The organism is Jannaschia donghaensis (assembly GCF_001403795.1).
Classification (GTDB): Bacteria; Pseudomonadota; Alphaproteobacteria; order Rhodobacterales; family Rhodobacteraceae; genus Jannaschia; species Jannaschia donghaensis.
In genome coordinates, this window is sequence record NZ_CXSU01000012.1 from 1,581,912 (window position 1) to 1,638,415 (window position 56,504).

Consider the following 56,504-nt stretch of genomic DNA (forward strand, 5'->3'; position numbering starts at 1 on the left):
AGACTGAACAAAGGTAGCCTCCAAAGCAAGGCTAGTTACCCCGAACTGCAGACATGAGCTCAGAAAAGTCTGAGACTACATCATACTTTACCCGGTCATTAGGGACGCTGCTCGCGATCTCCTCAAAAAACTTCCTAGCGCACTTGATTTTTTCTCGCTCCAACTCGCGAAATTTGAGGGACGGCTGGGAGCCCTTTGTTTCCGCAACAAAATAGATGTGCTGCACTGATTGCTCTTTGAAAGCTATCGCCCAGTCCGGATTGTAGTCTCCGACGGGCGTAGGGATCAAAAACCCTTGTGGTAGCTTGGAATAGACGACGATTTCATCGCTTGTATCCAGGTCTTCGACAAACTTTCGTTCGACGCCGGAATCGACCACAGCGTAGTCATAAATGTGGTTTCGCAACTTCCCGACGGCTCGCGTCAGATCAGTGCCACTCTGGGTCGCGGGGAAAATATCGGTGTCGTATATGTCGGCAGTTGCATCATAGGTCAGATGCTCGATGACAGTCGTGGCCTTCTGCTCTTTGATTATGCGCGAGGCCTCAGAGATGAATTGTTCGGGGTTGGCCTGGAACGCCGAGAACTTCGCAGCGCTCATTCCGGTCAGGATTTTCCCGATCGTCCCACGCGTCAAATCCGCTCCTTCAGCAAGTTTGCCGATGACATCATATGAAACAAGCGAGTGGGCAGAGCTGCTTTCCTCACTGCGTATACCCGATTGCTTGAACGCAGCTCCGGTTCGAAGCTGAGCCTCAGTCAGCTCATCCGAAAGTTTGCCTTCGGTGACGACGTATTGCAGAGGCGAGACAACGAGATCCCGATCCAACGCATTGACGCAGCGTTGGACCAGACCGTTGGAGTCAAATTCAACCTGATAGACTGCCTTCCGGTTGATGCACTGCCAAAGTTCCTGAAACTCCTTCTTTTCGAAGTTCTTGTTTCGCGGGATCGCTTTGGGTTTGCGGCCATCGCCCATCATATTCTCGAGCTGGCTTCCGTTGAAGACTGTATCGATCAGCTGCAGGATCTGTTCCTGTTGGTCGCGGAGTTCATCGGGCAATGAAGCCAGCGTGCCCGCCTCACGCGCTTCATGATACGCTTGCGTGACGCCATCGTTGTCATCGATGTAGTCGTTCTTGACGAGATAACGCTCGATGCGTTTGGCCATGTCCTTGGACACAGTGGTTTCACTGCCGTTGACCGTGATCGTCTTGCCCTCGAAGTATTCGGCGTTCGCCTGGCGTGGGCGCTCCGACAGATTTTCAGCGATTTCTTTCTGAAGGCCGCCAACAAAGTCTTTGTAGCTTTCGCTAGCCACAACGGTCAGGACGTTGACGTCATGCACGGTTGCTGCGTGATCCATACGGTCGCCGTTCTTGTTGACCGAAATGCGCAGCCCCCGGCCAACTTCCTGGCGACGCGATATGGTGTTGTCGCTGTGCTTGAGCATGCATATTACAAAGACGTTCGGGTTATCCCAGCCCTCGCGCAACGCGGAGTGGGAGAAGATGAACCGTGTCGGCTCCTCGAAGGAAAGCAGGCGCTCCTTGTCCTTGAGGATAAGGTCATACGCTGATACGTCATCCGTCAAACCGGCGAACTCACCACGCGCTTTGACCTTTGGATCAACCAGCTTGCCCTTCTTGTCGATCGAGAAATAACCGTTGTGGGTCGCACCGACGTCGATGCTGTCCAGGTGCTTCCGGTAGGTCTCATCTTCTAGAGGCAGCTCGCCAAGATACTCGGTTTTTAGCGCTTCGTATTCCTCTTCGAAGACACGGGCATATTCGCCTTTTTCATCTTCAGCGTCGTAGTCACGATACTTCGCCACCTCGTCGATGAAGAACAGGGACAGCACTTTGATACCCTTGGCGAAGAGCTGCTTTTCACGGTCGAAATGGGCTGAAATTGTCTCGCGGATCTGAATGCGGCGGATGTCGCGTTCGGTTATGTCCCCGCTCGCTTCACCGGCCTTCAGAACGGCCCCATTCGTGAAATGCACTTCGTCGACACGTGCGTCGATGTCGGAGACGACGAAATCCCTGTACTGATCGAGGCCTTTGGACAGATCGAATAGGTTGCGGCCCTTTTCGATCTTGCCGAACACCCGTTTGATGCCCGAGTTGGTCTTCACCTCCATCTCAATCCGCGCCATGGGGTCGCTTTTGGAAATCTGGATGCCCTCCAGATAGAGGTACGCATTCGTGCCGGTCAGACCCTTGGCCTGAATCCCGCGCACTTCGATCTTCTTGACCAGCTTCTGGCTGAACGCATCGACCGCATCCAGACGATGCACCTTGTTGTGGATCGTCTTGTGGGTCGCAGAATAGCGCAGGATGAACAGCGGGTTGAACTTGGGCAAGGCGTTCTGTGTCGCCGTGCCTTCCATCTTCTGCGGCTCGTCGAGGATCAGGATGGGGCGGTTCTTGGCGATCACGTCGATAGGACGGCGGGACTGGAAATCATCCAGTTCTTCGTAAATCCGCCGGTTATCAGCGCCCGAGGCGTTGAAGGCCTGCACGTTGATCACCATCACATTGATGCCCGCGTCCGAGGAAAAGCTCTCCAGCTCGTGCAGCCGCTTGGAGTTGTAGATGAAGAACCGTGCCTTTTTGCCGTAGCTTTCGACAAAATGCTCTGCCGTCATCTCGAGCGACTTGGCCACGCCTTCGCGGATCGCAATCGACGGCACCATGATGATGAACTTGGACCAGCCATAGCGCTTGTTCATCTCAAAGATAGACTTGATATAGCAATAGGTCTTGCCCGTGCCGGTCTCCATCTCGATGTCGAGGTTGATGGCCGCGCCGGGTTTGTAGCTGGCCGGTTTCGGTCTGCCGTTGTTATCGACAAACACGCTGAGGCTTTCCGACAAGGGCAGGTTCTGGCGCTGCTGCACCTTGCGGATGTTTTCCAGCACCGTGGACATAGGCATGGCCAGATCGGCGTTGCGAAAGCCGTCTTCGTCGGAGCGCATCTGCGCGCGGACACCGGGGTCAATCCGATAGACTTGAGCCGCCGTGTTGGGCTGGCCTTCGAAACAATCGACCACGGCCTCGACCGCCGCTGTTTGGTAGTCTTGCGACTTGAACTTGATCTTCATGGGGTCAAATCGCCTTTACTTCGGTTTCGGGCGACATGGCCTTGAAGATCTGGCGCACGTTGATCTTGGTCTGGTCGTCGGCAAAGCCGGTGTCCTTGAATACGATCCGCATCGGGGCGTAGCCTGCCAGCTCTTTGACCAAGTCCTCGGAGACACCATCGTCGAAACAGGCCATCAGGGCGGTGTCATCGACAAAGAAGACAGTTTTGCTTTGAACTGTCTCGCGGCGGATGGGCAGGGTCAGGTCAACGCCCCAGTCGAGCAGGACCTGGAACAGCAAATCCTCGGCCGTGCGGTCCGGTTTGATGTTGTCCACGCGGGACAGCAGATCGGCCTGTGAGGTTTGATCCGGCGTGTAGAACACATCGGCCATGTTGGAGCTGTCGATCTTGAGCACGCGGAAGCCGACATCCTTGTTCCAATCGGGGTGACACTCCCCTTCGAGAATTTTCTGCCCCGCGCGGCGGATGCGTTCTTTCGTGATATCCGATATTTTTCGATAGCCTTCGCCGTAAGCTGCATCCTTTTCATCTATCGGCTCTGGCAATTGGACCGAAATGCATCGCAAGCGACTTCCAGTTTCAGCAGAATGTGCAATTGATGCGTGAGCCGTAGTGCCAGAACCTGCAAAGAAGTCCATGATGGCGTCATCATTTTCGGTGCAAATCAGCGCGGAAAAATATTTGATGAGGTCTGTCGGTTTTGCGAAATCGAACGGTATGTCCAGCTTTTTAAGTTCCGACGAGCTGTGTCGGCTCTGAAATTTTTCCAAGATGTTCCCTGGAAGCTGGCCGTCCTTCAAACGATCTTTGAGCCAAATTTTGTAATAGACATTCCATTTGGCCGCTGATCCGTCCGGATGGACCAGCGACGAACGTTCAGACTTTACGAAGTGGATATTTCCCTTCTTCTTTTCATCGTCGAAACGCTGATAGGTCCAGCGCCAGACACCGTCATCATCGGTAGGTTTGATCTGCTCGCCTTCTGCTGCAACGGACGGAAAATTAACCCCCGGGGGGATCAACAAGTTTCCGTCGGGATCTTCGATAAAATAGCGCTGGTTGGCCCTTGCATCCAGCATTGCTTGATAGAGGCCCATAGCCCGGTATTTTTCACCTTTACGTGGACCATCCTCTTGGGTGCTTGTGTAGACTTTATCGATGACATTTTGGCTTATCGGTTCCCGGAAAGGAGCAAGTTCAAAAATGTTCTTTGCAAACACTAAGACGTAGTCGACGGAGGGAGAGAAATGCGTACCCTTTTGCCCACCGGTTTTCATCACTCGCGAGCACACTGTTACAAAATTCTCTTCGCCAAAGACCTCAAAGCACATCTGCAAAAGTCCGGCGACTTCATCCTGACCAATGGAGATAAAGATTGCCCCATTTTCTGCGAGCAAGTTGCGCGCCAGCCTAAGGCGAGGGAAAAGCATCGAAAGCCAATCCGAGTGAAAACGCCCGTTGGATGTCGAGTTAACAACCAGTCGATTGCCCTCAGAGTCTACAAGATTTGACTTCGCCAAAAATTCAGTAGAACTCTCAGCAAAATCATCGTCATAGATGAAGTCACTACCCGTGTTATACGGCGGGTCGATGTAGATTATCTTGACCTTGCCCAGATAGGTCTCTTGCAGAAGCTTCAGCGCCTCAAGGTTGTCGCCTTCGATAAACAGGTTCTGGGTGGTGTCGAAATCCACGCTTTCATCCCGCGCGGGGCGCAGGGTTTTGGCGATGGGGGCGTTGGCGGTGATCAGCGCCTCGCGCTTGCCCGGCCAGTTCAGGTGATAGCGTTCCTGCGGCCCCTCGACGATGCTGCCCGACAGCTCTTGACGTAGCTGGTCAAAATCCACCGCGAGACGCAGCTTGCCATCCTCACCCGCCGCCTCGGTCACGCAACCGGGGAAGAGCGCGCGGATCTTGGCGATATTGTCCTGCGTCAGGTCAGGGCTGTGCATTTTCAGCTTTTCGATCTCGTCACTCATTATCGTCCCCACGTTCTTTTCTTGGGCCTATTCCGGCTTTTTCAGATGCTCGAAGTCCGCCTGCGCCTCACGCAGCTGACCGTGCAGTGTCATTTTGATGTTGAATTGCGTCTCGCGTTTCAACCTGGATTTCAGCTGGCTGATCTCACGCTCTTTGGTTTTGAGGGCGTAGGTCCGGTCCATCCGCGCGCTCAGGGATTCCGCCGTTTGGGGCACGATCGGCATGAGCGCCGTTAAGATTTGTTCATAAAGCACGCCAAGGTTCAGCGCCACTGGCAATGGGCTGCGGGGCGTATCGGCGGGCAGCCAATCCGAGCGCAGATAGTCCGAGAGCACCCATTTGGTCGCGTCCGCGACGGACGGGCGTTTGTGGGCGGCGGCGATCTGGATTTGGCCGTCTTGTTCCAGTTCAAACAGGATGGGAAAGGGGATGGCGCGGTCGATGGCCCGCAGCACGTCGTCATGTACAGCGTCAGTTTTCAACGAGACGCGGAACACCTGTATTTCCGGCACGGATTTGGTGGCGGGCAGGTTGACGGTTTCCGGGGCCAATTTGGCGCGCCATGTGATCTGGTCCACCTGCGCGACGAACTTGTCCTTGAGCGCTGTGGTGGCCTGAACCCGGTCATAGATCCGCGTCTTGGGCACGACGCGCTTCAGGAACGTCGATTTGGGGTAGTCGTAGAGCGCGGTCATGCAGCGTCCCTCACGACGATGAAGGCGAGCAGCTCAAAGTCATCGAGCCCGGCGATGGTGTGGGTGAGCGCGGTGGTGTGCCCGCCGGAAAAGAGGCTGTCGAGATCGCGTTCTTCCTTCACCTCGATCATGGATTTGATCGCGTGGCTGAGAAGTTTTGAGTATTTGCCCATCTCACGCCCGTCTTTGGTATCGGCATTGAAGGCATCGCAGAGCGCCTTGATTGGTTTGTCGAGACCCTTGCAGCTGGAGCGGATCAGGTCGAGCAGGCGCTTCACCTCGGTGTGGTCGGCGATGACGTTTGCGTCGTTGTCGAGGTAGATCAAGTAGTAAGGGTGCAACCGGTTCTGCTGGTTGACGTTTACATCAGGGTGGATGTTGCGCAGGGCAAAGATCACGCCGGGCTCCAGGCCTTTCGCCGGGTTGGACGGGACGATGGCGTGAAGGCCCTTGGGTTGGCCAGACAGGTCGCCATGTTCCTTGGTGTAGTTGAGCAGGTCCATGCGGAAGTCATTCAGGCCAAGATCCGTGATTGAGACACCTGTCTTGACGTCCTCCAGCTCGATCACCTCGTCCTGAAGGCGCTGGAGCTGGTCCTTGCGATATGCGGTATCGCTGCTTTTTGCCGTTAGAACGTTGTCTTCGCCGGTGCCTGCGAGGTCGACGATGTGCATTCGGTTTTCGACGCGTTCCTTGAGGTTGATGTATTCGTCCAGCGAGATGTCTGGCCAGTAGTTGACCAGCTGGATAGCAGAGTTGGGCGATCCAATACGATCCACGCGGCCGAACCGCTGAACGATCCTGACCGGGTTCCAGTGGATGTCGTAGTTGATCAGATAATCGCAATCCTGCAGGTTTTGCCCTTCGGAAATGCAGTCGGTGCCGATCAGAATGTCCAGCTCATCTGGCACCTCCGGCATTATCAGTGCTTTCTCTTTCGCCTTGGGGGCGAAGAGCGTCAGAACCGACTGGAAGCCATAGTGAGGCTTCAAGGTCGTTTTTGGGTTGCCCGAGCCCGTGACGATGCCGGTTTCGGAATCCATCGCAGCCTTCAGGGCTGGTGCGACATGTCGATAAAGGTATTCCGCCGTATCTGCGTAGGCCGTGAAGATCAGAACCTTGCGATTGCCAGGGTTCAAGGGGGCGGCCATTTTCTGCTTGATGACGTCAATCAGGTGCTGAAGTTTGGCGTCCTCTTCGACGCCAACCTTTTCCATTTCGGTCAGTAAGCCTTGGATGATCTCGCGGTCGCCTCCCAAGTCGGCCTTCCATGTGGGAATGTCCATATCAGCAAGGTCGATCTGGATCTTCTTTCCGATGGTGAATTCGCCAAGTCCCGACAGGTCATCATCGTCTGTATCCAAGTTGTCCAGGTCATTGAAAACGTCTTCAATCCTGCCGTTGCCACCACTCGCCTCAAAGCGATCGATGGCATCCAGCATAGCGGCGATGTTTCGGTCGAGCGCACCCAGTGTAAGTCGGAATGCCTCGACTGAGCTTTCAAGGCGTTTCAGAAGGTTCGTTGTCATCAGCGCTTGTAGGCTTCGCTCTCGGTCGGCCTGGCGCAAAGTTCCTTTAGAGCCCTCCGTCTTGGTGTCGTAGAGCTCTTCGTATTTTGTGAGGCGGCTGGGTTGGATGTAGTTCACCGGTGCGTAGACGGCCATTTTGAGCAGTGACAAGTCGCTATAAATCTCGTCAAACCCCACAACGTCCTCGCGAAACGTGATCGGTAGGTGATGGGAAATGGGCTTCTTACGTTCTGGAAACGGGCCAATATCGGCAGTATCGTAGAACTGTTCGATGTGCTTCCGAGAACGCGCAATCGTCACAGAGTCCAATAGCTCAAAGAAATCAAGATCAAGCGCTCTAAGAATGGATTGTGCTGTGCGTTCCGCTGGAGGAAGCTCAGCCCAAGTGTTGAAGGCCGTTTGGGCCTTGCGGAAAATCTCTTCGACACTGGATTTGGTCTTAAGGTTGCGGTTCAACGTGTCCGAGTGGCCTTCATATGCCAGTGCAAGCTGGTTGCGAAGGTCAGTGAACCTGTTGTTCACCGGGGTCGCGGAAAGCATCAGGACTTTTGTCTTCACACCGGCCCTGATGACCTTGTTCATCAGCTTTTGATATCGTGTTTCCCGATCTTTGTAGACGTCGTTATTCCGAAAATTGTGCGATTCATCAATTACAATGAGATCATAGTTGCCCCAATTCACCCTATCCAGCGGTATTCCCAAGGACTCACCAGACGTTCTTGATAGGTCGGTGTGACAAAGGACGTCGTAGTTAAAGCGATCAGCCGCAAACTGGTTCGTTTTTAGATTCGTGTTGTAGTTGCGCCAATTGTCGGCGAGCTTTTTGGGGCAGAGAACCAGAACAGATTTGTTCCGTAGTTCATAATACTTGACTACCGCCAGCGCGGTAAAAGTTTTTCCCAAGCCGACACTGTCCGCGAGGATGCAGCCATTGTACGTCTCCAGCTTATTGATGACCCCCGTAGCTGCGTCTCTTTGGTAGTTGAACAACTTGTTCCAAACGAGACTATCTAGATATCCCGTTTGGTCATTGGGCAGCACATCGTCATCAACCTCTTCAAGGAATTCCTTGAAGAGGTTGTACAGGATCAGGAAGTAAATTCTTTGCGGTGAATTCTCCTGGTACACGGCCTCAATGTGTTGAAGCACCTGTTCTGTCACATCTTGGACGTTAGCAGGATTCGCCCAAACCTGATCAAACAGGGAAAGATATGTCTTTGCAGAAAGGTCGTCTTCGAAAGCATGGGTGAAGTTCGACACAGCGTTGCCTGGCTGGTAGCCCAAGTCGACCGCTGAAAACCCGCTGATTGGCGAGAAAACTCGGTTACCTTTACGTGCTTCGATATGCGCAAACTGCTGCATCGGTGCATCTGTTGCGTTAGATTTGAAGGTGGCTTTTTCCCGGATCCAGTCCGCACATTGTCGTGCAATGGCCTTTTGGGTCAACTTATTGCGAAGATGAATCTCGAACTCTGTGCCGTAGAGTGCGGTTTCCCTAAGCTGTTTCGGGATGAAAAATTCCCGCTTCTCTTTCTTTGATCGACTTAGAGCCTCGTTTGGAATGAAAGTTGGATCCGTTAAGATGAATTCGAGTTCCTGAACGCTTTCCAACTCATCCCTCAGCGCTTCATATGCAAAGATCGAAAAGCAACTGGCCGCCACTCGGATTTTTGCACCAGCTTCGGCCCCTGCTTTCAGTTCATCTCCCAAAAGGACAGAAATGTTGTCGATGATTTTCAAGTGCCAACCTCAAAAAAAAAGTACTTTGAGGCTCAAGCTAACGTCCCCTGCCGGTGATGCACAGCCATGAACGGCCCCAAGACTCAACAGAAGGCGCGTCAATCGGTGCTACAGCACCTGATTTTGCGGGGAATGTCAGCTTTGCGTGGTCCGATTGCGGCTGTGCGCACTTGCAGCGAATGTCTGCTTCCCGCCCTGACCGACTATCAGGGTGACCATATGCCAATCGATATCGTAGGTACGGGCCAAAGTACTTATTGTTCAGCAGACAGCTGGAAGAACGTCAAACGGGGTTAGCTGGGGGATGCTTTGGGGGATAAATCTTCGCAATGCCCACGCAATATACTGTAATACATACATTTTTATTGCTATAATGGTGCCCGGGGGCGGAATCGAACCACCGACACGAGGATTTTCAAACCGAAGCTTATTGATAAGGCTCAACAGGATAGGTCTGAAAATTCTGTCAAACCCACCACGGCGCATCAAGCACTTAGCAGCGAATTGTCAAACCTTGGCCCCGAGGCCATCCGATGAGCTGGCGGGTTGCGAATGCTTGTGCCGAGCGGAAGTTTGGCAGTGCCACGCGCAAGCAGATCATCATGTTTCTGGCCGATAAGGCCTCGGATGATGGCTCGGGCATCTGGTGTTCGAAGGGGACGATCCAGCGGCACACCGAGCTTGGGGAGACCACGGTCAAGCGGACGATCCGGGACTTTCTGAGGGAAGGCATTCTGATCGAGACCGGCGCGCGGGGGTGCAAGAACGGATTCACAGTCGTTTATCGGATCGATCTCGCACGCATTGAGGCGCTGGAACTGACCGCCGAACCCGATATCGAGACGGGGGCCACCGTGGACCCCGTCCAGACTGGACCCGGAACGGGGGCCACAGTGGCCGGGGTACCGGGGCCACCACGGCCCCCAAACCATCCTAAAACCATCCATAAACCACCTACGCGCGAGCGCGTGGTGGCGGAGGATGAAGAGGCTGAGAAGGTTTTGGCGGCCTATCCGCCCGACCGTCTGCGTGGGAAGGCTGAGTGCCTCGCGCGGATCAGGGACATCCTGGACGCTGGAACGGAGGCTGATGACCTGTTGCAGGCCGTGAAGGTTTACGCGTCCGAGAGTGCGGGTTTCACCCGGTCGAAGGTCTGTTTCTCGGACAACTGGTTCAGGTCCAGCAGGTGGCGGGCTTATGTCGAGGACATTGCCAAGAACCGCGAAGAGTCGAAGGCGAGGGAGGTCGAGATGCTGGCAGGCCTGGCCAACTGGGTCGCCGACAAGCACCCTCTGTGCCGCCATATCACGCCCGGCCAAGTCGATGCATTGCTGGCCGCGAAGCTGGTGACAGAGGTGCAAATCCAGGCGGTAGGCCTCAGATCATGAGCCATACCGATCCCACCGAAGCGCAAACAGCAAGGCGACCCATGTCATACGCTGGCGCTGCTGACATGGGACCTTGCGAGGGGCGGCACGCCTCCCCTTCGAACCCCACCGGCGCGGGTAAAGCCCCCGCCAAAGAGTCGCTGACCGAGACCTTTGTCTTCCGCTGCACCGCGTCTGAGAAGGCCCAGCTGCGCGCCAAGGCCGAAGCCGCTGGACTGCCCGCCTCGACCCTTCTGCGCGAGGCGCTTGGCCTGACCGAGGCACGCCGTCGCAAGCCCATCCCTCGCGTTGATCCGGCGCTCGTGCTGGCCGTCGGCCGCATTGGCGGCAACGTCAACCAGATCGCCCGCTGGCTGAACCATGCCATGAAGGTTGGGCGCACGGACCTCGACACACTGACCGTCGCGCGCCGCCTCGTGGTGATCGAACGCCAGCTCGCCGCGCTTCTCGATGAGGCGCGGCGGTGCTGATCAAGTTCTTCCCCAACGGCAAAGGCGCGGGCGTGGGTCCGGTCGGCTACCTCGTGGCCGAGCGCGTGCTGGCCTATGACAGCAACCGCGACCTGATCCGCGATGCGGACGGTCTGCCCAAGACCGTCACCCGCGACCCGCTGCCCGAGGTTATGCGGGGCAACCCCGAACGCACCGAAGCCCTGATCGACGCCAGCCGCCACCAATGGACCTACCGGGCGGGCGTGATCAGCTTTGCGGACAGCGACGACCCGACCGAGGACCAGCAGGCCGAGGTCATGGACCAGTTCGAGCGGCTTGCCTTCGCGGGGCTTGACCCTGAGCAATATGAGGTGCTCTGGGTCCGCCATCGCCACGAAGGCCGGGTCGAGCTGCACTTCTGTACCCCGCGCCTGGAGCTGACGACGGGCAAGAGCCTGAACATCGCGCCACCGGGCTTTCAGGACGCCTATGACAGCCTACGGGACGTGATGAACCAGCGGCACGGTTGGGCCGATCCAATGGATGTGGAGCGGGCTCAGGAGGTCCGTGACACCGTCGAAGCCCCAACCCGTGCCCAGGGCCGGGACGAGCTGCACGCCTGGATACAGGACCAGATCGATATGGGCCTGATCACGGATCGCGCGTCCATGGTCGACGCGCTCACCGACGCAGGCTTCGACCTGCCGCGCACCGGCAAGGCCTACATCACCGCCCGCGATCCCGAGACCGGTGAGCGCTGGCGGCTGAAAGGAGAGATTTTCCATGAAGACTGGCAACAGGGTCCGGCTGAGCGAGAAACTGAACGCGGAGCTCGACGAGATCAGGCAGGAACACGTCGCCTCGATCTCGTCCCAGCTCAAGAGCTTCAGGATCGATTTGAAGAACATTGTGGGCGCCGCGCAGCATACCATCGCGAGCGATACGCGCCAGTTTCAGACCGAGACCGCGAGCATCTTCGAGACGCGGCTGAGGGCGATCCGCCTGTGGCTGACGATCTCGCCTTGGCTGATCGCGGCAATGGTGCTGACGGGGATCGCCTTGATGATGGCCGCGAGCTTTTTCTGGACGGTGCATCTGACACGCTCGGAACTGACCGAGATGGGCCTGACGCGGATCGAGCGACCCCAGGGGACCTGGCTGATCCTGGACCCGTCGAAAACGCGGCTCAGGACCTGCACGATGGGCGAGAGACACGTCACCTGCATACGGATCGAGGAGGATTAGATGACCCAACTGACAGCCTTGGAACGCGACTTGCTCGCCTGCGTCGAGCGGTTGGTGACGGCCTCAGAGGCCTCCGCGAGGGACTTGACCGCCTTGGAGACGCGCTCGACCGGCAGGATCGAGAAGGAGCTGGCTGGCTTGAAAGACTGCGTGACCTTGCTCATTCGTTCACAGGCCGCATCCATGAAGGCCTTGAGCGGATTGCTGAACGACGAGGCGAGCTACAAGACGCTGGACGAGAGCTTGCAGCAGAGCTTGACCTTAGCGAAAGCCGCCGCCGAGAGATTGAGGGACAGCTAGACAGCCAGGAGGCCCATGCGGAAAGGGGGTTGCGGCACTAAGAGCCATCGCTGGATTGTTCGACCGGCTGTTCCGTTTGTGTAGCTGTACCGCTTGGAAAAATTGCCTGCACAAGTGACTTGCCAAAGACCGCAAATACGACGCTTGAAACCACAGTGAGGATCAAGACCGCCCGCAAGGCATAGTTCTTAATCTTCTGAAGCTCCGCTTTCAATTCTGATATCTGATCTGAAAGTTGGTAAGCCGTTAAGGCTTCACCTGCGATCCCATTGATGACGTCACTCGGAATTTTATCCAAATTATTGGGAATTTTACCTGTGTCTTCGCTCGTTTCATCGACAGTTGCGTCCAAATCCGCAATCCAGAGAGAAAATATTTCGTCTCCCTCGCGCAAGTTAACGTGCTTTGGCCCGGCGTTGAATACTGCGAAAACGAGGTTGCCGCAGAAGCCAGGATTTACTTGAAAGCCCGAAACGTTGACGAGGCCCAAGAACTTTATCGACGCTCGAATCGAGATAAACCCGATGGCTGATTTCGAGATATAGACTTTTTCCTTGGTGAGGATGAATGCAAATTGCCCAGGTTCAATAACGAAGCCTTCACGGCTCTCAAGTTTCTCGACGGTGGACTCTCCTCCGCCGTTTACAAAGTATTCCGCGCCAACTGACAGTCGGTATCCAGCGGACTCAACCTTCTCTTCTTCCCATGGAAGTACGGGGCATCTTCGGTAGCCTCTTTTGCCCTCAGCAAGCCACCGTGCCTTACCCCAAAAAGCCATCTAAACTACCTTACAAAGAACTGGCGTTCTTTCAGCTCGGAACGCCGCGAAGCCAAGCAATCTTCGACATTGAGAGATTCCGCCACTGAGAAGTCTAGCAACGCGTCCAAAATATCTTGGTTGCCGTCGCGGGCGATTTCTATGAAGGGTTCAAGATGATCGATCTTCTCCGCGGCATCGTTAACTCTACCCGCGGCATCGGTGAGGCGGACCAAAAACGTCTCATTGGACTTGTTTGGGCTATATTCTAGTTTTTGGTGGAGAGTGTTCGCCGCGCTCAGACAAACCAGAAGCGCATCAGTGAAAGTCCGCTCTGGCGTCTTTTCTTCAGCATCGCCACGGGCAATTCTGCCAGCGTATTTTGCAAAGTGCATAGCATAATGCTTCAAGCGATCTTGCTTGTGGAGCGACAGGATATCAAAATGATTTCTCATGTCATGAGTGTACTGATCTTTCTGCCAATCAAGCAGCGTCTCTGAACTGTACATGCGTCCCCTCCTTATAAGAGCCGAGCTTGATCCGGGTAGCCTTCCTTCTTCAAAAACTCTTTGATTAGATGAGCAACAAAGGTGCTTTTCTTGTGCGAGTTTTCTTCACAGAAGGCTTCAAAGTCCTTGGCCAGTTCTGGATCCAACAAAACTGTCAGGCGTTGTTTGCCAGTCACGTCGTCCCCCTCTTGTCTTTCGCACTTGTTAGCAGAAGTGCGCACAATTGCGCAACCACAACTACAAGATTTAGTGCGCCAAGGGTGCGCTGTGCCTAGACATGGTGCTTCGCATAGGCTCGCAAGCACATGTTTCGGAACGAGAAATGTCCTTGCTGCCAGCGGAGTACACGAGTCAAATCCCATTGAACCACTTTGTATGTATGCTCATTTGCTCAATCATGCGAGTCTGTACACCTAAACGGTTCTCCTTGAGTAGCTCGCACAACCGATCACCATCGATTAGGTCAATTGCGATTGCACCATCTCGAGTCGCTTCGTCTGAAGCTTGGCTCGTAAAGTGCCCCGTCGTAATGAAAAGTCCTTTGTCAGCGCGGCCTTGCAATGCCCCTCGGAAGTCGCGGATTTCCTTTGAGCCGACACTGCCCTTCCAACGCTTGCACTGAAAGTAGACCTGGAACGACACCAAGTTTACGCGCAAAACTCCAACACCGTCGATCCCGCCATCACCGGATTTCCCGCGCACCTCAACCTTTGTGAAGCCCGCTTCGCGCAGAAGCCGTTGCGCTAGCCGCTCGAACCCGTCAGGGGTCATCTTGCCCAGGACGGCGAGAAGAGCGGACTTCCAGTCTTCCTCGTCAGCGGGACCATCTTCGGCCATGATCTCAATTTCTTCGCCTCTTTCCGCGTCCGCCTTCTTGGCGGCCAAACGCTTCAAGCGTGCGCGCTCGCGTTCTTCCTGCGTCACCTGATCGTAAATCGCTTGCGTCGCGCTTAGGTCGGAGATCGCGGAACCCGTTTCGGTCAGCGCCCAAACCCCGCGCTTTGAGTTGTTCAACGCGCCACCGCGTTTCAGGTACGTCCGCGCCCAGGCGAGGTAGTAATTCACACGTGTCCGGTTTTCGTCGCGGGGCATGGTGAAAGCCTGTTCGGCCTCCGTCACGCCCTCCAGCTCAATCACCTTTTCGTCGAGCTCCTGGATCGTTGCCGACCCGCCGAGGTCTTTGAGTGCCTCGACCGTGACAAGCATCATTCCAGGAAGGTCCGGGAGGGTTTCTGCGTCGATTTCAAATCGTCTTGTCATGTGCACTTCTCAACTATCACTCTAAGAAAACCATCTCTGAAATCTGGAACATGTCCTTCGGCAGGATGCGGTGCAAACCTTCGGCGTAACGCGCTCGAACCCATTCACGGTTGTCTCGATAGGTCCAGAAAACGTTGCGATACTCCCTGTGTTGGACGCGTATCTTGTCGATGTTACGATCCGACTGAAGACGTCCGGTCTCCCCGTCATCTTTGATCTCAACGAGCGCAATTGCATTTGGAGTTGCACGTCCAGCAACACCAACCACAAAGTCAGGGAAGAAGTTTTTGCCACTTGGCAAAACAATCCTGGTGGCCCATCGTTCGTTCTCGGGGTTCCGCATCCACCAAAGCACCATTCCCGTACCGTCGGCGTCCAGCACTTCGGCAAAGCTCGTTTCTTCGGTGTTCAGACGTGCCGGAAAAACGCCATACGCGGACTTTCTTGCTTCCTTCAAACCGTCCGGGCCGTAGTAGCTCGATGGGATTGGCTCAGCATCTGATAACCTCACGTTGCGACCCTGGGCCGTTTTCATAGCCTCTTTGAGCTTTTCAGGCTCGCCCATGACTGCGAGGTCCAGAGCGCGTCTTAAGTCGCGCTCCTCAGCCTCAATGCCTTCGTCGTCAACGATCCGCCGCAACTCGGAAATCATGGAACGCTTAAGCAACCGAGGGTCTATCGCGTCGTTGAAGTTAAAGGCCATCTGAGCCTTTTCAGCGACTCGGGCGTTTGAAAGCCGCAGGCGAAGATCGACCTCTTCAGACACGTCTTCAGCAAACAAGTCCCGCAGGCTCATCTTGGCTTTTGTGCGTTTCTTTTGAAGCAGCGAAACGATGTTAGACGTGCTGCAAAAAACCTTTGCGATATCTTCAACAAGCTTGTCTGCATTACCTGGATCGGGCGGCAATTCGCGCCACAGCCCGCTCGGCAAGTCGATATCTGTACGCAACGGATATGGGCGCAAGTTGGGCTTAGACTGTCCCGCCGACGTCGATGGCCGCTCCGTCTCGGGCAAATTTCCGAATAACGGTGTTTGCGTCATTTCCTGCCAAGCTTCGCCAGCGAGAATTGCACGGTCTTGCTCTTCCTCGGGAAGGTCTTCAACCTCTGGCTTTACAAGCCCCTGTTCGATCAAGTTTGAAAGGCGAAGCTGGCGTTCTTCAGGGTCTGACGGAGTTTGCGGTGTGGCCGTTGCTGTGAGAGCAAAGGAATTGCTGACCAATGGCTTAGACGCACTTCCAAACTCGAAGACATCCAATCTGTCTGTCAGAAGCTCGATACTCTGTCTGACCGCTTTCACCTCTTCGACAGCGGCGTCCAAGCCTGCCTGCATCTCAGGATCAGTGAGGAACACATACCCCCGGTCCAACAAATCGTCTTCCCCATGGAAAGGTCGAATGAGTGGGTGGACGCGCATGATCCGTCCAACGATTTGAAGACCAAACTCCTTGCCGCGGTTCGGGCGAACCGAGACGAGTGTCCACGCTCGCGGGGCATCAAAGCCGGTTGCAACAGCAACTTTGAAGATCAGAACCTGCTTGTCCGGATCGTAAGCGAGGGTATGGAAATCCGGGTCGGGTTGACCTGAGGTGTGCGTCGCGATTGCGCTCTCGGGAACGCCGACTTCGACAAGCTTCTGGCGAACACGCTCAACCGGGTCTTCTCCGCCTTTGGCCTGATCCTCGACCTGTACCAACATCAAGGGGGTGAGTGCGATGCCCCGCTCTTCCAAGCGCGACTTCACCCTCAGATGCTGGGTCCATCCAGCCGTTAACGTCGCTTGCTCGTGGTCCACCAGATCGCGGTCCGCATCGCTCATGCGGATCACGCCCATCATCAGGCCTTCCTTGTTCAAGCCCGACAACACAACGTCATCGCGCGGGACGATGACGCGGCTTGCCACTTCGATCCCGGCCTTAACCTCAAAGGCGTCCAGCTTATCGTCGTTCGGCGTGGCAGTAGCCAGGATCGTGAAATCTGGCTTGAGGGTGTTGAGGTAGAAATTCGCTGCCGCCTGGGCGGACGCTCCAAAGTTCAGATGCGCTTCGTCAATCACAACCCCCACAAAGAAACCGTCATCGCGGAGCGTCTCGATCATGTCATCCAGCGATAACGCACTCTCCTTTGTGCGCCGCACTTTGCGGGCATCCTTGTTGTTCGCGGCCACTGCGCCCCAGGTTTGGACAAATACGTCGCCATCCCGAGTGCCCACAGGCTCCCGATCCTTGGAGATATCTCGCACCCGCAACGCGCCACACTGATCCACAATGGACTCTCGGGTTTGCGTCACTAGCCCGGCATAGGGCGCGAACCAGAACCAAACCACAGGGCGCGAAAGCCCGCCTCGCAGCCCTTCGAGTACCCGGCCCAGCACCAGCGTCTTGCCGGAACCGGTGGGGGCTTGCAGCAAGGTTACGCCACTTTTTAGGGCAATCTGTTGGCGATCTTTAGGCCGGTCGTCGTGGTATTCCGCGATCTTCTTAACAACGCCAGTCAGCGCTTCGACCGCGCGCTCCTGGTATTTGGCAAGTGCGTAGCGACCGTCGCTCATTGCTGAAAACCTCGGACGAGCGTGTCGCGGACAGAACGGATTTCGACCTCTACGTCGCCAAGCTCCCGGGCCAATTGACCGGGAGCCCAAGCGTAGACAAAGACGTTTTTGCGCGACCTTTCGCGCAGCCAGTCCAACAACGCAGCATCGTACTTGTCGACCATGACAAGCGTGACGCCTTCGCCTTCATGCGCATTCCAAGCTGCCGAGCCGTCATAAATCGTCAGAGGCAGGCCGTGGAGCGTTTCAAGGGCGGCCCAGGCGTCCTTGGGTGCGAGGTCGTAGTCCAGATCCTCAAACGCGATCTCACGGGTGCGTAGATAGGCAAACGGGGCGGCGAGGCTGTCATATTTTGGGTCATCGCGCGCATTTAACAGCCGAATCCTTTCGGCTGTAACATCTCGGCAAAGGTTCTTGTCCGGCTCGTCTTCTGTCGCTTCGGTAGAGGACACCATGATGAAGCGTCGATCTATCCCGTCCTCTGCGTTCAGTTCCATTACGGCTTGCGCTGTAGTCGCAGAGCCTGCAAAGAAATCGAGGACAATGTCACCTGATCCAGCAGATTGACGAACTAGCTCGCGGATCAATGAGACCGGTTTCGGATACTCGAATGCGCTTTCCCCAAATACCGCTCGAACTTCACGAGTGCCTTCGGTTGTCTTTCCAACTTTAACTGACAGGCTGTCCTCAGTCGTTACACCGTCCAGTAGGCTGGAGAGGGGGTTCACCTCATCGTCGTCACGATCCTTCAAGAATTTCTTGATGCGGACGCTTCCGAGACCGATTTTTCGTCCAACCCAATCCTCGATGTTTGGAAGATCGCGCCTAGCAAATTTGTGCGCGGTCTTGTCGTCGATGGCTGCGCAGAGCTCATCCAATGAATCATACTGGACGTACTGACCCTTCTTTTTGAACACCAACAGACCTTCTTCCAACAAGTCTTCCCACGGTTTTTCCGTCAAACCCTTGTCGCCTTTTTGCCCAACCGACCAAACGCGATTGGGGTTTGGCGGGTAGGCAATGCCTGTCTCAGGATCAGTTATGAAATAGACGGCGTTCTTCCGCTGTTTATAGGTCTTTGGTTGCTGAAGGGGATCATCGGTCCAGTCCCCTCGACTATCGTTGTCTGGGTTGGAGTAGTCGTTGCGATTTTTCTCGGTTCCATGAAACTCGAACCTCGGCTTTCGGTACGCCAGCACGAAGTCATGATCCTTACTGAAATTGCCACTATCGTACCCACCTTTCCTTGTCCGCCAGACGAAGCAGCCCAGTTTCATGCCCGGCATTGCTTCATCCAGCATGAGTTCCAAGAGCGCCCTTTGCTCGTCGTTTATTGAAACTAGCATCACGCCGTTCTCGTCTAGCAGGTCGCGCGCAAGGGTGAAGCGTTGGTACAAGAAATCCAGCCACGTGGATTGCCGAAAACGGTTTTCTTTGTCCATGTAGCGGTCGTTGTAGACCCAGTCTTTGTTGCCAGTGTTGTATGGTGGGTCGACATAAATACACTTTACCCGCCCGGATAATGTCATCCGAAGCCAACGCAGGGCATCGAAGTTGTCGCCCTCAATGACCATATTCGCCCAGGGCGCAGGCTTGTCCGACAACTCGGGCACGATCTCGCAGGCAATGAAGTTCTCATCGATGGCCTGATCCGCTGCGATCTCGTCGCGCTCCCAAACCAAACCAAGTTTCTTGGTTCGGTCACGCTTTTCCAGAAGCTCGATCAGTTGTGCCTTGCTCAAATCGTCATACTTGCCGGACATTTCCGTGCCTTCTTTCTTTTGTGGCGTTGCGCGCCAGTTAGTTTTCGTTCGCGAGCGCGTCCAAGCGGCGGCTCGTGAAATGCAGAGTAAGAACCGATCCAGTCAGGAGTGGGATCAACAGGCCGGCTATGGCTACCGGAACAAGCATCACTGCTAGCAGTACGGAAGAGTCCGTGCCGCCCGGGTGGAATTGAAGAGCCACGAAGCCAGCAAGGTACACGACACATGCCAAGGCATAGAGCCAGTGCAGGGGTGCCAGAGGGTCGATTGCATTACGACGCGCGCGCTCCAAAGAGGCCCGGCGAAGTTTCTTCCATTGGTCGCTTGGCTTTTGCATTTGCTTACTCCCTTACGAGTTCGATCCAAGTGTGAACGTCATCATCTGTTACTTCCCGCCCCTCGACATGCGACTGGTACCAACGCGCGACGATTGCCCCGCGCTTTTCACTTTTGATTTTGATGTCTTCTTCATTCAGGTGCTGATCGAGTGAAGTTTCGATCCGCTTCAGCGCCTCGAAGTCATGCGCCGCGCGAACAGCCTTGGTTCCAAGCAATATCCACGCAGCATCAACCTCAAACCGGTCGGCCATCGCCACGAGGGCTTCGACCGGCAAACCGCGCTGGCCCTTTTCGTAGCTGTGATAGGCGCGATGGGAGACGCCAATCGCCTCCGCCATGGCTGTTTGTGTCAGGCCGACTTCATTCCGCGCGATTGCGAGCCGCGCGCCCATAGAAGCGAAAACAGACCTATTGTCCTGCGGCATACGAGGTTTCCATTGACGCAATCGTCATAACGAGCAAAACTGCACAAAATGACGTTATTTCTATCCTAATGCCATCTGAGCATGTCAAAAGGTGCGGAACAAGCGATTCCATTCATATCCAACAGTGGAGGCTGAAATTGACCCAGGAACGTCTTCTCTCTCCCAAACAGCTCAGCGAAATCGTTGGGCTTAGTCCTGCGCAAATTCGCGCACTCATGAACACCGGGAAACTGGAGTTCGTGGAGATATCATCGAAGACCAAGATGCTGACGATGAGCGGATGGGAGCGGTTTCAGAAGAACGCGACCAAGGTCAAAGGGGCCGAGGGTTCGGCGGTGAATTGACGGGGGTGTCAGGCCATGGCGACGACCAATCTGAATATCAGCGTGATCGACAAGCGCATGCTGAAGCAGTCCGAAGCCGCGAGCTATGCCGGGTTGCCAGTGAAGCATTTCAAGGCCGCATGTCCGGTGCGCCCGGTGGAATTAATGCAAGGCGCTCTTCGTTGGGATCGTCGTGATATCGATCTCTGGATTGATGATGTGAAGTCTGGGTCCGTGACCGATACCCGCGAAACCATTCTGGATCGCCTTTGATGACACAGGTGCGGGTCAAAGGGTTCAAGATTTTCAAGGACCGGCACGGAAAGCAGCGATGCTATCACCGCGAAACCGGCCACAAGGTTGATCTTGCCCGCGCGCCCATCGGCTCCGCCGAGTTCTTCGCTGAATGTGAGACGATCCGCGCCGTAGCTGAGGCACAGCGGGCCAAGGCTCCAAAGGCCGGAACGCTTGGCGGGCTGATCCAGTCCTACTTTGAGACGGAACACTACCAGAACCTCGCCGAAGCCACCCGGCGCGACTATCGCAAATGCGCCGACTTCCTTGAGCCGATCCGCGACACGCCGACCCATGTGATCGACACGCCGTTGATCGCGGGCATCCATGATAAGGCAGCAAAGAAGATTGGCTGGCGGCGGGCGAACATGGTTCGCACGCTTCTCAGCGAGGTCTTTCGCTACAACATCCCGAAGGGGCTCGTCTCAGCCAACTTCGCTAAAGATGTGATCCCGAAGCGCCGTCCACGCGACCGCGCCTATGCAAACCGCCCCTGGACAATCGAGGAACGAGACGCCGTCTTGGGCAAGGCCAAGCCCCATGTTCGCGTCGCCCTGGCCTTGATGATGAATACCGGCCTCGATCCGTCGGATGCCTTGCGACTGCGGAAGGATCAGGTCGATGACGGCACTATCTGGGGCGTGCGCGGCAAAACCGGTGAAGAGGTCGCGATCCCGGTTAGTCCGACGCTTCAGGCCGCGCTCGACCGAATGCCGAACCACAAGGCCGAAACTGTGCTGTCCAATTCGCGCGGCGAAGCATGGACCTACAACGGCTTCTCGACAGTCTGGCACCGCTTCAAGACCGCCCTTGAGAAAGAAGGCCTTATCGAAAAAGGCCTGACCCTCAAGGGCTTGCGGCACACGGTCGCCACGACTTTGCGCGAGGCGGGGCTGGATGAACGCCGTATCGCGGACCTTCTGGGGCAGAAAACACCGTCCATGGCGCGGCACTATTCGCGGTCTGCGAACCTTGCCGACAAGAACCGCGAGACGATGGCGACATTAGAAGAAGAGAACCGAAGGCGGGCCGAAAGTGTCAAACCTTCGCAGAAAAGCGTCAAACCCGACCGAAACGAGGATCAGCCATGAGCAGAAAATACAAGAATATCAGATATTTAAATGGTGCCCGGGGGCGGAATCGAACCACCGACACGAGGATTTTCAATCCACTGCTCTACCCCTGAGCTACCCAGGCACCGGGTTACGAAAGCATGGCCTTCGTAGGGTCCGCACCGTCTAGGACAGGGGAAAAACCGTGTCCAGACGAAAATGGTCAGTGTGGTCGAGAACGCCGCTCCAGCTCCTGCTCCAGGGCGTCGATCGCCTCCTCCGCATCGTCGGGATCAGTCGATGGGACGGCATAAGCACCATTCAGCCATTTGCCCAGATCGACGTCGGCGCAGCGTTTGGAGCAGAACGGACGATACGCCGCGTCCGTCTTCTTCTGGCAGATCGGGCAACTCACAGCAGATCCTCCAACGGGCGTCGTTCGCGGCGGCGGGTCAGTTCGAAATGGCCCAACGGAGTCCAGCCGATCAGCGATGTCTCGATCGGATCGGCACGGAACGCAGTGCGCAGGGCGCTCTCGAAGGCCTTGCGGTCTTTCTTGGACATCGGGGCGAGGTCCAGAACGATCTGCCCCCCGATCCCCCGCAACCGCAACTGCCGGGGCAGGACCTTTGCCAAGGCCAAATTCGCCTTCAGCCCCCCCGCTCCGCCTTCCGGCGTGTTGACGTCCACGGCCGTCAGCGCGCGCGTCGGTTCGATATAGAATGTTGCCGCCCCACCAATAACGGCCGGATCGCGCAGCAGGTCCAAAGCATCCGCGGCCACATCCCAGTCTTCGGATACATCTTCGCCGGCCCAGTCACGCCACGCCAATGTATGCGCGTCGGGCGCATCCAGCAAACGCTCCGCCTCCGTGCCGCCGTCACCCAGAACCTGCATCGCCATCGCCCAGGTCCGCGTTAGGTCATCGGTCAGAGCGTCTTCGTCGATCCCCTCGCAGGCGGTGCGCAGGATGATGCCGTGCCCGTCCCGGTCGGGAACAGCATCATGCGCGATCTCCAGAAGGCGGTCGCGTTCCTCGTCGTCGGTAAGGCTACGCGCGACGTTCAGACCGGGCGCGCCCGGCGTGACGATGCAATAGCGCGACTTGAAGAGGACGCGATCGGTGACAGGCACCGCCTTGCCGGCCTCCGCATATCCGGTCACCTGGACCAGCATTATTTGACCCGGGGCCATGCCCTTGGCGTTGCGATGCCAGCCGGTCAGCCCGTCGCCAAGCCGGACAAACATGCCGCCTTGCCCCTTGACCGGGCGGTCGCAGATCGCGCGAAAGACGGCCCCGATCCCGGGGCGATCGTCGTCGGCGTCGATCAGCAGATCGTCAAGCTGTCCGTCGACCATACGCGCGGCGGCGCGACGGCCCCCGTGTTCGCCCAAGATGATTTGCGTGCCCTTCATCGCCAGACCTCCAGTCCCGCCGCCTGCAACACATTCGCCGTCTCGTGCAGCGGCAAACCGACGACGCCCGAAAAGCTGCCTCCGATCCACGACACGAAGGCCCCCGCCGGTCCCTGGATCGCATAGGCCCCCGCCTTGCCGCGCCAGTCGTCGGTGGCAAGATAGCCGTTGACCTCGGTGTCCGACAGAACCTTCATCTTCACGACCGTCTCGCAGGTCCGAAACCATGTGCGCGCCCCGCGCCGGACGCCCAGCGCGGTAAACACGCGGTGCCGACGGCCCGATAGAAGATGCAGGAATTGAACGGCCTCCCCTGCATCGGCAGGCTTGCCCAAAATGCGTCGGCCGACGGCGACCGTCGTATCGGCGCACAGCACCACATCGTCCTCATCTGCGATAACGGCAGATAGTTTACCGGCCGTGATCCTCTCGCAATAGACGCGGGGAAGCTCGCCTTTGCGCGGCGTCTCGTCGATGTCGGGGGCGCGAATGTCGTGCGGCGTCAGACCCAGTTGCCCCAACAGCTCCAGCCGTCGGGGAGAACCCGATCCGAGGATCAGGCGCGGGGCCGAGTCCGGCACCTTACTTGAAGCGATAGTTGATGCGGCCCTTGGTCAGGTCGTAGGGCGTCATCTCGACCTGGACCTTATCGCCCGCGAGGACGCGGATCCGGTTCTTGCGCATCTTGCCTGCCGTGTGCGCAATGATCTCATGGCCGTTCTCGAGTTCGACCCGGAATGTCGCGTTCGGCAAGAGCTCGCGCACGACGCCGGGGAATTCGAGCATTTCTTCCTTGGCCATGTTCTCTCCTGATGTGGGCCGCAAAGGGCGGCGGATGCGGCTAGATGGGGCCAAATCGCGAATTGTTCAAGGGGGGATATCAGCGCGCGGGTCCCGGACCGGCGATCAGTGATGTCGCCTGCACCTGGTGGCGGGGCATCGGTCCTTCCCCTCCGTTGCCGTGGCACCGCCCGCAGGCCCTTGCCGAAACGGATCGCACCCTTTGACCGACGACCGTTTTGCGGAGTGAGCAGGCGGAAAAACTGCGCCAACGTCGGGGTGCCTATCCGAACCGGGCCTTCAGCCGACCCATGATCTGATCGCGGCTCAGCCGGTAGCTCGCCAGTTTCTGTTCGCGGCCCTCTCCCAAACCTGTCGGATCCATGATGGGCCAGTATTCGACGTCGATGTGGGCGTGGCGAGCCAGTTCCAGCGCCATGCGCTGCGATGCGGGGCTAAGCGCGACGATCAGGTCGAATTGCTCCAGATCGTCACCCCACTGCTTCATCTCCTCGAAGCTGCGCGTGCGATGGCGGGACAGTTCGATCCCCAGTTCCGCACACACGGCGATCGTGAAGCCGTCGATATCCAGATCGTTCCTCACCCCCGCCGACTGCACGTAGATATCGTGGCCGTGGAGCTTCTTCATCAACCCTTCGGCCATGGGCGAGCGGACGGCATTGTGATCGCAGCAAAAGAGGACCGATTGCGGATTGTCCCCCACCCGTCAGGCCCCGAAGTGCAGGACGCAGATGAGAGTGAAGAGCCGTCTTGACGTGTCGGTATCGACCTCCGCCTTTCCCTCCAGCCGCTCCTGCAGGATGCGCGCCCCTTCGTTGTGGATGCCGCGTCTGGCCATGTCGATCGCCTCGATCTGGCTGGGGGGCAACTTCTTGACCGCATCGAAATAAGCCGCGCAGATCTGCCAGTAGTCCTTCACGACCTGTCGGAAGGGTCCCATCGCCAGATGAAATTCCCCAGCCTTGCCGGCGTCGGTCGAAATATCGAAGACCAGCCGTCGCTCTCGGATGGCCAGCAACACGTCGTAGGGACCGACCGGCGCGCCGTCGGCCACCAGCGCGAAGTTGTTCTCTTCAAGCAAATCGAAGATGGCAACGGCCCGCTCCTGCTCGATCTCCGGTGTGGGGGTCGGCAGGTTGGCGTCGTCGATGCGGATCTGGGCGATGCGGGATGTCATGGAGGAGTGATGCGGGATTACGGCAAGGGTAGCAATGGTCTCAGGCGGAGCGTTTCCGTTCAGACGACCGTGCCGAGCACGAGCAGCCCCACACCGATCAGCCGGAGCGCCATGCGCCAACGCAAGGGCGTATGCAGCGGCGCGAGACCGGCGAAAAGCGCGAGCGGCAGGACGGCGTTCAACCGGTTCCCGTCGCTCGCCAAGACCCAGGCGGCGAGCACCGCCCCGAGCAGCGGCAGGAGTGGCGAGAGCACCGCCAGATGTCGAGGGGGAGCGATCTCGGGCTTTTGGAAGTCGGCCCGGATCAGATCGAGAGCCTCGGGAGCAATGCGTGGCGGGACCGCGCAGAGGACGGCTCCGAAGATGAGCCCACCCCCGAGCCAGACACCCAGATCGACGAGCGGCGCGCCGCTGCCGACCATCACGAACATGAACACGAACCAAAATGCGGCCTGTGCCGCCGCAAGCTGCATCCGGCCAAGGATATCCGCGCGCCGCTCCGCCTCGATCACGGCCGCTTCCGTACTGTCGAGCGTCAGCAGTCAAAGCGCCGCGACGACGATCGCGCGCCGCCACGCCGGTATCTCGCTGCCCGTGCCGCCAAACAAACCGTCCAGGATCAGGGCGATGGCCGCAAGGACACCCGCCCCGAGCAGGGCATACAGGAACGAAGAGCGACGGCGGAGGGGGCGGAAGATGGATAGCATTGCGAACACCGGTTTCAGAACGAGGTGCCGACGTCGCTACGCCCGATCCGACATTCCGGCAAGCGTCACCTGTTCAGCCGATCCAGCCGCGCCTGAACGCTCAGCCCGTGGGCTTCCAGCGACTCCGACGTCGCCAGTCGCACGGCAGCCGGGCCGATGGCGCGCAACGACTCCGGCGTCATCCGCGCCAGCGTCGTGCGCTTGACGAAATCCATCACCGACAACCCCGAGGAGAAGCGCGCGGAGCGGGCCGTGGGCAGGACGTGGTTGGGGCCACCGACATAGTCGCCAATGGCTTCAGGTGTCCATTGGCCCAAGAAAATCGCGCCGGCATGGGTGATCCGGTCGGCCAGCGCATCCGGGTCGGCGACCGCCAATTCCAGGTGTTCGGGTGCGATGCGGTTGGACAGGCGCGCGGCTTCCTCCAGATCTCGGACGACGACGATCGCGCCAAAATCGCGCCAGCTGGGCCCGGCGATATGCGCGCGCTGCAACGTCGTCAGCCGGGCCTCGACCGCCGCCGCGACGGCCTGCCCGAAGGCGGCATCATCGGTGATCAGGATGCTTTGCGCGCTTTCGTCGTGTTCGGCCTGCGACAGCAGGTCCACGGCGATCCAGTCCGGGTCATTTTCGGCATCGGCGATGACAAGTATTTCGGAAGGCCCGGCGATCATGTCGATACCCACGCGTCCGAACACGCGGCGCTTGGCGGCGGCGACGAAAGCGTTGCCCGGCCCGGTGATCTTATCGACCGGCGCGATCGTCTCGGTCCCATAGGCCATGGCCGCCACGGCCTGCGCCCCGCCGATACGATAGATTTCGGTCACGCCCGAAATCTGGGCCGCCAGCAAAACCAGCGGATTGACGATCCCATCCGGGGTGGGCACGCACATGACCAGCCGCCCGACGCCAGCGACGCGGGCCGGGACCGCATTCATCAGGACCGAAGACGGATAGCTGGCCAGGCCGCCGGGCACGTACAACCCTGCGGCATCGACGGGACCCCATCGCCATCCCAGCGTGGCACCGGTGTCATCCGTCCACGATGCATCTTCAGGCATCTGACGCTCGTGATAGGCGCGGATGCGGGCGGCGGCGGTTTCCAGCGCCGCGCGGTCCTCGGCCGAGACCTGCGCGGCCGCCTTTGCGATTTCGGCAGCCGTGACCCGCATCGTGTCGGGGGTCAGGTCCAGCCTGTCGAAGCGCGACGTCAGCTCGCAGACGGCAAGGTCGCCGCGCGCACGCACATCGGCGATGATGGCCGCAACCGCATCATCGACGTCGGGCGCATCCTCTCGCTTCATGGTCAGAAGGGCGGCGAAACGGTCGTCGAAGTCGGGGGCGGTGCTGTCGAGGAACTGGGGCATCCGGGATCATCTTCGCGTCTGGAGGTCGCATTGGGACTAGCCGCCCTGCCCCGCCGCCTCAAGGTGCCGCGGCGTTGAAATGTCGGCGTCTGCCCGCACGGCTCCGTCCGGCAAACGCCATAACATCAAGCGTCTGGGTGGGTCGGTGCCTTCCCGGACGGCGCGGCATAGGGCCGCGTCACATCGCCGAGCGTCAAATCGAGGCAGTCGCACGTCACCTCGATCAGACCGTCGCCGGCAAAGGTCAGGCGCAGCGTACCGTCGGCATCTTCACCCGGCACCCAGTCCACCATCAGCACCGACAGCACGGTGTCCGCATCACCGGGCACCACGCCCTGACCGCGAACCGCGCGCACGTCATTCGCCGTCAGCACGGTCTGCACCCGCTCCGGCTGGCGCGCGCCATGTTCCCAGCGGAAGCGGTTGAGCAGCATCGCGAACCGGCGCCCCCCCTTCTGCCAACGCATCTCGGAGGCCGAAAGGACGGCGTCCTGCACCAGCGCCGAGACGACCTGCAGATCTTCCGCGTCCGTGGCCCAAAGGCGCAGCGGCACACCATCGGCGTCGTGGAACCGTGCGTCCCCCACCGGCTTGTTCGACGGATCAGCCATCTTCCTTCACCCGCCGAATGTTCGCGCCAACGCCCGACAGCTTGGCGACGACGTGTTCGTAGCCGCGATCGAGGTGATAGACGCGGCCCACCGTCGTCTCTCCCTCAGCGGCCAGGCCGGCAAGGATCAGGCTGACGGAGGCGCGAAGGTCGGTCGCCATGACGCGCGCGCCCTTGAGCTTCGAAACGCCGTTGACCGTCGCGTGGCCGCCGTGAACCTCGATGTCGGCCCCCATGCGGATCAACTCGGGGGCATGCATGAAGCGGTTCTCGAAGATCTTTTCTTCCAGCGTCGACTTGCCTTCAGCCGTGCACAGCAGCGCCATCATCTGCGCCTGCAGGTCGGTGGGAAAGCCGGGAAAGGGTTCGGTCTCCACGTCGACGGCCTTCATGGGGCCGTTGGTGCGCTTGACGGTCAGACCCTCGGGCGTCTCGGTTACGGTCGCGCCGGCCGCCTCGATCTTGGCGCAGAACGATTCCAGAAGAGCGCGTTTGCCGCCCAGGCAGGTGACTTCGCCGCCCGCCACCAATGGGGCCAGCATATAGGTCCCCAGCTCGATCCGGTCGGTCACGACGCGGTGGGTGGCCCCGTGCAGGCGGTCGACGCCCTCGATCGTGATCGTGTCGGTGCCTTCGCCGGAAATCTTGGCACCCATGGCCTGAAGACAATGTGCAAGATCAACGATTTCAGGCTCTTGCGCGGCGTTCTTCAGTGTGGTCGTGCCCTTGGCAAGGGTTGCCGCCATTAGCGCGTTTTCGGTTGCGCCGACGGACACGAACGGGAAGTCGACCACACCGCCCCGCAGCCCACCCTCGGGGGCCTTGGCATGCACGTAGCCGTCGCGCAGGTCCAGCGTGGCCCCCATCGCCTCGAACGCCTTCAGATGCAGGTCGACGGGACGTGCGCCGATCGCGCAGCCGCCGGGCAGAGACACGACCGCCTCCCCGTGGCGGGCCAAAAGCGGGCCGAGCACGAGGATAGAGGCGCGCATTTTGCGCACGATGTCATAGTCGGCGCGATTGCCATTCAGGTTATGCGACGACATCGACAGGACCAACCCGTCGGATAGCCGGGCCACCTCGGCCCCAAGACTTTCCAGCAGCAGGGTCATGGTGCGGATGTCCGACAGGCGCGGCGCGTTCGTCAGCGTCAGCGGCTCGTCCGACAAAAGGGTCGCGGGCATCAGCGTCAGACACGCGTTCTTCGCCCCCGCGATGGGAATTGTGCCGTGCAGCGGGCCGCCGCCGGTCACGATAATGCTATCCATTCGTCTTCTCCTGCTCGTCCGGGTCGGGGCCGTCCTGCGCCTTGTCCGCATCCATTTCTCGTGTCCGCTTCTGGGCCTTGCGCCGGCCCATGTTGGCCTTCAGCGCGGCCTTGAGCCGATCTTCGCGGGTGGATTTTGCGTCCTGAGCCATGCCCGTCCCTGTTGCCTGCCGCCCACATAGCCGCTGGGTCCGCGCGGGTCCAGCGCGCGGGTCATTTTGGGGGGTTGCGGGTTGCGGGCCTGCGGTTTATTCCGCGCCACGGATGCTGTGGTAGCTCAGTGGTAGAGCACACCCTTGGTAAGGGTGAGGTCGAGAGTTCAATCCTCTCTCACAGCACCATCCCCCTTTCCGATTTAGCCACGTTGCACGAGTCGCGAATGCGTCCGATGCGTTTCGTCCGGTCGAGCCACCCCCGAACCGCGACGCGCGCGGTCCGGAGGTTTTCGCATCAGGTCGGGCAGCCGGCACCTGCGTCGATCCAGGCCTGGGTCAGGCGGCCGAACAACTCCTGCGACCCCGGCGCAGGCGTGCGGCCGGCACCGGGGTTCCAGCCCCAGCCAACCAGACCGTCCTCGGCGTTGTGTTCGTGTATGTCGGCCAACGTGCGGTCGCCGTTGCGCTCCGGGTCCTTGATCTGCTCGCAGATTTCGGGAACCGACAGGCCGATCCAGCCCATCGACGCCGGTGCCAGATGCCAGGGCTCGTGGCCCGGAACGGACCCTTCGGCAGCAAGGTATTCGACGTTCTCGCCCGCATGGCAGGTAGAGCACTCCATCCCGACCGCGCCGAAGATGCCGTCGCCTCGGATCACCGAGGGCTGGTGCATCGCCATGTCGTCGCCCTGTCGGGGCGAGGCGTCGACCGGATGACAATTGAGGCAACGCGGATGGGTGAACACCTTTGCCATCTCTTCGAACAAGGCGGCCGCACGGGTTGCGTCATCCTCGATGTCGGCAAAGGATTCGGGTTCGGCCAGGTCCGTGGCAAGGGTCTGCGCCGCGGCGGGCATGGCAAGCGTCAGGAGGATGAGTGTCGATCTGATCATGGTGTCTTCCTCTCAGACGCTGTTCGCGCGGTAGGGCAAGCGGTACGGCATGGCACCCGTCAGCGCGCGCCAGGCGTTGGACACGGCGGGCGCGATGGGGGGTGTCCCCGGCTCCCCGACGCCGGTCGGGCTTTCGCTGCTGGCAATGATCGAAACTTCGATCTGCGGCATCTCGGGCAGGGCCAGCATCCGGTAGCTGTCATAGTTGCGCTGCTGCACCAGACCACCCTCTGCCATCGTGATCTCGTCGAAAAGCGTCGTGCCCAAGCCGTAGCCGATCCCGCCCTCCATCTGGGCGCGCACGACATCGGGAGTGACCGCCACGCCGCAATCGACGGCGCACCACACGCGCGTGACATGGGGCAGGCCGCCGCGATCCTCGACCTCGGCGATCTGCGCGACATAGCTGCCGAAAGACCGGTGAAGTGCGACGCCCATGCGCCGGTCGCCCGTGCCTGGCCCCGACCAATTCGCCATCTCCGCAACCCGCTCCAGCACGGCGCGGTCGCGGGGGCGGTCGGATTTCAGAAGGTCCAGTCGGCCTTGGACCGTGTCCTTACCGCCGGCCAGCAATGCCTGATCCAGGAACGTCTCGGTCGCATAGGCCGTGTGCGTGTGCCCGACCGACCGCCACCACAAAACGGGAACCGGATTCTTCATCTGCGCCCAGCTGACCCGGTTGGCAGGCCAGTCATAGGCCATGTCGCGCGACCCTTCGATGGCCGTCGGGTCCATGCCTTCGGGCATCACCATCGGCTCGAACGGGGTGCCGGCGACGATGGACTGATTGGCAATCGTGTTGAGCCAGCCGGTGATATTGCCGGCGGCGTCCAGTCCTGCGCGCAGGTGATGCACGGTCAGCGGACGATAATAACCGCCGGTCATGTCGTCTTCGCGTGTCCACAACAGCTTGTAGGCACCCGGCCCGGCCTTGGCCGCGACCTCGGCCAGCTCTTTCTCGAAATGGCTGACGGGCGTGGACCGGCGGCCAAAGCTGCCGCCGGTGTACATCGTATTCACCGTCAGTGTGGCCGGGTCGATGCCCAGCGTGCCGGCGATGACAGGCTCCGCAATTGTGGGGATCTGGATCCCGGACCAGATTTCCGCACCGTCGTCGCGCAATTCGATCACGCCGTCCATCGGTTCCAGCGCGGCATGGGCGAGATAGGGAAAGACGTAATCCGCCTCGATCGTGCGGTCGGCCCCGGCCAGGGCGGCGTCGACGTCGCCCGTCTGCTCCGCGACCATGGCGGGGGCGCGGGCGGCGGCGGTGAACTCTTCGATGATGGCGTCGGTCGATCGCGTTTCGGCCCCGCTTTCATCCCATTCGATGTCCAGATCCGCGCGCGCTTTGAACGCCGAATAGGTGTCGTCGGCATAGATCGCCACGCCGGACGAAAGCTCCCGCACCGCGGTCACGCCGGGTCGGGCAAGCGCGGTCGCGGCATTGAACGACGCGACCGTCGCGCCGAACTTGGGCGGATGGACGACCGACACGACTTCCATGTCGTCGCGGAAGACGTCGATGGTGAACATCGCCTGCCCGGTGGACTTGGCATGGCCGTCCAGCCGCGTGACCTTGTCGCCGCCGATCAGGGTGAAATCCTTTGGGTCCTTCAACGCCACGTCGACCGGAACCGGGGTCAGCGCCGCCGCATCTGCCAGATCTCCGAAGGTGGCGGAATTGCCGCTGTCTGCATGGCTGACCACGCCCTTTGACACAGTAATGCCTTCGGGCAGCACGCCCCAGCGGTCGGCGGCGGCCGAGACCAGCATCGCGCGGGCGGCGGCCCCGGCCTGACGCATCGTCATGTAGCTGTTGGACAGGCCGGTGGACCCCCCCGTGCCCTGCACCCCGAAGGCCGTGTTGACATAGACGACCGGGTCCGACGGTGCCTGCTCGGCCCGCATCTGGGACCAGTCGGCGTCCAACTCCTCGGCCACCAGAAGGGGCAGACCCGTGTTGGCCCCCTGCCCGATCTCAATGTGTTTGACGAGGACGGTGACGGTGTTGTCGGGCGCGATGCGAATAAAGGCATTCGGCGCGAAATCGCCGTCGGCGGTCGCGGCGGATTGCGCGCGGGCCTTACCAACGATGTGCAGCCCAAGAACGAGACCGGCAGACCCTGTCAGGAAGCCGCGGCGCGTGGGCCGGGGGGCGAAGGCGGGTTTGAGGATCGGATGCATGGCTCAGGCCTCCAGCGTGTCGGATGCCTGGCGGATGGCCTGGCGAATACGGGTGTAGGTGGCGCAGCGGCAGACGTTGCCGGCCATTGCGTTGTCGATCTCGGCGTCCGTGGGCTTGGGGTTCACGTCCAGAAGTGCCGCAGCCGTTACGACCTGCCCGGATTGGCAGTATCCGCATTGCGGCACGTTGATATCGACCCAGGCGGCCTGCACCGCCTTTGCGGCCTCGCTCTCGATGGCTTCGATGGTTTCGACCTTCGCCCCGTCGAGCGTGCCGACCGGCGTCACGCAGGAGCGGCGGGTCTGCCCGTCCAGCATCACGGTGCAGGCCCCGCATTGCGCGATGCCGCAGCCGTATTTCGTGCCCGTCAGCCGCAGATGATCGCGCAGCGCCCAAAGCAGCGGCATGTCGGGATCGACGTCGAGCGTGACGTCCTTTCCGTTGACGGTCAGGTTCACGGCCATGGAAGCATCCTCCGGTCTGATGGAATGGGTCGGCGCGCCAATGGCGGAGCGTCCCGAGAATTATTGGATGAATCGCAAGATAGCCCGTCGGATGATTTGGGCGACCACAATCTGTCCAATGGCCGCTCATGGCGGTGCGGTGCCGAATTGTGGCGGACGACGCGGTTAAGCGCGAAAGGTGTTGGCGGACCCTGCCTGAAAGGCCCTGCGCCGGATCCCGGCGAACGCCAGAGACGATGTCCTGACCGCGATGCCTACGGTCGCCAGGGGATTGGACCACAATCCTGAAGACCGTCGCGCAGCGATCCATGACGGTCCGTAGGCGTCACCCAGGTCATCGCATCGCGTCAGCACCGAACGTCACTCCGCGACAAGGCGCAACGTGGCAAGGTCGGCCCCGACGACGACCGTGCCCGTATAGCCACCGTCGGTCGCGGCGGTTGCGTAATCCGCGGCCGTTAGCGGAGCGGGCAAGGGATAGATCCCCTGCCGTGCGGCCCCCACCGGCGGGATCAGATGCGTGAGCATCAGATGCGACGCCCCCGTCCGCTGCGCCATCGCACCCAGATCTTCTGCGGTGCTTTGACGGTGATAGATCGCCGGTGGAAAGCCAGTCGTGCCGTCCGACCCCATGACCGGATGGATGGTGGAGTGGACGATGACATCGGCCCCTTCGGCCAGGGCCTCCACCTGCGCTGAGGTAGAGCTGTCGCGCGGCGGTTGCGGCGTGTCGTTGCCCGCGTCCCCACCGATCACCACGCTGCCCGCAGGCGTATCGACCCGGTAGGACGCATGGCCGGCCACATGCCGCGAGAAGGCAGCCGTCACTGTGACGTCCCCCGATGTCCAGACCGGCCCGGCCGTGTCGGATGCCGAGAACGTCGCCACGTCCAGCAGGTCCGCCGGCCCGCCCGGCAGCCGGTCGGCATTTTCGGCCAGACGCTGCGCCATCTCTCCGCTGTTGATCAGAGCATCGCCGATGTGCGTTGCGAAGTTCACGCAGGACATCGTGTGACCCGCCGGGCTGTCGGTGTCTTCGGCACAGATCAGGGGAAGCTTCGGGCCCGTGGAATTGAAATGCCACCGCAATTGCGACAGGTCGACCAGACCTTCGACGTGATCGGAATGCATATGTGTCAGGAATACTGCCGACAGGCGCGCCACTGGAACGCCGATCTTGGAGAGTTGCTGCGTGGTACCGCGTCCGGTGTCGAACTGCATCAGCACATCGCGGCACGCATTTTCCTCGGTGCCGTAGGTGACCAGGGTGCCGGACCCCGCCTGCCCCGCGAACACAGGCGGCCCCCCCTGCACGCCGGTGATCGTGATCTCCAGGCAGTTGGCGGCAAGGGCGGGACCGGCGGTCAGCGCAAGCAGCGCGGTCGCGGTCTTGATCGGATGGGTCATGGAAGTCCTCCTTGTTCAGGGTTGCGCGACGGGACGGCATGCATCGTGCGACCGGACCACCGGATCGACAGGGTCGGCCCCTACAGTGCGGCGAGGGTCACGTCGAAAGCCACATGGAGAAACGGATCCGCGACCTTGCCAGACAGCGCCATGCCATCCGGAAACTCGTCCGCCGGTCTTTCGACGTAGGTCATCACCAGATCCTCCCGCACGCCGAAGACGGTATCCTGATCGAGATAGGGGTCGTCGTCCGGAAACACCTCGGTCACCAGGGTCCGGTAACCGGGGGCCTTCACGATGTAATGAAGGTGCGACGGTCGCCAGGGATGGCGCCCGCAGGCCCGAAGAATGTCACCGACGGGTCCGTCGGACGGCACGGTATATTCAACGGGTTTGACGGTGGTGAACGCATAGCGCCCGTCGTCGCCGACCGTCATCAGCCCGTGGAAGGAATAGGTGTCCTGCGCATCATCCTGACTGGCGTAAAGCCCGTTGGGCGCGGTCTGCCAGATGTCGATCTGTGCCCCGGGAATCGGTTTGCCATCGGGGTCGCGGATCACTCCTTCGGCCAGCAGGACAGGACCGCCGAAATCGCGCTTCATGTCACCTCCGACCGCCAGGGGCGGCGCGCCCGACACGTGGAACGGGCCAAGCACCGATGACGATGTCGCCGCCGGGCCGGAATTGATCATGTCCACCAAAGACGACAGGCCCAGCACGTCGGACGCCAGCACGAATTCGTGCCGGTCGGCCGTTTCGATCGCGGCACATCCTTCCAGAAAGGCGATGCCCTGCCGCCATTCGTCATGCGTCAACTGCGTCTCTCGGGCGAAATCATGCAGATGCCGGACCAGCGCGCTCATCACTTCGCGCGTGCGCGGCGGCATGTCGTCGGCCATATAGCCCCTGAAGACGTCGGTGATGTTGTCCTTGGTCACGGTACGCATGGGCAGGCTCCCTAGATGAGGGCGAGGCTGAGGATGGGAAATTCGATCAGGACGATCAGAACCAAAAGCATGACGAACGCAAAGGGCAGCGCGCCCATGAATACATCCTTGAGCGAGATGCTGTCGTCGTTGAGCGTTGATTTGATGACGAAGCACGATATGCCCAGCGGCGGCGTCAGCAACCCGATCTCCGCCCCGACGACAGTGATGATGCCGAACCAGACGAGCGACAGATCCAGCGCCTCGACCAACGGCAGGAAAAGCGGCACGACGATCAGGATAATCGACGCCGTGTCCAGAAGCGTCCCGAGAAACAGCATTAGCAGCACGTAAAGCGCCATGATGGTCCAGAACGATGCCTGATTTCCCGCCAGCATATCCTGCAACTGATTGGGCAGGCCCGCCATGCCGAGCATCCGGCTGTAGATGGACGCCGCCGTGATGAGGAATAGGATCGCGGCCGTGATGTGGCCGGTTTCCAAAAGCGCGGTCCAGAACGACCGCAAGGTCATCGTGCGGCGCGCGGCGGCGATGATCAACGCCACGAGCGCGCCTGCCGCCCCCGCCTCCACCGCCGTGAGCCAGCCGGTATAAATCCCGCCCAGCACGATCGTGATCAGAAAGACCGTCGGAAGCGTTTTGGACGCGACTTCGCGGCCGGACATCCATTCGGTGTCTGCGACCCGGCGACCGCCGACGAAGCCGGGGGTGAACCGGCCCATGAACCAGATCGCGGCAATATAGACGACGGCCAGCATGATACCGGGGATGACGCCAGCCAGGAACATGTCGCCCACGGATTGTTCGGCGACGAAAGAGTAGATGATGAGCATCGCGGACGGTGGGATGATCATGCCCAGAACCGAACTGCCCGCGACGACGCCCACTGCGAAGCGCGGGTTATAGTCCTGCGCGATCATCTGCGGCACCGACACCTTGGTGAAGACCGACGCCGACGCGATGGAGGAGCCGGTGACGGCCGCAAAGACCGCGTTCGCCCCCACGGTCGCCATTCCGATGCCGCCCTTCACGCGGCGAAATCGCATCGTCATCACTTCGTAGATGTCGCGACCCAGACCGGCCTTCGAGACGATAAGGCCCATGAAAGTGAACAGCGGTATGGTCGCGAAGCTGTATTCCATCGCCGAGTCGCCCACCGCCACCTTCAGCAGATTCAGCGCCAGCGTGAAATTGTCGCGCATCAGCCAGATGGAGATGAACGACACCACCCCCAGCGCGATAGGAATGTACACGCCCGAATAGATCAGGAAGACGATGGCAGCGACCGAGATGAGGCCGATCTCGATGGGGCTCACGGTGCAGGCTCGTCGTGTTCGGGCGCGCGGATCAGCGCGGGACGATCCTGCGCCGAAATCACCTTGAGCGCGAATATCAAGGCCGACAGCGCGCAGCCCGACGCAATCACCAGCTTCACCGGCCACCACGGCAGGGTAAACAGACCGGGCACGCCGAAGAAATCCTGCGTGGTCCACATATGCAGGGCTTCGGGAAACATGATCCAGGCGATCAGCGCCATGAAGATGGCCGAGACCGCGTTGATGATCCGCCGCATGTTCGCGGCAAGGCGCGGACGGCTGTCGTGCATCAGGTTCAGAAATCCGTCGGACCGCGTCAGACGGTCGACGCGCACCACGTCGGCCAGTTGCAGGAACACGATGAAGACGACCGAAAACTGAACGATCTCGTAGGTGCCCTTGAGCGGCGCATCGAAGACGCCCCGCGCAATGACATCGACATTAAGGATCACCACCAGCGCCAGAACCACAAGCGTCCCAGCGGCATTGGCGGTGATCGCCAGGGCATTCGCGGCCCGGGACAGGCCGGAAAGGACGGATTTCAGCATGACCTGGATCCTTTCCCGGACCGCCCGCGCGCTACGGCTGCGTCCAGTTGCGGACCCCTACAAAACCCGCGTCTTCCAGCTTGGCCAGATAGGCTTGCAACATGCCGTCCCCGTCCTCGCCCGCGGCGTTGAGCGTTTCGGCCCATTCGCGCGCGATGTTCGGCATGGCGTTAGCCCAGGCCGTGCGATCCTCGGCCGAGACGTCGATAATGGAGCCCCCGGCCTCGACGTAGGCTGCCTCCGCCGCGGCGGCATTGTCCATCGCCACACCCGCCAGATGGTCGCGGTAGTCGATGGCGACGGCCTGCAGAACTTCTTTCACCTCGTCGGGAAGATTGTTCCAGTAGTCCCTGTTGACGGTGATCGTCTTGGAGTTCACCGCGCCCAGATCGGCCCGCAGCATATATGGGGCGACTTCGGAGATGTTGAACGTCGCCGCCGCCTCGGGCCAGAGCTGCGCTGCATCCACCAGGCCGGTCTGAAGCATGTTGTAGAAGTCCGTGAGCCCCCCGCGCACGCCGGCGGCCCCCTCGATCCCCTCCAGATAGCGCAGGTTCATGCCCGCGCCCGCGATCTTCATCCCCTCCAGATCGCCCAGGTCGGCGACCTGGGTGCCCGAGAATACCTGATAGCTGTCCAACACGACGCCAGTCGCCAGATAGACCTGGTTCTGGGCCGCGAATTCGTTTTGCATCGCGGGGAACTCGCGCGCGATCTCGTCCACGGCCTTGGCGACGGCACGGGCGTCCGACGACACGAAAGGGGTCACGGCCGCAATGCCCTGGCTTGGCAGCTTCGACGAATGGAAGATCGTGGTGACGATGCCGATATCGCCCAAACCCAACTGCACCCCTTCGAGAACGCCACGCGGTTTGACGATGGAGCCGCCGTAATTTTCCTGCCAGTCCATGACGTAATTGCCGGTTTCGGCCAGACGGCGATCGACTTCGGGGATGAAGAAATTGGTGAATTCGCGCACCCAGAGCGCGCGGTCCGGATAGCCGTCGATGACGACGGCGGAAATCGTTTCCTGCGCCAGAACGGGCACCGCCGTCATCGAAGCGGCGATCGCACCCAGAACGGTGCGTCTTGTCCAGTTGATCATGATCTTTCCTCCCAGAAAATGCAGGCTCATGGCCCCGTCGGTTCAGTCCGCCTTCACCCAGTTGACCCGCAGATCGGTGCCCGCGGCTTCGAACAGTTTGGCGATGGCGCAGTATTTGGCCGTTTCGACGCCCACGCGGGTCAGGTCATCCTGTCCCGCCGCCGTGTCGCAGGTCACCGTCAGCGTTACGGCCGGAAACGGCACGTCGATCTCCTCCTCCAGAAGGACGCCGCGCCGGTCGAACTTGCAGTCCGCATCGATGGTCACGACCCCCAGGTCGACCCCGAGACGATGCGCGGTCTTGTGGCCAATCACGTTGGTACAGCCGATCAGGGCCGTCATCGCCGCTTCGGTCGGCGTGGGGCCAAGATTGGTGCCGCCCCGCTCTTCCGGCTCGTCGATGACGACGGTCAGGTCGCGCACCGGTATTTCGGTGCGGGCATGGGTCGGGCACCGGGCCGTCATGCGGTAGGTCACGACTGTCTTCATCTTCACGGCCATCGTGTCCCCCTCAGGCAAACGTGCAGACGTCATCGAACGCGAAGCGCGGCAGTTTCTGGAACAGCGCCGTTTCGTCCGCATAGCCGATGTTGCACAGGAAATTCGATTTCAGCGTCTTGCCGGCAAAGAATTCCTCGTCCACCACCGCGTTGGAGAAGCCGGACATCGCCCCGACATCCAGACCGACGGCGCGCGCGGCGATCATGAAATACGCGCCCTGCAACGTCCCGTTGCGATACGCCGTATCGGCAACGTAATCGGGGTTGCCGTCGAACAGGTGGCGGCGGTCATCGTGCGGGAACAGCTTGGGCAGATGCGTCCAGAAGTCCAGATCATGGGCGATGATCGCCGTGACCGGTGCCCCCATCATCTTGCCCACGTTCTGCGGTTTGAGCGATCTGGCCAGACGGTCCTTACCTTCGGGCGTCTTCACGAAGACGAAGCGTGCGGGCAGCGTGTTCATGCTGGTGGCGCCGTTGATCGTGATCTCGAAAATCTCGTGCAGCAGGGCGTCCGAAACGGGTTTGTCCGTCCAGGCATAATGCGACCGCGCATCACGCAGGATCAGATCGATCGCATTGTCCGACAGACGGTCGATCCGTTTGCGCAGGTCGCGCACGTCCTGCTGCGCCTTCGCGCGCGCCGCATCGACCGTATCCGGGACGGGCGCGTTCATTCGGCGGCGACCTTTGACGGCATATCTTTTTCGTCGACGATCCGGTTGGCGCAGATGCCGATCCCCTCGATCTCGATCTCGATCACCTCGCCGGGTTTCAACCAGCGCGGGTTCGGCTTCTTGGCGTGACCCACCCCCGGCGGGGTGCCCATGGCGATCAGGTCGCCGGGTTCCAGCGTGGTATATTCGGAAACGGTCGCGATGGTCTGCGCGACCGACCAGATCATGTTGGCGGTGTTCGACGATTGCAGAACCTCGTCCCCGACGCGGCTTTCGATCTTCAGACCGGCGGCCCCCGCAGGCACTTCGTCGGGCGTGACGACGAAAGGGCCGATGGCGCCCGTGTCGTCGAAATTCTTGCCCGGCGTCCATTGGTGCGTCTTGCGCTGAAAATCGCGGACCGACCCATCGTTGAACACGGTATAGCCGAACACGTGGTCCAGCGCGTCGGCCTCGGCGATATGGCGCCCGCCTTTGCCGACGATGAACATCAGCTCCGCCTCGTAATCCAACTTGTCAGAGCAACTGGGCCGCACCAGCGGGGCACCGGCGGCCATGATCGAATTGCGACCGCGCATGAACAGCGCCGGATAGTCGGGGATGTCGTAGCCGCCCTCCTTGATGTGGTCGGTATAGTTCAGACCCAGGCAGATGATCGTTCCGGGCCGCGTCACGGGCAGCGCCGGCGTAATCGACGCGACGGGCACCGTTGGGGCCCCTTCGACCTTGGCAACGACCGATTTCGCAAGGGCAGGATTTGTGATCAACGCCATGAGGTCGTCGCCGACGGCCGGGTCAAGCGCGGTCAGATCGACAGCATCGTCCCCCTTCACAGCATAGACCGCACGGCCCGATCCGGACCCGCCCACCAGAAATTTCATCGCCGCCATCCTTGTCAGTTCAGTCAATTTCTGCCTACGATATGCCACTGAGTCAATTAATATCGATATTTTATATGAGGCATCGGATGGTCGCTTGGGCGGATTACAAGGCGGGGGCCAAGGCACGCGGTGCGCTGGCCCTGGAACTTTACGCCGCGATCAGCACGCCGGCGAAGACGCCTGCTGACGTAAAGGCCGCCCTGCCGGACCACCTCGCATACCAGGCCGATCTGGAGCGAGCGGGGGCCCTGGCGTTCGCGGGCCCGCTGTCGGACGAAAGCGGCGACCAGATGCAGGGCATGGGCCTGATCATCTACCGCGCGGACGGTTTCGATGCCGCCCGCCGCTTGGCCGAAGATGACCCGATGCACAGATCGGGTGCGCGGAGCTTCGTGCTGCACCGCTGGATGATCAACGAAGGGTCGCTCTCGCTCAGCGTGGGGCTTTCCACCGGGGCCGTCGGCCTTACCTGACACCCTGCGGAAGGTGGGCGATAACATGATGAACGACCCTCGGGGCAAGGATGCTTCGGCCACCCACGGCGCGTATCTCGCGATCCGCGAAAAGATCCTGACGGGCGACTTGCCTGCCGGTCAAAAGCTCAAGATCGAGCGACTGCGTGAAATGCTCAACACCGGCGCGTCCCCCGTGCGCGAGGCGCTGAGCCTGCTGACGTCCGACCTTCTGGTGGAGCGGATCGATCAGCGGGGCTTCCGCGCCGCCCCCGCCAACAAAGCGAATTTCGAGGAAATTCTGACCCTTCGCTGCGTTCTGGAAGATATGGCGTTGCGCCGGTCCATCGAACGGTCGACCCGCACCTGGGAAGACCGTCTGGTCCTGGCCCATCACCACATGACCCGCGCGACCGACCAGGGCACTGCCGCCTTCGAGGAGGCGCACAAGACCTTTCACATGACCCTTCTGGACAACGCATCACTTGCGATGTTGGAGCGGTATTGCAGCCAACTCTATGATCTGAACATCCGGTATCGGTATCTTGCCGCGCGCGGGGCGGGCTATCGCCGTCGCGACGTCTCGGGCGAGCATCGCGCCATTCTGGACGCCGCGCTGGAGGGCGACGCAGACCGGGCGTCGGCGCGGTTGCTGGACCACTACCGCCTGACCGGTGACTACCTTGTCGCGGAACTGGACGATCTCTAGTCCGCCCGGGTCAGGCGGCGGCCGTCCAGCCCTAACCTGCCGCTCAGCAGTCCGAGAGAGCGGCTTTGCGCGCGTCCGCCACGTCGAACCGGTCGAGCATCATGACCTTGTGCCACGCGGCGACGAAGGTGCGGATCATCATCTCCTCACCGCCCGCCCCGGCATAGAGCTCGGCGATCTGGCGCAACTCGGCATTGGCCCCGAAGACCAGGTCCAGACGCGTCGCCTGCCACTTGGTCTGCCCACTGGCCCGATCGACCAGATCGAACGCTTCTTCGGCCTCGCTCTGCGGACGCCATTCCAGATCGGGGGAGACCAGCTCTCGGAAGAAATCGTTGGACAGCGTGCCGCGCCGCGCGGTGAAGACACCGTGGTTCGACCCTCCTGCGTTCTGATCCAGCACGCGCAAACCGCCCGTCAGCGCCGTCCATTCGGGAGCCGTCAGTTTCAGCAAAGCGGCCTTGTCCAGAAACAGACGCTCGGGCGCGACGTGCAGTCCGACCGCGGCGTCCACATGATTGCGGAACCCGTCGACCACCGGACGCAGCCATTCGAAGCTCTCGACATCGGTCCATTCGGCGCTGGCATCCGTGCGACCGGGGACGAACGGCACGGTGACATCGTGACCCCCGGCCCGGGCGGCGGCTTCGATGCCCGCGCCCCCGGCAAGCACGATGAGATCGGCGGTGGAGACCTTGGCCTCTCCCTCTGCGTCAAACCCGGCCTTCACCTTGTCCAGTTCGTCCAGCACGCGGTCCAGACGCGCGGGGTCGTTCACCGCCCAGCCCTTCTGCGGCGCCAGCCGGACACGCGCGCCGTTCGCACCGCCCCGCTTATCACTGTCGCGGTAGGTCGAGGCCGAAGCCCAGGCGACCGCGATCAGATCGACATGTGACAGCCCCGTCTCCAGCACGCGGACCTTCAGATCCGCGATCTGTGCGTCGTCGATCAGCGGGTGATCGACATCCGGCACCGGGTCCTGCCAGATGAACGTGCCGCCCAGCTTGGGGCCCAGCCAGCGCGACGTCGGGCCAAGGTCGCGGTGGATCAGCTTGTGCCAGGCCTTGGAGAAGGCCTCGGTGAAATAGTCGAAATCCGCCAGGAACCGCTCGCCGATCTTCCGGTATTCGGGGTCCACCTTGAAGGCCAGATCGGTGGTCATCATCATCAGCGGATGCTCCACCCCGTCCAGATGCGCATCCCGCGTTTTGGGGGCATCAGGGTCGACCGGCGTCCACTGCAAGGCGCCGGCCGGGCTCCGGGTCTGCTCCCATTCGTATTTGAAAAGGTTGATCAGATAATCGTTGTCCCACCGCGTCGGATGCGGCGTCCAAGACCCCTCGATGCCGTTCGTCATCGTGTTCTCGGCGTTGCCCGTGCCCTCGGGGTTGTGCCAGCCAAGCCCCGCTTGCGACATGGGCGCGATTTCCGGGGCCCCTCCGATCCTGTCGGCTGGCACCGCGCCGTGGGACTTACCGAAGGCATGGCCCCCGGCGACCAAGGCGAGGGTCTCCTCGTCGTTCATGGCCATGCGGGCGAACGTCTCGCGGATATCGCGGGCGGCATCCATCGGGTCACCGTTCCCGCCCGGTCCTTCGGGATCGACATAGATCAGCGACTGGTGGGACGCGGCCAGCGGATTTTCCAGGTCGTAATACTCGTCCTTCGGCCCGCCCTGCCAGCGAAGCCCGCGATTTACCATCTGATCTGGACGACCCGCTTTGGGGTCGGCTGGCACCTCGGTCGGGGCCTTACCCATCCAACCTTCGGGGCCCCAATAGGTACCGCGATCTGCTTCCCACGCATCTTCGCGGCCATAGGCGAAACCCTGGATCGGCAGCCCCATGTCCTCCAGCGCGACGGTGCCGGCAAGCATCATCAGATCGGCCCAGCTGAGCGCAGCGCCGTATTTCAGTTTGATCGGCAACAGAAGGCGACGCGATTTGTCGGTATTGCCATTGTCCCACCACGATCCGATGGGCGCAAACCGCTGCAGACCTTCGGCTGATCCGCCACGGCCGTCCGCGATCCGGTATGTTCCGGCAGAATGCCAGCTCATACGGTTCATCTGCGGCCCGTAATGGCCGTAGTCCGACGGCCACCAGTCCACGGGTTGATGCAGAAACGCGCGAACGTCTTCCCAAAGGGCCGCGTGATCCAACCCCTCGACGGCGGCGGCGTAGTCGAAATCGCGCCCCAGCGGGTTCGCCTGCGGCGGATCCTGATTGAGCAATTCGACCTTCAGGCGGTTCGGCCACCAATGATCCAGCGACGGTTCCGACCCCTGCGCCCCACCGATGCGGGTTCCCCGGAATGGGCAGGCCCCTTGGGTTGCTGCGTGGTCTTTCATGGCGGACGTCTCCTGTAGGCGGTCCTCGTCCCCGCCGGAGTGATCGATCGGGATCACGGGCGAGACGCGGAGTTGGGATATTCAGTCGGGCACGTAGGGTGCGGGTCCACCTCGACCAGTCCTGCACGCGCTGGTCCGTGACGCCCCGATCCCTGCCATTCGCAGCGGCGGACCATTCGGTCTCGATCCCCACGGACAGCGGGGTGCAAGGACGGTATCTATTCCACCACGCGGCATGGCGGCATCCACATCGAAGTGGCAGAGCCATTTGAAGCCAGATTGTGCGGCCAGATCAGATTCCAGATGTCTCAGGCGGGGCTTCGCCGTCGGTCATCGTGTTGCGCAAAAAGGTGCTATCAGATGAACGCCGGAACGGATCGTCAAGGACCTTCGCAGCCGATGCAGGAGCGGCAAAGTCGGTCGTACATCTTGCGGCTTCGTCTTTGTCGAAGCTCTCCAATCCTATCTCAAAAACTCCCCAATAAAGATGACCGAATGGTTCGCAGCGTTTTCCGAGACCCAATTTTCCGTTGCCGTCACTGCCCTGCGGCAAGATCAGGCCCGACCATACAGGTGCAGAACCTGGTATCACATCCGAGGTCATTCCCTTCGATCTTGGCAGGGGGGGTCAGGGATGTTTGCGGTCAGACGCAGATCGAACACGCCATGGGCCAGCGCTGGTTTCCCACCGCCGAACTGTTGCGCGACGGCAAAACCTCGATCGCTCGGACTGCGGCCGAGGTCGGAAGCGACGTAGACAGCATGTTTTCCGTCGTGTTCCAGCGCGTTATGGGCGACGCCCCATGGCGTTGGGGTCGCGCGTTGCGAAGACATCCAGCCGACCCCCACCAAGACGTATGATAGCGACGGCCGGCGCAATATTGCGAGTAACAGATTCCGCTACGAGCGGTCTTCCCGACTGACATGGCGATTGCCCAATCCAGTCGCCACATGGGCAAAGTCATGTCCGTGTCCCGATCTAGTGGGGGCGTCGATCCGCCTAGCAGACGTGCGTCGCGACGATGTCCCGCATCTGATCCAAGGTCATGGGCTTGACCAGGACCGCGGCGCAACCAGCGTCCAGGCAGGCCTTCCGCGTCCGCTGCGTGGTGTCTGCGGTAACCACGATGATCGGAATGTTTGCCGTCCGCGCCTCAGCTTTGATGCGACGTGTCGCCTCGATCCCGTCGAGACTTGGCATATTGAAATCCATGAAGACAATCGACGGCGTCAAAGCCGCAGCCATCTCGACTGCTCCCTCGCCATCGACGGCGCGCTGCGTGTCTATGTCCAGCTTGCGCAGGAGCGAGCAGATCACGAAGCGGTGGGTCGGATCGTCCTCGGCCACAAGGGCAAGGATATCGTTTTTCATCTCGTATATCTCCGGTAATGTTTAGCAAATCATTCAGGCGGCCATTGGCATTTCGGCCCGATCGCAAGTCATGCGCAGCTCAAAGGTGGAACCGGGGCCCGGTCGCTCGACCACTCGGATGGTCCCGCCCATGAGCGCCGCCAGCCCCTGGGAAATGGCGAGGCCCAGACCGCTTCCACCCTTGGCACGTGTGCTGGATCCATCGATCTGAGCAAAGCGTTCGAAGATGCGGCTGCGCTGGTCTTTGGGGATGCCGGGCCCCGTATCCGCAATCGTCACGATAACTGCCGCTGCATCACCCGTTATCGTAAAACCGAGCGAAACATCGACACCGCCGGTATCGGTGAATTTGACGGCATTTCCGATCAGATTGGTGACGATTTGCCGGAACGCGCCGGCGTCCCCCATGAGCATCGGGACATTCTCCGCACTGTAAGAGAGCGTGATTTCCTTCTCCGCGGCCGTGGGGCGCAGGAGCCCAACGACCGTCCGCACCTCGCGCTCGGGATCGAATGGCGCGTGGGCCAATTCCTCCCTATCCGCCTCCAGACGCGAGATATTCATCAATCCCTCGACCAACGCCATCTGAGCGTGGGCGGACGCGGCAATAATCTGAACCATTTCCTGCTGGTCCGGCGTCAAATCCTCAAGGCTCAGAACCTCGGCCACACCCGCGATTCCGCTGATGGGGGTGCGCAGCTCATGAGACATATTTGTCAGAAATTCGCCCTTGGCCACGTCCGCGGCGCGCGCGGCGACAAGGGCCTTTTCGATCCTGCGCGCGCCGCCCGCGACCGTTCGCCCGGCCACGTAATTGATCGCGGCGACAAGACCAAGCACCGCGATGATCGCAGGCAGAACCCGAAGCAGGCTGTCCGATCCCGGTGCGGGTCGGTCCCATGTCATCCAAGCAACCGGATCGCCATCCGAACCGAAAAGCGGGTACATTTCGACGTCGCGGGGTGGTGTCGTGGTAAGGCTGAGGCCTTCGACAAGAACCATTTCGGCGATCGGGGCGATTGCGTCGTCGTCCATTCTGTAGGCGATAACGCCCCGGTTCATAGCAGTGTCCAACATCCCGATCGGTCCCTCGTTCGGGGCCATTCGGGTCGCGCCGAACATCCAGACCGATTGGTCGATTTCCGCATAGGCAATGGCAACACCTTTGGAGTTCGGATCGATCGCATCCAGCCGCTTGAACAGATCCGACAGGACTGCAGCAGGAAAAATATCAGTGCGTGGGACACTGCCGCCGCCGGTCGTCCAACCATAGAGCGCCTCGCCCTCGGGCGTCGAAATGACGATGGCGTCCTGATCGTAATCGGTCAGATCCGCGGCGACACCGACGTTTTCATAAAGCCATTCCACATCGCGTCGCTCCGTCGCCTCCAGAACGGCCGTCCAATTGAAATAATCGACCGAAAATTGCGACAGGCTTGCCTCATATCCTTCGATTGCCGTTCGGACGAGCGCGCGGGTCTTCTCGGCCACCTGGTGGTTTTCCGACGATGCCATCAGCACCATCGTGATCCCGACCGTGGTCGTCAGAAGAAGGAAGCTGACGACGAGCGACAACGCGATACGCTTGGACAAATCGGCATTCGACATGGATGTCAGGCGGGTGAGGTTCATTTCGACTTCCTTCGCGATGGGTCGGGGCTATCGTTTGTTCCGGGTCATGCCCGACCGCCCGTTTTCGGTGTTCGGTTATCCGGCCCGCCTGGCGTGTCGTGTTGACGGCTCCAGAAGCGCGACGTCTGCGGGGCCCGGCACCGCCGAGGGCTCCGCACGACCAGAATTGTTCTGCGGCAGTTCGAAGCGTTCGACCGCGCGTCCGACGCAACCGACCGTGTGGCGCAGCCCGGCCACTGTCCCGCGCAAGGCCGATGCCGTTTCGGCATTCTGGGCGATCGCGGCGTCGAGATCACGGGCGGACGCCTGAAGCGTCGACGCCGCTTCGGCGTCGAGACGTCCAGCCGCTTCAATCTCGGCGACGACGTCTCCGACATCATCGATGCTTCGGTCCACACCTCCAAGCGCGTCGTCCGCCGCCAAGGCCGCGTTGACGGCATCACCGACGGCGTCCTGACATTGGTGGATCAGGCTGCGCACTTCGGCTGCGGAGGCCGCGGATTGCTGGGCGAGTTGTCGGACTTCGGCTGCAATGACTGCGAAACCCCGTCCCATGTCGCCGGCATGGGACGCTTCGACCGCTGCATTGAGCGCGAGAAGGTTTGTCTGACGAGCCACGCCGTCACTGGTCTGCGCGATTTGCACGATGGCCCGAGCGACGTCGTCGATACGTGCCATCGCATCGGTGCTCTCGCGCATCCGGTCGCGCATCGAGGACAACGCCTTGCGAACGGACGCCATCTCCGCCTCGGCGCTTTGCGTCATGGCGGCGGTTTCGGAGACGCGATCCGCAATCGAGCTAAGGGCCGCGGCGCTCAGCTCAGCCTTCGTGGCGTCGGTCTCTGCGCGCGATGCGAGCGCTTCGGCTTCGGACCGGACCCGGTCGCTCATCTCGTCCAGATTAGCGGTCGATGCGGTAATCTGCCTGACCGTCACGGCGAGCTGTGCGATTGCCGCGTTTACCGCCAGCCGGAGCGGCTCATATTCCTCCGGAAATGGGGCTTCGATCCTTGCATCGAGTTGTCCTTTCGACAAGGCGCCCAGCGCGACGGTCAGGGTTGAAGACACTTGAACCAGAACCGCGGTCCAATCCTCACGCTCCTGTTCCAGCGACCTTGCTCGCAGCACCTCCTTGCGTTGTCGATCCGCTTCGTCCTGGGCGGCCTGCGCTTCGACGGCAGACAGATTTGCGCGATTTTCTAGCGCCTCTGCCGCGCGTGCGGCGGCCGCAGTACGCGCGGCCGCTTCTTCGCGCTGCAGCCGGTCTCGCTCCACCAGCGTATTCCCGAACGACGACAGACCGCGGGCCAGATCGCCGACCGTGTCGCCCCTGTTTTGATGCGGGATCGGATCGTCGACCTGCCCCAGGCTCGGAAGCCGTCCAGACAATTCCATAAGGGGGCGGGCAATCGATCGCGCGACCGCCACGATGGCAACAGCGAAAGCTGCGAAGATAGCCACCGCAAGGCCGCCAGACCTAATCCGATGACCTAGGACCGCGGCGCGCGACTGTTCGCGGCTGACGACAAGTTCGAACGTGCCCAGACGCTCGCCGTCTTCCCAAATGAGGGGGTATGAGGTGACCTGCATCGTTGGATCAGGTCGTTCCTCATTACCGATGCTTGCGAAAACACCGCCGTTGGCGTCCAGAACCCGCGCGGAAACAAACCCTTCGAGACTGGACAGCCCGTCGAGAACTTCCTCTGCCGCAGGCTCAAACAGGTCCCACAGAGCCTGGGCCAATGGGGGCCGCGCGACATCTTCGGCGAACCGCAGGCGATGCTGAAATTCCGCTTCGACGCGGGTCTCGAAGCTGAATACGGACATGGCGGTGACCAGCCCGACGAGGATAGCGAGCAGCGTGAGGAGAGGTGCCAGAAGTCGCGTCTGGAAAGACGCCGATTGCCACCAAGATGCAACGCCGTCTCGGGTCACCGACATCACTCCGCCCAGTCTGCGACGCCGTAGCGTGACAGGATCTCGGCCAGCCGCCCGCTTTTTCGCAGCGTCGCTACCCCGTCCTCAAGGTGTTCGAGATAAGTCGCGGAGGCCGGATTCGCGGGCGAAAAACCGATGTAGATCGCGTCAGCATCGGACATGCGCACGATCGTCAACTCATCTTCCAGACCGTTTTGCAGAAGATTGTAGGCCAGCACCGCCTCCGCATCGGCGACCATGTCGATGCGGCGAGCGCGCAGCTTGCGAAGGTTGGTGTCCAATGGCTGATCACCGCCTGCGGATTGGACAACAGTTCGATCGCCCGCATTCGCCTCGATGTAGGCGGCGATCGGGCCGTAATACTCGTATCCATCGATGATCCCGATGCGCCACCCGTCGTAGGTAGATGGGGTTTCGGAATCGATGGTTTCGCCGATCCGAAGAGCGACCGCTTCGGAGTAGGAGCCGATGGGGATACCATAGAGCAAGTCAGGTGCCTCTTCGGGCAGCGCCCCCACCGCACCGGCGATCACCCCGGTCCGGGCCATCTCCAAGGCACGCGCCCATGGCGCATTTTCATAGACGACGGTGTGACCGTGCATCGCCAGCGCCTCGCGGGCAATCTCGATCATGAAACCGGGGGAGTCCGATCCGGGTTCGCAATTGTACGGACAATAGGGATCGGCCCGCAGAACGACTTGATCGGCGGCAACCGGAACCGCATGGAACGCGATGGCGAGGGCGACAACGGTAGCGGCGCGGGTCGGAAGCATGGCGATTCTCGCAGATGGAAGAGACGCAACCGGGCTAGCCCTAAGGCGTTAAGAAACGGTGCAACTCGGATCGGCCAATCGATAAACACTTTGCGTATGTCATCGGGACAGACCCTACCCTGGTCCAGTTCCGGATCGGTAGCTTTGGACAAGACTGCTCCTCCGCGCACAGCCCGTCTTTCCGATCATCGAGGAATTGCCTGTGCCTCGATCTGCCCCCTGATCCACGTCGTTCTGCAACAAATTCAATGCCTTCCGATCAGGCGTGATCCGGCGCGAGCCTGCTTTTGCGAACCGGGCTGCCGGAGCAGAGTGACCATTTTCGCCCGTTTCATCACCCACTGCCCGAATTGCCGGGGATGGCCCTGCCACGAACCGCAGGATGAAACCTTCGGACGTACTGGCCAGCCGGGCCCGACAACGCCAAAATCGAAGAGGTCAGAGCCGCATGACCGTTCTCTTCATCGAGGGCTGCTAGATCCTGCGTGACCGCCTTGCCCAAGCCCTGTTGGGCGAAGACTACGTGTCAGAGGTTCCGGCGGGTGGCGAGGACGGGCTGTGGCGCGCCGGAGAAAGTGGCCACGACGTCGTGATCTTCGATCTTGCGCTGCCCAAAGCTGGGCGGTCTCGACGCCCTTGCCGAGCTTCGCCGAAACGGCGTCGACACGCCAGTTCCGTTGCCAGCGGCGCGCGATACGGTCGACGACAGGGTGACGGGTCTGCGTGTCGCGGCAGGAATACGCCTTGCTGGACTTTCTCGTCCTCAAGGCCGGAACCGTCGTCGGCCGGGCCGAGAACGAGGCGACGATTTACGATGCCCACGTGGAGCTGACCAGCAACGTCGTAGATGCGGCAATCTTGATCCTGCGCATGGTGATCAACCCGCCGGACGAGGACTCATAGGTTGCGGATGCCGTAACATCCATGAGCCGGCACATGAGCGCTTCGGTTGCGGTTGCCGTTCTCGGGGTCACGGTGCTGTTCTGCGGATTTGCCTATCCGGTCGTGCAGCACATGCTGATCGAGGATTTCGACCGTACCGTCCTGGACCAATTTCACGCGGCGGCGAATACGGTCGAGGTATGGGGGCACGGCGATATCTACTTGGAATTCAACCCTTCCGTGATGACCGGGTTCGCGGTCGGGCGGGGATCGCGGTTTTACCGTGCGGAGCGGTCCCGGCAATGCCTTGATCGAACACTCCATCGGCCTCGATGTCCCGGACCGCACGCCCCCGTCCTGCCCGGAACGACCGCGTCCGGGTCGACCTTCGCCGCAGGCCTGGCACCGAACGGTGCTGAGGCAGTCGTCGTCGCGCAAGTCGTGTCGACCAGCTGGGGCAGGGATCCGCTGGAGACCGACATCAAAACGCCACTCGATGTCCGCGAGACGCAGATCAATCTCATCGTCGCGGTCGACCGACCCCGCCGCAGCAACGGCTGCGCGTTCTGGCACTGTCGATAGCGCTGATCGCGGCGGCATCGGCCATCGCCGCGGCGGATGCCGTCTTTGCGGCGACTCAGGGCGGGTTGCGCCCGCTCAGCGATCTGGCCCACCGCGCCGCCTAGATCCAAAAGCTCACCTAAAACCGGCCCTTTGCCGTCGATGGCCCCTGGAGTTGCGCCCCATTGCCGAGCGTTTGAACGATCTGCTGACCCGCCTGGCCGATGCCTTCTCGGTAGGGCGACGCCTCAGCGTCGATGCCGCGCGCAAACTGCGCACGCGCGCCGATCTTGGTGTCCTACGATGCGATCGGCGGCGCTTTCCGTCTGAAGATCACCACCCCGCGCCGGACCTTGATCCGGACGACATGGACAGATTGTTCGACCCGTTCCAGCGCAAGGATGACGTCCGCACCGACCATGGCCTGCCGCCCTTGGCCTGGCACTCAACCGGGGGTTCGCCCCGATCCTCGGCCCTGGGCTGACTGCAACACGTCACGCGTCGGATCTGGTCGATATCGCGCTGGAAACCGACTGGGCGTAGGATGCCGATATCGTCGAGCATCCTTGCGTCGGGGTCGAAGAACCGTCGCAACCCGAACCGAGGATTCTCAGTGACCTTTCCCTATCTTTAACAGTTTCAGAATGCCGACGCGTCTCTCTCGGACGCCGGTTTTTTGGGCGCGGTCGTCGACCCCGACCATCGCGCCCTGACGACCGAACAGATCGCCGATCTGCAGACGGCGCAGGACAAGCTTCTTCAAGCCTATACGACCATCGGCAGGGCCGCGAGTTACCTTAACTATTGGCACTACAGCTGGGCCACCTCCCCGCCGGACTACGTCCTAGACGAGAACAGCAATTGGGAGGGCAATCTCCGGGTCGAGTTCTGGAACACCGACTGGCACGTCATCATCTACGATACGCTCGCGGCGGGCTACGACGGCGACGGCGCGCTGAGCGGGGCGGCGGATAGCGATTTCCTTGCCGGGGTCGGCGGGGGACTACGTTTTGGACGGCGGGCGCGGCGCGGATGGGCTCTCCGGCGATGCCGTCGGCTATTAATTCGTCTTCGTGATCTTTGCCCGCTGGGAAGTGATTGGCGGTTTCGATGTCGCGTCGGTTGTGCTGAGGATTCAGGCCCTCGACCTATTCGACGCGATCGAGACGGACCACGCCCTCGTGCTGAACTTCGAAGGAAACACGCAAGTCGAATTGACCGGCCAGGCCCTAAACGACCTCCCTTCAGTGCAGATCGACTAGGTCTGACAGCGGGCCAGCCAACGATCGGCCCCCGCTATTGCGATCGGCCCAAGCGACGATCGACGACGGTTCCAGCACCTGCGATCCGCCCCCTGCCGATCCGCAGGCGGCAGGTCATGCCATTCCGGGGTCTGCGTTCCACCCAGCAGGGAAGCCTTCGGGCGTATCGGGCATCAACACCGATACCTCTTGGCGGGACGTCAAACTATCCGGCAACCGACACCTTTTGAATCGAGAACATGGCCGGCGATCACGGCATCATTCACCGCCGACGGGATGTCCCGATTATAGGCGTCGACCATAACTCGGCCCTTATCCAATCCCAGGTCACATGCTGTCTTGGCACTGTTCACGCGCCCTGACGCCGTCCTCCTTTCAGACATGGCACGAGCCTCCTGAGCATCAATGCCAACAGTGGGGTCAGATCGAAAGGCGATCCGACCAATCATGAGCCCGGCCTGCTCCCGGCAGGATCATTCCGACCGGCACCGGTATTTGAACATCTGGACGGTCCCAAGCAGTATCGCAGTTCTGAACACCGAACGGACTTCAAATAGCTGCACGCTGGCAAAGCTTCGTTTCATATGCGCTTAGCACTGCATCTGAATCGATAGGTCGAGCGTCAGGCGGGTCAGCGGCTGGCCATAGCGTCTGAGGGCGGTACCCGGCGACGCGCTAGAGGTCGACGCGCCCGCGCCGAACGATCACCGGCAGAGCAAAGCGGCGACAACCGTGGGGCACCATGCCGCGCCGGATAGAACCGGGTGCCCCACCCCCGCGACGCCTCTGGCGCGCGTGGGGAAACGACGTAACCTGGCCGTCGAAACGAACCTGCCCCCGCCGATCGCCGCCCGGATGACCGCACAGTGATGGATACCTATTGGGATGGAAAGCCGCGGTTGGACACGGACAACCGCACGAGATCGATCCGGACCGATCTGCGCGACGCCGAAGCCAGAAACGTCCAAGGCAGTCTTCCACTGCCATGTTCACGACGCCGAATTGGCCGATCAAACTCCGCCGTCTTCGAAGACTGGCCCGCGCGGGACCTTCGCGCCCTAGTCGCCGGCATCCATCGCCGCCATCCGGAGCAGAACGCGCCGCAGCGTCGCCGCCTCCTCCTTGGTGAACTGCGCCATTAGCTGCGCGTTGTAGCGTTCGGCGGCCGCCGACAGATCGTCGAAGACCGCCGCTCCGGCGCGGGTCAGGGTCAGCAGGGTATGGCGACGATCCGCTTCGACCGTCCGGCGGGTTACGAAACGCCGCGCCTCCAACGCGGTCACGGCACGGCTGGTCTTGGTCTTGTGGATGCCAGCGCGGTCGCAGATCGCCTTCGCGGTCAGCGGGCCGTACCGCCCCAAATGAAACAGAACCCGCCATTCCGTCCGCAGCATTCCATAGCGGCTTTTGTAGTGGGCCTGGAAATCGAGGCTCGTCGTCTCGGCCGCGCGGTTCAACAGATAAGGAGTAAAGTCACGTAAGTGGAAGGGGACGGGTTGGGTCATAAATTCAGACTACCGTTGATGGTTACAAAAACAACCAATAGCGTCGAGGGAGGACCAGACCGGAGCGTGACCATGAATGAGATGACCGGGCCAAACGCCCTGACGCAGGCCCCCGGGGGGACCGGTCCGCACGCGGGCTATATGCCCGGCTTCGGCAACGATTTCGAGACGGAGGCCCTGCCCGGTGCCCTGCCCCAAGGCAGGAACTCCCCGCAGAAATGCGCCTACGGTCTCTACGGCGAACAGCTGTCGGGCACCGCCTTTACCGATGTGCGCCCTGAGCGGACCTGGTGTTATCGCATCCGCCCTTCGGTCAAGCATTCGCACCGCTATGTGCCCGTCGACCTGCCCTACTGGAAATCCGCGCCCAATGTGGTGCCGGGCGTCACCTCTCTGGGCCAGTACCGCTGGGATCCGTTGCCCCACGGCGATGGCCTGACCTGGCTGACGGGGATGCATACGATGACGACCGCCGGCGATGTAAACACGCAGGTGGGCATGGCGACCCATGTGTATCTGGTGACCGACAGCATGATCGACGCCTATTTCTACTCTGCCGATTCCGAGATGCTGGTGGTGCCTCAGGACGGCCGTTTGCGGTTCTGTACCGAACTGGGCGTGATCGACGTGGAACCGCAGGAGATCGCGATCCTACCGCGCGGCCTGGTGTACCGCGTGGAGGTGTTGGAGGGACCGTGCCGAGGCTTCGTGTGCGAAAACTACGGCGCGAAATTCGATCTTCCGGCCCGTGGACCCATCGGCGCCAACTGCATGGCCAACCCGCGCGACTTCAAGGCACCCGTCGCCGCCTTCGAGGATCGGGAGGTGCCATCGACCGTCACGATCAAATGGTGCGGTCAGTTCCACGTTACCGACATCGGCCAAAGCCCCCTGGACGTGGTCGCCTGGCACGGAAATTACGCGCCCTACAAATACGACCTGCGGACCTATTGCCCGGTCGGTGCGATCCTGTTCGATCATCCCGATCCGTCGATCTTCACCGTCCTGACGGCACCTTCCGCGCATCCGGGCACCGCCAACATCGATTTCGTTCTGTTCCGCGACCGCTGGATGGTGGCGGAGGACACGTTCCGCCCGCCCTGGTATCACAAGAACATCATGTCAGAGCTGATGGGCAATATCTTCGGCCAGTACGACGCCAAGCCTCAGGGGTTCGTTCCGGGCGGCGTGTCGCTGCACAACATGATGCTGCCCCACGGCCCCGACAAGACCGCGTTCGAAGGGGCATCGAACGCCGACCTCGGCCCCGAAAAGCTGGCCGATACGATGTCGTTCATGTTCGAGACGCGCTTTCCGCAGCACCTGACGGAATTCGCGGGCAAAGAGGCGCCGTTGCAGGACGACTACATCGACTGCTGGACGTCGCTGGAAAAGAAATTCGACGGCACACCGGGTCGCAAATGATGCAGCGGGGCCGCCAGCGTTCGATCGCTTCTTGCCGGGGGGCTGCCGGTTTTGACCCGCTGGGATCGTCGGTTGCCGCAGCGCTGATGTCCGCCGTGAACGCCTCCCCCGACTTGGGCGTCTTGCGCCGGATATCGCGATCCCGTGGTGCCCGTTTTGCCATCCCAGCGCCGGCACGCACCAACGCAAGGGGCGCGCGATGACCCGGCTTAAACGCTCCTGGGTGGACAGCGCGAATGCCGCAGAAACCCCCTTCCCGCTGAACAATCTGCCCTGCGGCGTGTTCTCGACCGCAGACACCGCGCCCCGCTGCGGCGTGGCCATCGGCGACATGATCCTAGACGTGGGCGCGGCCGATCTGGGCCTGCACGGCGACCTGTTTGCGCATCCATCCTGGAACGCGGTCATGGGCGCGGGCACCGACACTTGGGTCGCGCTTCGCGCTGCGCTGACCGGCTTGCTGGCCGATGGCGCGACGCCGCGGCCCGATTTGTTGACCCGACAGGCGGATGCGACGCTGCACATGCCCTTCGTGGTGGCCGAATTCACCGATTTCTACGCCGGTCGCCACCACGCCACCAACGTTGGTACCATGTTTCGCGGGGCCGAAAACGCGCTTCCGCCGAACTGGCTGTCGATCCCGATCGGTTACAACGGCCGCGCGTCTACCGTAGTGGTCAGCGGCACCGATATCATTCGTCCCCACGGTCAGACCAAGGCTCCCGACGCGGATCTGCCGTCCTTCGACCCGTCCAGACGGCTCGATATCGAGCTGGAGATCGGCGCGGTCATCGGCGGCTCCAACCCGGTGGGCCAGCCGGTCACCGTGGCCCAGGCCGACGCGATGATCTTCGGTTATGTCCTGCTGAACGATTGGTCGGCGCGCGACATCCAGGCTTGGGAATACCAGCCCCTTGGCCCGTTCCAGGCCAAGGCCTTCGCCACATCCATCAGCCCCTGGATCGTGACCCGCGCCGCGTTGGAGCCGTTCCGCACACCCACCCCTGGGCGCGAGCGGGAGTTGTTGCCGCATCTGCACGAACCGGGGCCGATGCTTTATGATATCGACCTGTCGATCACGATGGCCCCCCCGGGCGGTGCGCCCACGACGGTCGCACGCACCAACTACGCGCGCATGTACTATTCCTCGGCGCAGCAATTAGCGCACCACGCGTCGTCCGGGTGCGCGATGCGGACGGGCGACTTGCTGGGGTCGGGCACGATTTCCGGTCCCGACAGGGACGAATGTGGCAGCCTGCTGGAGCTTAGCTGGGGCGGGACGGAACCGTTCATGCTGGACACCGGAGAGACCCGCACCTTCATCGAGGACGGCGACACCCTGACCCTGCACGGCCACGCGCAGGGCGACGGCTACCGCGTCGGCTTCGGGACCTGCACCGGCACCGTGCGGCCCGCCACGACACACCCCGAATAAGGAGCCGACGATGGCCAAATCCTTCGCGTCGCAAGGCGACCTGACCGAAAAGAAGATCACCTTCGACGAGGTGGGTCCGGACCTTTGGGCGTTC

The 56,504-nt window shown here is 60.8% G+C and carries 57 protein-coding genes and 2 tRNA genes (1 of these 59 only partly in view); 16 read left to right on the plus strand and 43 right to left on the minus strand.

Going from position 1 to position 56,504, the window contains the following annotated elements:
- Positions 1-31: 31 nt before the first annotated feature.
- Genes JDO7802_RS17010 through JDO7802_RS17025 form a run of 4 tightly spaced genes read right to left on the minus strand, consistent with a single transcriptional unit; the run spans position 32 to position 9,052 of the window.
- Complete coding sequence (locus JDO7802_RS17010) at positions 32-3,106, minus strand: type III restriction-modification system endonuclease (protein WP_055087097.1); 3,075 nt, start codon at positions 3,104-3,106, stop codon at positions 32-34.
- A 4-nt stretch (positions 3,107-3,110) separates the two neighbouring features.
- A complete protein-coding gene (locus JDO7802_RS17015; RefSeq protein WP_055087098.1) occupies positions 3,111-5,087 on the minus strand; it encodes a site-specific DNA-methyltransferase in 1,977 nt (658 codons plus the stop codon).
- Between the two features lie 27 nt (positions 5,088-5,114).
- The gene (locus JDO7802_RS17020) at positions 5,115-5,783 is read right to left on the minus strand and encodes a DUF4391 domain-containing protein (RefSeq protein WP_055087099.1); all 669 of its coding nucleotides are present in this window, start codon (positions 5,781-5,783) and stop codon (positions 5,115-5,117) included.
- Positions 5,780-9,052, minus strand: coding sequence for a helicase-related protein (locus tag JDO7802_RS17025; RefSeq protein ID WP_055087100.1), 3,273 nt, complete (start codon positions 9,050-9,052; stop codon positions 5,780-5,782). Before JDO7802_RS17025 ends, JDO7802_RS17020 begins: the two co-directional genes overlap by 4 nt.
- Positions 9,053-9,585: 533 nt before the next feature.
- Between JDO7802_RS17025 and JDO7802_RS17030 the strand changes: the two genes are divergently transcribed.
- Genes JDO7802_RS17030 through JDO7802_RS17795 form a run of 3 tightly spaced genes read left to right on the plus strand, consistent with a single transcriptional unit; the run spans position 9,586 to position 12,457 of the window.
- Complete coding sequence (locus tag JDO7802_RS17030) at positions 9,586-10,440, plus strand: hypothetical protein (protein ID WP_055087101.1); 855 nt, start codon at positions 9,586-9,588, stop codon at positions 10,438-10,440.
- On the plus strand, positions 10,437-10,910 hold the full coding sequence (locus JDO7802_RS18635) for a plasmid mobilization protein (RefSeq protein WP_245624224.1): 474 nt from the start codon (positions 10,437-10,439) through the stop codon (positions 10,908-10,910). Before JDO7802_RS17030 ends, JDO7802_RS18635 begins: the two co-directional genes overlap by 4 nt.
- Positions 10,904-12,457, plus strand: a complete 1,554-nt coding sequence (locus JDO7802_RS17795) for a relaxase family protein (protein ID WP_083481215.1) — start codon at positions 10,904-10,906, stop codon at positions 12,455-12,457. The genes JDO7802_RS18635 and JDO7802_RS17795 overlap by 7 nt, the downstream gene beginning before the upstream one ends.
- On the opposite strand, the gene JDO7802_RS17055 is transcribed toward JDO7802_RS17795, so the two are convergent.
- The 7 genes from JDO7802_RS17055 to JDO7802_RS17085 all read right to left on the minus strand — a co-directional run bounded on the left by JDO7802_RS17055 (position 12,454) and on the right by JDO7802_RS17085 (position 20,020).
- Positions 12,454-13,194 carry a dCTP deaminase domain-containing protein gene (locus tag JDO7802_RS17055; RefSeq protein WP_055087105.1) on the minus strand — a complete coding sequence of 247 codons (741 nt, stop codon included), beginning with the start codon at positions 13,192-13,194 and terminating at the stop codon, positions 12,454-12,456. The genes JDO7802_RS17795 and JDO7802_RS17055 overlap by 4 nt on opposite strands.
- A gap of 5 nt (positions 13,195-13,199) precedes the next feature.
- Complete coding sequence (locus JDO7802_RS17060; protein WP_055087106.1) at positions 13,200-13,682, minus strand: hypothetical protein; 483 nt, start codon at positions 13,680-13,682, stop codon at positions 13,200-13,202.
- Positions 13,683-13,693: 11 nt separating this feature from the next.
- A complete protein-coding gene (locus tag JDO7802_RS18100; protein ID WP_144430669.1) occupies positions 13,694-13,858 on the minus strand; it encodes a CopG family transcriptional regulator in 165 nt (54 codons plus the stop codon).
- A gap of 175 nt (positions 13,859-14,033) precedes the next feature.
- Positions 14,034-14,942 (minus strand): restriction endonuclease, encoded by a 909-nt coding sequence (locus tag JDO7802_RS17065; RefSeq protein WP_083481216.1) that lies wholly within the window; start codon positions 14,940-14,942, stop codon positions 14,034-14,036.
- Positions 14,943-14,958: 16 nt separating this feature from the next.
- Entirely contained in the window at positions 14,959-17,493 is a 2,535-nt protein-coding gene (locus JDO7802_RS17070) for a DEAD/DEAH box helicase (RefSeq protein WP_055087107.1), read from the minus strand.
- Positions 17,490-19,256, minus strand: a complete 1,767-nt coding sequence (locus JDO7802_RS17075; RefSeq protein WP_055087108.1) for a site-specific DNA-methyltransferase — start codon at positions 19,254-19,256, stop codon at positions 17,490-17,492. The genes JDO7802_RS17070 and JDO7802_RS17075 overlap by 4 nt, the downstream gene beginning before the upstream one ends.
- Before the next feature lie 341 nt (positions 19,257-19,597).
- Positions 19,598-20,020, minus strand: coding sequence for a helix-turn-helix domain-containing protein (locus JDO7802_RS17085; protein ID WP_055087110.1), 423 nt, complete (start codon positions 20,018-20,020; stop codon positions 19,598-19,600).
- A gap of 215 nt (positions 20,021-20,235) precedes the next feature.
- Here JDO7802_RS17085 and JDO7802_RS18740 point away from each other — a divergent pair, with 215 nt between their 5' ends.
- From JDO7802_RS18740 to JDO7802_RS17095, 3 genes are all read left to right on the plus strand, one after another.
- On the plus strand, positions 20,236-20,364 hold the full coding sequence (locus JDO7802_RS18740) for a hypothetical protein (RefSeq protein WP_275934866.1): 129 nt from the start codon (positions 20,236-20,238) through the stop codon (positions 20,362-20,364).
- Positions 20,365-20,379: 15 nt separating this feature from the next.
- Positions 20,380-20,616 carry a hypothetical protein gene (locus JDO7802_RS17090; protein ID WP_055087111.1) on the plus strand — a complete coding sequence of 79 codons (237 nt, stop codon included), beginning with the start codon at positions 20,380-20,382 and terminating at the stop codon, positions 20,614-20,616.
- Positions 20,617-20,933: 317 nt separating this feature from the next.
- Entirely contained in the window at positions 20,934-21,728 is a 795-nt protein-coding gene (locus JDO7802_RS17095; protein ID WP_222836418.1) for a tyrosine-type recombinase/integrase, read from the plus strand.
- A gap of 31 nt (positions 21,729-21,759) precedes the next feature.
- Here JDO7802_RS17095 and JDO7802_RS17100 read toward each other — a convergent pair.
- The 13 genes from JDO7802_RS17100 to JDO7802_RS18360 form a co-directional block, all read right to left on the minus strand.
- Positions 21,760-21,834, minus strand: a tRNA-Phe gene (locus JDO7802_RS17100).
- A 78-nt stretch (positions 21,835-21,912) separates the two neighbouring features.
- Positions 21,913-22,104, minus strand: coding sequence for a DNA gyrase inhibitor YacG (locus JDO7802_RS17105; protein WP_055087113.1), 192 nt, complete (start codon positions 22,102-22,104; stop codon positions 21,913-21,915).
- Positions 22,101-23,105, minus strand: coding sequence for a ribonuclease E/G (locus JDO7802_RS17110; protein WP_055087114.1), 1,005 nt, complete (start codon positions 23,103-23,105; stop codon positions 22,101-22,103). Before JDO7802_RS17110 ends, JDO7802_RS17105 begins: the two co-directional genes overlap by 4 nt.
- The gene (locus JDO7802_RS17115) at positions 23,102-23,686 is read right to left on the minus strand and encodes a Maf family protein (protein WP_245624225.1); all 585 of its coding nucleotides are present in this window, start codon (positions 23,684-23,686) and stop codon (positions 23,102-23,104) included. The genes JDO7802_RS17110 and JDO7802_RS17115 overlap by 4 nt, the downstream gene beginning before the upstream one ends.
- A gap of 1 nt (position 23,687) precedes the next feature.
- Positions 23,688-23,906 (minus strand): translation initiation factor IF-1, encoded by a 219-nt coding sequence (gene infA, locus JDO7802_RS17120; protein WP_055087116.1) that lies wholly within the window; start codon positions 23,904-23,906, stop codon positions 23,688-23,690.
- 262 nt (positions 23,907-24,168) lie between these two features.
- The gene (locus tag JDO7802_RS17125; RefSeq protein ID WP_245624226.1) at positions 24,169-24,549 is read right to left on the minus strand and encodes an arsenate-mycothiol transferase ArsC; all 381 of its coding nucleotides are present in this window, start codon (positions 24,547-24,549) and stop codon (positions 24,169-24,171) included.
- A 63-nt stretch (positions 24,550-24,612) separates the two neighbouring features.
- On the minus strand, positions 24,613-25,083 hold the full coding sequence (locus JDO7802_RS17130) for a UPF0262 family protein (protein WP_055087118.1): 471 nt from the start codon (positions 25,081-25,083) through the stop codon (positions 24,613-24,615).
- Between the two features lie 59 nt (positions 25,084-25,142).
- Complete coding sequence (locus JDO7802_RS17135) at positions 25,143-25,595, minus strand: hypothetical protein (protein WP_055087119.1); 453 nt, start codon at positions 25,593-25,595, stop codon at positions 25,143-25,145.
- A 30-nt stretch (positions 25,596-25,625) separates the two neighbouring features.
- The gene (locus JDO7802_RS18355; protein ID WP_187298171.1) at positions 25,626-25,790 is read right to left on the minus strand and encodes a hypothetical protein; all 165 of its coding nucleotides are present in this window, start codon (positions 25,788-25,790) and stop codon (positions 25,626-25,628) included.
- A 65-nt stretch (positions 25,791-25,855) separates the two neighbouring features.
- A complete protein-coding gene (gene hisD, locus JDO7802_RS17140; RefSeq protein ID WP_055087120.1) occupies positions 25,856-27,157 on the minus strand; it encodes a histidinol dehydrogenase in 1,302 nt (433 codons plus the stop codon).
- A gap of 125 nt (positions 27,158-27,282) precedes the next feature.
- Positions 27,283-27,768, minus strand: a complete 486-nt coding sequence (locus JDO7802_RS17145) for a DUF2948 family protein (RefSeq protein WP_055087121.1) — start codon at positions 27,766-27,768, stop codon at positions 27,283-27,285.
- Complete coding sequence (murA, locus tag JDO7802_RS17150) at positions 27,761-29,035, minus strand: UDP-N-acetylglucosamine 1-carboxyvinyltransferase (RefSeq protein WP_055087122.1); 1,275 nt, start codon at positions 29,033-29,035, stop codon at positions 27,761-27,763. Before murA ends, JDO7802_RS17145 begins: the two co-directional genes overlap by 8 nt.
- Entirely contained in the window at positions 29,028-29,186 is a 159-nt protein-coding gene (locus JDO7802_RS18360) for a hypothetical protein (protein ID WP_187298172.1), read from the minus strand. Before JDO7802_RS18360 ends, murA begins: the two co-directional genes overlap by 8 nt.
- Positions 29,187-29,300: 114 nt before the next feature.
- On the opposite strand from JDO7802_RS18360, the gene JDO7802_RS17155 reads away from it, so the two are divergent.
- A tRNA-Thr gene (locus JDO7802_RS17155) sits at positions 29,301-29,375 on the plus strand.
- A 109-nt stretch (positions 29,376-29,484) separates the two neighbouring features.
- Here JDO7802_RS17155 and JDO7802_RS17160 read toward each other — a convergent pair.
- The 11 genes from JDO7802_RS17160 to JDO7802_RS17210 all read right to left on the minus strand — a co-directional run bounded on the left by JDO7802_RS17160 (position 29,485) and on the right by JDO7802_RS17210 (position 40,114).
- Positions 29,485-30,081, minus strand: coding sequence for an Isoquinoline 1-oxidoreductase subunit (locus tag JDO7802_RS17160; protein WP_144430670.1), 597 nt, complete (start codon positions 30,079-30,081; stop codon positions 29,485-29,487).
- A 12-nt stretch (positions 30,082-30,093) separates the two neighbouring features.
- Complete coding sequence (locus tag JDO7802_RS17165; protein ID WP_055087123.1) at positions 30,094-32,268, minus strand: xanthine dehydrogenase family protein molybdopterin-binding subunit; 2,175 nt, start codon at positions 32,266-32,268, stop codon at positions 30,094-30,096.
- Positions 32,269-32,271: 3 nt separating this feature from the next.
- Positions 32,272-32,733: a (2Fe-2S)-binding protein gene (locus tag JDO7802_RS17170; RefSeq protein ID WP_055087124.1), complete on the minus strand. Its 462-nt coding sequence runs from the start codon at positions 32,731-32,733 to the stop codon at positions 32,272-32,274.
- Positions 32,734-33,093: 360 nt separating this feature from the next.
- Positions 33,094-34,140 (minus strand): MBL fold metallo-hydrolase, encoded by a 1,047-nt coding sequence (locus JDO7802_RS17175; protein WP_055087125.1) that lies wholly within the window; start codon positions 34,138-34,140, stop codon positions 33,094-33,096.
- Positions 34,141-34,220: 80 nt separating this feature from the next.
- Positions 34,221-35,087: a dioxygenase family protein gene (locus JDO7802_RS17180; RefSeq protein WP_055087126.1), complete on the minus strand. Its 867-nt coding sequence runs from the start codon at positions 35,085-35,087 to the stop codon at positions 34,221-34,223.
- Positions 35,088-35,098: 11 nt separating this feature from the next.
- Positions 35,099-36,403, minus strand: coding sequence for a TRAP transporter large permease (locus JDO7802_RS17185; RefSeq protein ID WP_055087127.1), 1,305 nt, complete (start codon positions 36,401-36,403; stop codon positions 35,099-35,101).
- Complete coding sequence (locus tag JDO7802_RS17190) at positions 36,400-36,951, minus strand: TRAP transporter small permease (RefSeq protein WP_055087128.1); 552 nt, start codon at positions 36,949-36,951, stop codon at positions 36,400-36,402. Before JDO7802_RS17190 ends, JDO7802_RS17185 begins: the two co-directional genes overlap by 4 nt.
- A 31-nt stretch (positions 36,952-36,982) precedes the next feature.
- A complete protein-coding gene (locus JDO7802_RS17195; protein WP_055087316.1) occupies positions 36,983-38,056 on the minus strand; it encodes a C4-dicarboxylate TRAP transporter substrate-binding protein in 1,074 nt (357 codons plus the stop codon).
- A 42-nt stretch (positions 38,057-38,098) separates the two neighbouring features.
- Positions 38,099-38,557, minus strand: a complete 459-nt coding sequence (locus JDO7802_RS17200; protein ID WP_055087129.1) for an OsmC family protein — start codon at positions 38,555-38,557, stop codon at positions 38,099-38,101.
- A 10-nt stretch (positions 38,558-38,567) separates the two neighbouring features.
- Positions 38,568-39,233: a malonic semialdehyde reductase gene (locus tag JDO7802_RS17205; RefSeq protein ID WP_083481217.1), complete on the minus strand. Its 666-nt coding sequence runs from the start codon at positions 39,231-39,233 to the stop codon at positions 38,568-38,570.
- The gene (locus tag JDO7802_RS17210) at positions 39,230-40,114 is read right to left on the minus strand and encodes a fumarylacetoacetate hydrolase family protein (protein WP_055087130.1); all 885 of its coding nucleotides are present in this window, start codon (positions 40,112-40,114) and stop codon (positions 39,230-39,232) included. Before JDO7802_RS17210 ends, JDO7802_RS17205 begins: the two co-directional genes overlap by 4 nt.
- 86 nt (positions 40,115-40,200) lie before the next feature.
- On the opposite strand from JDO7802_RS17210, the gene JDO7802_RS17215 reads away from it, so the two are divergent.
- Together JDO7802_RS17215 and JDO7802_RS17220 are read left to right on the plus strand one after the other, a co-directional pair.
- A complete protein-coding gene (locus JDO7802_RS17215; protein WP_055087131.1) occupies positions 40,201-40,587 on the plus strand; it encodes a YciI family protein in 387 nt (128 codons plus the stop codon).
- Between the two features lie 25 nt (positions 40,588-40,612).
- Positions 40,613-41,275 (plus strand): GntR family transcriptional regulator, encoded by a 663-nt coding sequence (locus JDO7802_RS17220; RefSeq protein WP_055087132.1) that lies wholly within the window; start codon positions 40,613-40,615, stop codon positions 41,273-41,275.
- Between the two features lie 43 nt (positions 41,276-41,318).
- Here JDO7802_RS17220 and katG read toward each other — a convergent pair whose 3' ends face one another.
- The 6 genes from katG to JDO7802_RS17245 all read right to left on the minus strand — a co-directional run bounded on the left by katG (position 41,319) and on the right by JDO7802_RS17245 (position 49,340).
- Complete coding sequence (gene katG / locus JDO7802_RS17225) at positions 41,319-43,625, minus strand: catalase/peroxidase HPI (protein WP_055087133.1); 2,307 nt, start codon at positions 43,623-43,625, stop codon at positions 41,319-41,321.
- Positions 43,626-43,917: 292 nt separating this feature from the next.
- Positions 43,918-44,229, minus strand: a complete 312-nt coding sequence (locus JDO7802_RS18105; protein WP_144430671.1) for a hypothetical protein — start codon at positions 44,227-44,229, stop codon at positions 43,918-43,920.
- A 396-nt stretch (positions 44,230-44,625) separates the two neighbouring features.
- Positions 44,626-44,997, minus strand: coding sequence for a response regulator (locus JDO7802_RS17230; RefSeq protein WP_055087134.1), 372 nt, complete (start codon positions 44,995-44,997; stop codon positions 44,626-44,628).
- 33 nt (positions 44,998-45,030) lie between these two features.
- Entirely contained in the window at positions 45,031-46,629 is a 1,599-nt protein-coding gene (locus tag JDO7802_RS17235) for a sensor histidine kinase (RefSeq protein ID WP_055087135.1), read from the minus strand.
- 75 nt (positions 46,630-46,704) lie between these two features.
- Positions 46,705-48,570, minus strand: coding sequence for a methyl-accepting chemotaxis protein (locus JDO7802_RS17240; protein WP_055087136.1), 1,866 nt, complete (start codon positions 48,568-48,570; stop codon positions 46,705-46,707).
- Positions 48,570-49,340 carry a substrate-binding periplasmic protein gene (locus JDO7802_RS17245; protein ID WP_055087137.1) on the minus strand — a complete coding sequence of 257 codons (771 nt, stop codon included), beginning with the start codon at positions 49,338-49,340 and terminating at the stop codon, positions 48,570-48,572. The genes JDO7802_RS17240 and JDO7802_RS17245 overlap by 1 nt, the downstream gene beginning before the upstream one ends.
- A gap of 723 nt (positions 49,341-50,063) precedes the next feature.
- Between JDO7802_RS17245 and JDO7802_RS17800 the strand changes: the two genes are divergently transcribed.
- The 3 genes from JDO7802_RS17800 to JDO7802_RS17255 all read left to right on the plus strand — a co-directional run bounded on the left by JDO7802_RS17800 (position 50,064) and on the right by JDO7802_RS17255 (position 51,267).
- Positions 50,064-50,243: a winged helix-turn-helix domain-containing protein gene (locus tag JDO7802_RS17800; RefSeq protein WP_083481218.1), complete on the plus strand. Its 180-nt coding sequence runs from the start codon at positions 50,064-50,066 to the stop codon at positions 50,241-50,243.
- 33 nt (positions 50,244-50,276) lie between these two features.
- Positions 50,277-50,804 (plus strand): hypothetical protein, encoded by a 528-nt coding sequence (locus JDO7802_RS17250; protein ID WP_055087138.1) that lies wholly within the window; start codon positions 50,277-50,279, stop codon positions 50,802-50,804.
- A 175-nt stretch (positions 50,805-50,979) separates the two neighbouring features.
- Positions 50,980-51,267: a hypothetical protein gene (locus JDO7802_RS17255; RefSeq protein WP_144430672.1), complete on the plus strand. Its 288-nt coding sequence runs from the start codon at positions 50,980-50,982 to the stop codon at positions 51,265-51,267.
- Between the two features lie 126 nt (positions 51,268-51,393).
- Here the strand turns inward: JDO7802_RS17255 and JDO7802_RS18365 are convergent, their stop codons facing one another.
- On the minus strand, positions 51,394-51,546 hold the full coding sequence (locus tag JDO7802_RS18365) for a hypothetical protein (protein WP_187298174.1): 153 nt from the start codon (positions 51,544-51,546) through the stop codon (positions 51,394-51,396).
- A 310-nt stretch (positions 51,547-51,856) separates the two neighbouring features.
- Between JDO7802_RS18365 and JDO7802_RS17260 the strand changes: the two genes are divergently transcribed.
- A complete protein-coding gene (locus JDO7802_RS17260) occupies positions 51,857-52,045 on the plus strand; it encodes a hypothetical protein (protein ID WP_055087140.1) in 189 nt (62 codons plus the stop codon).
- Positions 52,046-53,103: 1,058 nt separating this feature from the next.
- Here JDO7802_RS17260 and JDO7802_RS17265 read toward each other — a convergent pair.
- The gene (locus JDO7802_RS17265; protein ID WP_055087141.1) at positions 53,104-53,550 is read right to left on the minus strand and encodes a MarR family winged helix-turn-helix transcriptional regulator; all 447 of its coding nucleotides are present in this window, start codon (positions 53,548-53,550) and stop codon (positions 53,104-53,106) included.
- A gap of 72 nt (positions 53,551-53,622) precedes the next feature.
- On the opposite strand from JDO7802_RS17265, the gene hmgA reads away from it, so the two are divergent.
- The 3 genes from hmgA to JDO7802_RS17280 all read left to right on the plus strand — a co-directional run.
- On the plus strand, positions 53,623-54,975 hold the full coding sequence (gene hmgA, locus JDO7802_RS17270) for a homogentisate 1,2-dioxygenase (protein WP_055087142.1): 1,353 nt from the start codon (positions 53,623-53,625) through the stop codon (positions 54,973-54,975).
- Positions 54,976-55,174: 199 nt separating this feature from the next.
- Positions 55,175-56,410 carry a fumarylacetoacetase gene (gene fahA / locus JDO7802_RS17275; RefSeq protein WP_055087143.1) on the plus strand — a complete coding sequence of 412 codons (1,236 nt, stop codon included), beginning with the start codon at positions 55,175-55,177 and terminating at the stop codon, positions 56,408-56,410.
- A 10-nt stretch (positions 56,411-56,420) separates the two neighbouring features.
- On the plus strand, positions 56,421-56,504 hold the start of the coding sequence (locus tag JDO7802_RS17280) for an MBL fold metallo-hydrolase (protein ID WP_055087144.1). 867 nt of this gene lie beyond the right edge of the window; the window shows 84 of its 951 coding nt (coding positions 1-84); its start codon is at positions 56,421-56,423; its stop codon lies beyond the right edge, outside the window.

Coding starts and splice junctions, on each gene's coding strand:
- JDO7802_RS17010 (WP_055087097.1), bottom strand. CDS start 3,106: ATGAAGATCAAGTTCAAGTCGCAAGACTACCAAACAGCGGCGGTCGAG.
- JDO7802_RS17015 (WP_055087098.1), bottom strand. CDS start 5,087: ATGAGTGACGAGATCGAAAAGCTGAAAATGCACAGCCCTGACCTGACG.
- JDO7802_RS17020 (WP_055087099.1), bottom strand. CDS start 5,783: ATGACCGCGCTCTACGACTACCCCAAATCGACGTTCCTGAAGCGCGTC.
- JDO7802_RS17030 (WP_055087101.1), top strand. CDS start 9,586: ATGAGCTGGCGGGTTGCGAATGCTTGTGCCGAGCGGAAGTTTGGCAGT.
- JDO7802_RS18635 (WP_245624224.1), top strand. CDS start 10,437: ATGAGCCATACCGATCCCACCGAAGCGCAAACAGCAAGGCGACCCATG.
- JDO7802_RS17055 (WP_055087105.1), bottom strand. CDS start 13,194: ATGGCTTTTTGGGGTAAGGCACGGTGGCTTGCTGAGGGCAAAAGAGGC.
- JDO7802_RS17060 (WP_055087106.1), bottom strand. CDS start 13,682: ATGTACAGTTCAGAGACGCTGCTTGATTGGCAGAAAGATCAGTACACT.
- JDO7802_RS17065 (WP_083481216.1), bottom strand. CDS start 14,942: ATGACAAGACGATTTGAAATCGACGCAGAAACCCTCCCGGACCTTCCT.
- JDO7802_RS17070 (WP_055087107.1), bottom strand. CDS start 17,493: ATGAGCGACGGTCGCTACGCACTTGCCAAATACCAGGAGCGCGCGGTC.
- JDO7802_RS17075 (WP_055087108.1), bottom strand. CDS start 19,256: ATGTCCGGCAAGTATGACGATTTGAGCAAGGCACAACTGATCGAGCTT.
- JDO7802_RS17085 (WP_055087110.1), bottom strand. CDS start 20,020: ATGCCGCAGGACAATAGGTCTGTTTTCGCTTCTATGGGCGCGCGGCTC.
- JDO7802_RS18740 (WP_275934866.1), top strand. CDS start 20,236: ATGAACACCGGGAAACTGGAGTTCGTGGAGATATCATCGAAGACCAAG.
- JDO7802_RS17090 (WP_055087111.1), top strand. CDS start 20,380: ATGGCGACGACCAATCTGAATATCAGCGTGATCGACAAGCGCATGCTG.
- JDO7802_RS17110 (WP_055087114.1), bottom strand. CDS start 23,105: ATGAAGGGCACGCAAATCATCTTGGGCGAACACGGGGGCCGTCGCGCC.
- infA (WP_055087116.1), bottom strand. CDS start 23,906: ATGGCCAAGGAAGAAATGCTCGAATTCCCCGGCGTCGTGCGCGAGCTC.
- JDO7802_RS17125 (WP_245624226.1), bottom strand. CDS start 24,549: ATGGCCGAAGGGTTGATGAAGAAGCTCCACGGCCACGATATCTACGTG.
- JDO7802_RS17130 (WP_055087118.1), bottom strand. CDS start 25,083: ATGACATCCCGCATCGCCCAGATCCGCATCGACGACGCCAACCTGCCG.
- JDO7802_RS18355 (WP_187298171.1), bottom strand. CDS start 25,790: ATGCTATCCATCTTCCGCCCCCTCCGCCGTCGCTCTTCGTTCCTGTAT.
- hisD (WP_055087120.1), bottom strand. CDS start 27,157: ATGCCCCAGTTCCTCGACAGCACCGCCCCCGACTTCGACGACCGTTTC.
- JDO7802_RS17145 (WP_055087121.1), bottom strand. CDS start 27,768: ATGGCTGATCCGTCGAACAAGCCGGTGGGGGACGCACGGTTCCACGAC.
- murA (WP_055087122.1), bottom strand. CDS start 29,035: ATGGATAGCATTATCGTGACCGGCGGCGGCCCGCTGCACGGCACAATT.
- JDO7802_RS18360 (WP_187298172.1), bottom strand. CDS start 29,186: ATGGCTCAGGACGCAAAATCCACCCGCGAAGATCGGCTCAAGGCCGCG.
- JDO7802_RS17160 (WP_144430670.1), bottom strand. CDS start 30,081: ATGATCAGATCGACACTCATCCTCCTGACGCTTGCCATGCCCGCCGCG.
- JDO7802_RS17165 (WP_055087123.1), bottom strand. CDS start 32,268: ATGCATCCGATCCTCAAACCCGCCTTCGCCCCCCGGCCCACGCGCCGC.
- JDO7802_RS17170 (WP_055087124.1), bottom strand. CDS start 32,733: ATGGCCGTGAACCTGACCGTCAACGGAAAGGACGTCACGCTCGACGTC.
- JDO7802_RS17175 (WP_055087125.1), bottom strand. CDS start 34,140: ATGACCCATCCGATCAAGACCGCGACCGCGCTGCTTGCGCTGACCGCC.
- JDO7802_RS17180 (WP_055087126.1), bottom strand. CDS start 35,087: ATGCGTACCGTGACCAAGGACAACATCACCGACGTCTTCAGGGGCTAT.
- JDO7802_RS17190 (WP_055087128.1), bottom strand. CDS start 36,951: ATGCTGAAATCCGTCCTTTCCGGCCTGTCCCGGGCCGCGAATGCCCTG.
- JDO7802_RS17195 (WP_055087316.1), bottom strand. CDS start 38,056: ATGATCAACTGGACAAGACGCACCGTTCTGGGTGCGATCGCCGCTTCG.
- JDO7802_RS17200 (WP_055087129.1), bottom strand. CDS start 38,557: ATGGCCGTGAAGATGAAGACAGTCGTGACCTACCGCATGACGGCCCGG.
- JDO7802_RS17205 (WP_083481217.1), bottom strand. CDS start 39,233: ATGAACGCGCCCGTCCCGGATACGGTCGATGCGGCGCGCGCGAAGGCG.
- JDO7802_RS17210 (WP_055087130.1), bottom strand. CDS start 40,114: ATGAAATTTCTGGTGGGCGGGTCCGGATCGGGCCGTGCGGTCTATGCT.
- JDO7802_RS17215 (WP_055087131.1), top strand. CDS start 40,201: ATGGTCGCTTGGGCGGATTACAAGGCGGGGGCCAAGGCACGCGGTGCG.
- JDO7802_RS17220 (WP_055087132.1), top strand. CDS start 40,613: ATGATGAACGACCCTCGGGGCAAGGATGCTTCGGCCACCCACGGCGCG.
- katG (WP_055087133.1), bottom strand. CDS start 43,625: ATGAAAGACCACGCAGCAACCCAAGGGGCCTGCCCATTCCGGGGAACC.
- JDO7802_RS18105 (WP_144430671.1), bottom strand. CDS start 44,229: ATGACCTCGGATGTGATACCAGGTTCTGCACCTGTATGGTCGGGCCTG.
- JDO7802_RS17230 (WP_055087134.1), bottom strand. CDS start 44,997: ATGAAAAACGATATCCTTGCCCTTGTGGCCGAGGACGATCCGACCCAC.
- JDO7802_RS17235 (WP_055087135.1), bottom strand. CDS start 46,629: ATGAACCTCACCCGCCTGACATCCATGTCGAATGCCGATTTGTCCAAG.
- JDO7802_RS17240 (WP_055087136.1), bottom strand. CDS start 48,570: ATGTCGGTGACCCGAGACGGCGTTGCATCTTGGTGGCAATCGGCGTCT.
- JDO7802_RS17245 (WP_055087137.1), bottom strand. CDS start 49,340: ATGCTTCCGACCCGCGCCGCTACCGTTGTCGCCCTCGCCATCGCGTTC.
- JDO7802_RS17250 (WP_055087138.1), top strand. CDS start 50,277: ATGAGCGCTTCGGTTGCGGTTGCCGTTCTCGGGGTCACGGTGCTGTTC.
- JDO7802_RS17265 (WP_055087141.1), bottom strand. CDS start 53,550: ATGACCCAACCCGTCCCCTTCCACTTACGTGACTTTACTCCTTATCTG.
- hmgA (WP_055087142.1), top strand. CDS start 53,623: ATGAATGAGATGACCGGGCCAAACGCCCTGACGCAGGCCCCCGGGGGG.
- fahA (WP_055087143.1), top strand. CDS start 55,175: ATGACCCGGCTTAAACGCTCCTGGGTGGACAGCGCGAATGCCGCAGAA.